Source organism: Sphingomonas sp. 8AM (genome assembly GCF_902506455.1).
Lineage (GTDB): Bacteria > Pseudomonadota > Alphaproteobacteria > Sphingomonadales > Sphingomonadaceae > Sphingomonas.
The window spans coordinates 943,429-999,255 of record NZ_LR733844.1; the positions used below are offsets into that span (position 1 = coordinate 943,429).

Here is a 55,827-nt window from a genome sequence, read left to right on the forward strand (position 1 = left end):
GGCCGACCCACATGGCGGTGATCCTCGACAAGTCGAGCCAGACGTTCCGCAACGAGCTGTACGACCAGTACAAGGCGCACCGGCCGCCGCCGCCCGAGGACCTCGTCCCGCAATTCCCGATGATCCGCGACGCGACGCGCGCTTTCTCGCTGCCGTGCATCGAGGAACAGGGCTGGGAGGCCGACGACCTGATCGCCAGCTATACCAAGGCGGCGCTGGCGCAGGGCTGGCAGGTGACGATCGTCAGCTCCGACAAGGATCTGATGCAGTTGATGACCGATCCGTCGGTCGACATGCTCGACACGATGAACAACCGCACGCTCGGCCCGTCCGATGTCGAGGCGAAGTTCGGGGTCGGCCCGGAGAAGCTGGGCGACGTTCTGGCGCTGATGGGCGACAGCGTCGACAACGTCCCCGGCGTGCCGGGCGTCGGGTCGAAGACCGCCGCCAAGTTGATCCTCGAACATGGCGACGTCGAGGGCGTACTCGCCGCCGCCGACGCGATGAAGAAGGGCAAGCTGCGCGACAATCTGATCGAACATGCCGAAGCGGCCCGGATGAGCCGCAAGCTGGTCGAGCTGGCGTGCGACGTGCCGCTGCCGCAGCCGCTCGAGGAATTGTCGCTGGCGGACGGCATCCCCGATGCGCCGCTGCGCGCCTTCCTCGATCATCACGGCTTCCGCTCGCTGCTGACGCGGCTGGGCGAGGTCGCCGACGCGCCGGTCGCCGAGTCACCGACCGACGCCGCGTTCGACGCGGACGAGGAGCCGGCATGCAACCACGACGGCTATGAGACGGTGATCGACGACGAGGCGCTCGACCGCTGGATCACGGTCGCGCGCCACCAGGGCTGGGTGGCGATCGATACCGAGACAACCGCCAAGGATCCGATGCTCGCCGAACTGGTCGGCGTGTCGCTGGCGCTGCATCCGAACCTCGCCTGTTATGTGCCGCTGGCGCATGGCGGGAGCGACATGTTCGCCGAACGCCCGCCGCAGCTCGACCGCGACGTTGCGCTGGCGAAGCTCAAGCCGCTGCTGGAAGACCCCGGCGTCCTCAAGATCGGGCACAATCTCAAATACGACCTGATCGTGCTGTCGCGGCTCGGAATCGACGTCGCGCCCTATGACGACACGATCGTCATGAGCTTCGCGCTCGATGCCGGCCTGCATGGCCATGGCATGGACGAGCTGGCCGCGACGCATCTCTCGCACACCTGCATCGCGTACAAGGACGTGGTCGGGACCGGCAAGAAGGCGCTCGGCTTCAACGAGATCGATCTGAAGGCGGCGACTCGCTACGCCGCCGAGGATGCCGACGTGACGCTGCGGCTGTGGCGGCGCTTCACCGCGCGGCTGCCGCGCGAGGGCGGGACACGGGTCTACCAGATGGTCGACCGCCCGCTGGTGGCGGTGATCGCGCGGATGGAGCGGCGCGGGATCAAGGTCGATCGCGAGAAACTGGCGCAGCTGTCGGGCGAGTTCTCGACGCAGATCGCGCATCTCGAAGGCGTCGTTCACGAACTGGCCGGCGGGCCGTTCACGATCGGCAGCCCCAAGCAACTCGGCGACGTGCTGTTCGAGCGACTGGGCCTCAAGGGGGGGCGCAAGGGCAAGAGCGGCGTCTATTCGACCGACGTCACCGAGCTGGAGCGGCTGGCCGCCGACAAGGACTCGGCGGGCGCGGAGATCGCGACCAGGGTGCTGGAATGGCGTCAGCTCACCAAGCTGAAGAACACCTATACCGACAGCCTGCAGGAGCAGATCCATCCCGAGACCGGGCGCGTCCACACCAGCTATTCGCTGACCGGCGCGCAGACCGGGCGGCTGTCGTCGACCGACCCCAACCTCCAGAACATTCCGATCCGCACCGAAACCGGGCGGCAGATCCGCGACGCGTTCGTGGCCGACGCGGGCAACGTCATCCTCGCCGCCGATTACTCGCAGATCGAGCTTCGGCTGGCGGCGCATATGGCCGACGTGCCGCAGCTAAAGGAAGCCTTCGCGCGCGGCGACGACATTCATAGCCTCACCGCGCAGGAATTGTTCGGCGAGGTGACGCGCGATACGCGCGCCAGCGCCAAGACGATCAACTTCGCAATCCTCTACGGCATCTCGCGCTGGGGGCTGGCCGGGCGGCTCGATATTTCCGCCGACGAGGCGCAAGCGATGATCGACCGCTATTTCGAGCGTTTCCCCGGCATCAATCGCTATATCGCCGAGACGCTGACGCAAGTGCGCGAGCACGGCTTCACCGAGACGCTGTTCGGGCGCAAGACGCACTTCCCGCGCATCCGCAGCAAGGTGCAGCACGAGCGGCAGGGCGCGGAGCGCGCTGCGATAAATGCGCCGATCCAGGGGACGAGCGCCGACATCATCAAGCGCGCGATGGCGAGGATGGAGCCGGCGCTGCTCGAGGCCGGGCTGCCAGACGTGCGGATGCTGTTGCAGGTCCATGACGAACTGGTGTTCGAGCTGCCTGAAGGTGATGTCGAGCGTGCGCGACCGGTGATCGAGCGCGTAATGGCGGGCGCGGCGGCGCCGTCGGTGGTGCTCGATGTACCGCTGGGCGTGGAGATCGGGGTGGGAGCAAGCTGGGGGGCGGCGCATTGACCGCGCCGCTTGGCAGCCGGCCACGCCCGGCTGACTCAAGCAAGCGCGGCCGGCGGGCAGCGCCCGTCGGACGACGCGGCTTGGCCGCGGCGCGTCTTCACACCCCCGTTCGCCTCGAGCAGCCGTCGAGCGAAGCCGAGACGGCATGTCGAGAGGTCGCCACCCGCGGGGCCTTCTCGACGGTCGGGTTCTCGGCTGCGCTCGAACCCTGCTCGAAGCGAACGGAAGCGGGTCTGGCGCGCGCATGACCGACCAACCCGAAGACATCGCCGCGCTCGCCAAGGGCGGCCGGACCAACGTCGCCGGCTTCGTCCTGCGGCTCGGCGCGCGGATCCCGTTCCTGTTCATCGCCGGCCATATGTACGGCGCGGCGCTCGTCGGCCGGTTCGCGATCGCGGTCGTCGTCGTCGAGTTCGCCGCGCTCATCGCGACCCTTGGGCTCAAGCGCGGCCTTGCGCAGGCGCTGTCGTCAACCGAACGCCCGCACAATCACGTCGTGTTCGACGCGCTGGCCCTGGCGCTGATCGCCAGCCTGATCGCCAGCGTGCTGCTGTTCGCCTTCCCGCAGGCGATGTACCCCAATTCAGCGATCGGCGGGCTCGACCGCTTCTTCCCGCTCATCATCCTCGCGCCCGCGCTGTCCGACGTCAGCCTCGCCGCGCTCGCCTATCGCCACAACGTCAAGGCGAGCGTGACCGCGCGCGCGGTGATCGAGCCGTGGACGCTGTCGATCTTCGCGTTCCTGTTCTCGTTCTTCACGCACAAGGACGGGCTGGTGCTCGCCTATGTCGCGAGCATGGTCGCGGCGCTGACCGCCAGTATCGTGCCGCTGATCCGCAGCTATGGTGTGCCGCACGGCTGGTCGCCGCATGTCGGGCAATTGTGGCAGATGACGCGCGCCAATACGCCGCTGGCGGGCGCAGACGCGCTGGAATGGGGCAGCCGCAACGTCGATCGGCTGATCCTCGGCACGTTGTTCGCGCCCAGCGTGGTCGGCATCTATTATATGGCGCAGCAGGTCGCCAGCCTGCCGCAGAAGCTCAAGACCAGCTTCGACCCCATCCTGGGGCCGGTGGTGACGCAAAGCCTTGCGCGTGGCGATCTGGCGGCGATCGCGCGGCAGGTGCGGCAGGTGGCGTTCTGGATCATCGCCGCGCAGCTCGCGCTGGCGATCACCGCCTCGATCCCGCGCGAGGGCGTGATGGCGACGATCGGGCCGCAGTTCGTCGGCGGTGCGGCACCGATGGTATTCCTGCTGTTCGCCGAGGTGTTCGCCTCGACCGGGGCGGTGTCCGAATCGGCGCTGGTCTATATGGCGCGGCACCGCAACCTGCTGATCTCGATGACGATGCTCGCGTTGCAGATCGCGCTGTCGTTCGCGCTGATCCTCGCGCTGCGCACGGCGGGGTACGGCGTGACGACGCAGGCGGCGGGCGCGCCGATTGCGTTGATGCTGGTCGTGCTGCTTACCTCCTTCATCAAGGCGGGGGTGCTCGGCCGATTGCTCGGCGCGAGCGTGTCGCCGATGCGCTGGCCGCTCGTCTGGGCAGCGTGCGCCGGCGCGGCGGTGGGCGGCGCGTTCGCGCTGCTGCCGCCGGCGTGGCGCTGGGCGCAGGTGTCGATCGGGGTCGCGGCGACGCTGGCGGCGTATCTGTTCGTGATCTGGCGCTACGCCTTCGGCCCGGAGGACCGCGCGCTATTCAGCAAGATGCCGAGCGCCGAAGAAGCGACCCTGCCGAATGAGGGCGGGTTTATCCGCTGATCGCCGCAAAGAGCCGTCGCCCCTGCGCAGGCAGGGGCCCATGTCTGTCGAATGATGGAGTGACGCTCTCTCGGAGACGTCATCAGTGTGTCAGCCGATCGGCACACGCCACAGCCCCTGCCTGCGCAGTGGCGACGGCGCTTCCGTCAACCGATGCGGATCAATGCCGGAAGTGGCGCATGCCCGTAAACACCATCGCCAGCCCGGCCGCGTCGGCGGCGGCGATCACCTCGTCGTCGCGGATCGAGCCGCCCGGCTGGATCACCGCGGTCGCGCCCGCTTCGACCGCCGCAAGCAGGCCATCGGCGAACGGGAAGAACGCGTCAGACGCCACTGCCGAGCCGATCGTGCGCGTCTCGCCCCAGCCGGCCTTGTCGGCGGCGTCCTTTGCCTTCCACGCCGCGATTCGCGCCGATTCCAGCCGGTTCATCTGCCCCGCGCCGACGCCGGCGGTGCTGCCACCCTTGGCGTAGACGATCGCGTTCGACTTGACGTGCTTGGCGACCGTCCAGGCGAACAGGCAGTCGGCGAGTTCCTGCTCGGTCGGCTGGCGTTTGGTCACCACCTTCAGGTCGGTGGGGAGCACGCGCCCGGCGTCGCGCGACTGGACCAGCCAGCCGCCCGCGATCGACTTGGCGAACACGCCGTCGCGCACCGGATCAGGGAGCGTGCCGGTCAGCAGCAGCCGCAGGTTCTTCTTCGCCGCGAACAGCGCCAGCGCTTCCTCGTCGGCGTCGGGCGCCACGACGACTTCGGTGAAGATGCCGGTGATGGCTTTGGCAGTGACGCCATCAAGCGGGCGGTTGACCGCGATGATTCCGCCGAACGCGCTGACCGTGTCGCACGCGAACGCCGCTTCATACGCCTCGGCGAGCGTCGCGCCGGTCGCGACTCCGCACGGGTTCGCGTGCTTGATGATCACGCAGGTCGGATCGGCATCGCGGAACTCGGCGATCAGCTCCAGTGCGGCATCGGCGTCGTTGTAATTGTTGTAGCTCAGCGCCTTGCCTTGCACCTGCCGTGCCTGCCCAATGCCGGGCGTCACATCGCCGGTGGCGGCGTAGAAGGCGGCGTGCTGGTGCGGGTTCTCGCCATAGCGCAGCTCTTCCCCCGCGCGGCGCAGCGTCAGCGGCAGGACCGGCGGGAAGCGCTCACCCTGATCGACATTGCCGAACCAGCGCGCGATCGCGCCGTCATAGGCGGCGGTGGTGGCGAACGCCTTGGCGGCGAGCCGCTTGCGATCCGCCAGCGTGGTCGAGCCCTCCGCGACCAGCGTGTAATCGGCAGGATCGGTGACGATCGCGACATAGGCGTGGTTCTTGGCGGCCGAGCGGACCATCGACGGTCCGCCGATGTCGATATTCTCGACCACCTCGTCGCGGTCGGCGCCCTTAGCGACGGTCGCCTCGAACGGATAGAGATTGACGACGACCAGATCGATCGCGCCGATCTGATGCTCTTCCATCGACGCGGCATGTGCGGCATCGTCGCGCACCGCGAGCAGCCCGCCGTGGACCTTCGGGTGCAACGTCTTGACGCGGCCGTCCATCATCTCCGGGAAGCCGGTCAGCTCGCTGATGTCGCGCACCGTGAGGCCAGCGTCGCGCAGCGCCTTGGCGGTGCCGCCCGTCGAGACGAGTTCGACGCCCTTGTTGCCAAGCGCGGTTGCGAGGTCGACGATCCCGGTCTTGTCGGAGACGGAAAGGAGCGCGCGGCGGATCGGGATGCTGGTCATGCGCGCGCGCTTACGCGGGCGAAGGGTGGGGCTCAAGCGGCTTCACGGCTACCGCGCCCGCTTCAACACCCAATTGACGCTTACCCCGGTCGGCGGGGCGAGGCCGTGAATCACGATCTGCTGCGTCGTGAACAGGCGACCCCAGCCATCGACCCACACGCTGTCCTCGATCGTCAGCCGCTCGCCACGGCTGCGGAAGTGCCAGAAATTGCCCGCCGCGGTGCGCAGCATCGCCGCCTGATTGTCGGCGGTCGCCACCGCCTCGATCCCGGCGGCGAGGTGGAAGCGCAGCAGGAACGGCGTCATCGCGTCCGCCCGGCGGGTGCGCGCACCCGGCGCGGCGAGCAAGGCATCCTCGCCGCGCAGCTCGCGCCCGTCGCTGAGCAACAGCAGGGTGCGCTGGTGATGGAAGCCGTGGCGACGGACATAACCATCGTGGCGCGCCTCGATCCGGCTGCCGAGTTCCGACTCCTGCCGGGTCAGTTCGACCTCGCGCACGCCCTTGCCGAGCGTGCCGTCGGGCAGGATCGCGGTCGAATTGGTGTCGCCGATCGTCAGCGTCGAATGCGCCGCGGTGCTGCGCAGCCCGGTCATCATCGCTGGCGACATCCGCGCGCCGGTGACACCCGCGCCGCCGCAATTGACGATCAGCCGCTCGGCGCCGTCGCTGAATTCGAACGCCAGCGTCGAGGCGCAGCCACCCTCGGCGACGCGCGCCATCGGTGGCGGCGCGGCGTCGACGATCAGCACCCCCGCGCCATTGGCGAGCCGCTGATAACCCCAGTCGCGCGACTGTCGCAGCGGGCGTCCGTGTGCGCCACTGGCGTAGAGCACGTCGTTGACCGTCTCGGCATCGACCGGCAGTCCGCCTTGCCAGCTCGACAGCCCGCCGTCGCCCATCGTCGTTCCCAGCAGGGCCGGGGTCGCGAGCGACAGTGCGGTCGTCACCGGTTCCGGGAGCGGCAGGCCTCGCGCATCATAGGCCGCGCGCAGCAGCCCGATCGTCGCGAGCACATCGAGCAGCGCGGCGGGCGAGCGGCTGACCACCCCGCCATCCGCGCTCAGCCCCGTGCCCAGAGCGCGCGCCAGCCCGGTCTCGCCGATCGCCAGTCGTGTCTCGCCCGCGGGCAGCAGCAGCCCGGCGATCACCACGCCCGCCCAAGCGGCGATGCGCTCGGCGCCCGGCGGCGCCTTGTCGGCGGTGCGATCGAGGTGCCGTGCCCCGCGCGCGATACCGTTGAGCACGCGCGAACGGAACACGAGGTCGGACGAGGCGAGCAGCAGCGGCGCATGGAACGTCCACATCGCCAGCCGCCGCGCGGTGGTCGACGGACGCCATGCCGGATCCGAAACGCGGTCGGCATGCGCCGCGAGCCAGCCGCCCGCCAGCGCCTCGGCCAGCGGTACCGCACGCGTGTGATCGCCAAGCGCGGCGACATCGCGCAACCACACGAAGGAATGGAGATATTCGACGAACGCCGGCCCCGCGGCGGGGGCGGCGACATCGATCGTCTCGATCGCATGATGCTCGCCACCCGCGTACATCCAGCCCTCGAGCAGCGCCTCGCCAAGGTCACTCTCGCCGGGGATGGGATCGACGGGCACCGCGACCAGCCTGACGGGATGCTGGCCGTCGAGCCGCCGGTCGTGCAGCGGGGTCCGCCAGGTCAGCCGTTCGAACCACGTCGCCATGCGGTCGCCGAGCGATTCGCCAGTACCGGCGGAAATGATGTGCTTTTCGGAATCGATGCCGGTGCGGTCGTCGGTCATCCGCCGCGCAGACCCTGGATGTTTTCGGCGTACCGCTCCGGCCCGCCCCGGAAGGTTGCGGTGCCGGCGACGAGCGCATCGGCGCCGGCCGCGATCGCGCGGCGGGCAGTGTCGGCGTCGATACCGCCGTCAACCTCCAGGTCGATGTCCCGGCCCGATTGCTCGATCATCTTGCGGATCGCGCTGATCTTCCTGAGCTGGCTGTCGATGAAATGCTGCCCGCCGAAGCCGGGGTTGACGCTCATCACCAGCACCAGGTCGACCATGTCGATCAGATAATCGAGCATCTTGGCCGGGGTGCCGGGGTTGAGCACCACGCCGGCGCGCTTGCCCAGCCCCTTGATGTGCTGGATCGTGCGGTGGATGTGCGGCCCGGCCTCGGGGTGGACCGTGATCGTGTCGGCGCCCGCCTCGGCGAAGGCGTCGAGATACAGATCGACCGGCGAGATCATCAGGTGCACGTCAAACGGCTTGATCGTGTGCGGGCGCAGCGCCTTCACCACCGCCGGGCCGATCGTGATGTTGGGGACGAAATGCCCGTCCATCACATCGAGATGAATCCAGTCGGCCCCCGCGGCGTCGATCGCGCGCACCTCCTCCCCTAGTCTTGCGAAATCGGCGGACAGGATCGATGGCGCGATGCGGACGGGCTTGGTCATGATGCCGACCCGTTAGCGGACGCAGCGCCTAGGCGGAAGCGCGCTCAACCCGTGCGACGAAGAACCCGTCGCATCCACCGACCGTTTCGAGCGTGCCGGGGAGGGTGCGGACCCAGCCTTCGGGCTCGGGCGCGATGCCCTCGGGCAATTCGCCCGCCGCCGGCGCCCGGATCGTGAAGTCCGGGTGATCGCGAAGGAAGCGCTCGATCTGCGCCTCGCCTTCCTCGGGCTCGAGCGAGCAGGTCGCGTAGACGAGCGTCCCGCCCGGCGCGACCCAGCCGGCGGCGCGATCGAGAATCCGCGCCTGTAGCAGCGCCATTTCGGCGACGATCCCGCCGTGTGCGCGGTGCAGCACGTCGGGATGGCGGCGAAAGATGCCGGTGGCGCTGCACGGCGCGTCGACCAGCACCGCCTGCGCGGGCGCGTCCGGCGCCCATTTCAGCACGTCGGCGATCGCGATCTCGAACGCGAGTCCGGTGCGCTCGCGATTGTTGCGAAGTCGCGCGGCGCGACTCTCCGACATATCGATCGCGAGCACCTGCCATCCGGCGGCGGCCAGCTGGAGCGTCTTCCCGCCCGGCGCGGCGCACAGGTCGAGCGCGGTACCGGTGCCGCGCCCGATCAACCGCGCCGGTATCGAGGCGGCGAGGTCCTGCACCCACCATTCGCCCGCGTCGTAGCCGGGGAGCGTGGCCACATCGCTACCCGCCGGCACCCGCGCGTGCGCGGGGGCAAGCGTGGTCGCATCGGGCGGCACCCTGGTGGCATCGGCATAGCTGAGGTCGATTGGCGGCGGGGCGGCGATGGCGCGGGCGGCAGCCGCGGCGGCCACGTCGCCCCAATTGGAGCGCCAGCGTTCCGCAACCGCCGCGGGCAGCGTCGGCACCTCGGGCAGACGCGCGTCCCCGCGCATCAGCGTGCCGAAGACGCCATGCACCAGCTTGCGCGGGCCGCCGTCGACCAGCGGCAGCACGGTGGCGATGGCGGCGTGCGGCGGGGTGCCGAGGCCGAGCGCCTGCGCCAGCGCGATACGCAACGCGCTGCGCGCCTTGGCATCGTCGGGCAGCCGCTGGCGGGTCGCCGAATCGATCAGCGCGTCGAGATCGGGGAGCCAGCGCAACGTCTCGGCGGCGATCGCGTGGGCGAGCCCGCGGTCGGGGCCGCCGACCAAGGCGCGCGTGGCATGCGCCAGCGCCGATTCGAGCGGCTCGCCACGGCGCAGCACCGCGTCGAGCAGGCGCAGTGCCGCACGGCGCGGCGCGGTGCCGAGCGGTTCGGGGCCACCCGGGGCGGGGCGTGGTNCGCCTGCGCGACGAATGCCTCAACGAGACGCTGTTCGTGTCGCTGGGCCATGCCCGCTCAGTGCTGCGGCTCTGGCGCGATGATTACAACCATGTGCGCCCGCATAGTGGTGTTGGCGGGCTGACGCCCGCCGATGCTGCCAAGCGGGTTGTGCAACACCGCCCCGACGGGCACCATGACAACCCCGGACTCCAGTTATGACTGGAGGAGCTTTGGGGAGCACGTCAATCGCTAGGTAGCCGGACGGCCGTTTCTGAGTCGGTTTCATGCGCTCCGGAGGCTCTTGGCTGCTGTCGAGTGACAGGGTTGGTCCCGGTCCGCCTGCTCGCGAGCCTAGTCGCGACTGGTGGATCAGTGTAGCCTCGAAAGCCAGGGTCTAGGGCCGAGCGTTTGCTCGAGCCGAAGCCGGAAGCATCGGAGCAACCGCCATACCACGCAAACCGAATTACGACTTCGAGCGCCGCGAGCGCGAACGGACCAAGGCAACCGAGTCCGCGAAGAAGGCGCAGGCTAAGGCGGATAAGCGGGCGGCTGAGCGCGAAACACCCGACGCGAACCAACCAGCCGAACCGCAAGCCCGCTGATGCGGTGATGAAAATGTCAGATTCCACTCTCGCGCGGCTCGGCTGGCGGCGCTTCTTCTACGAGCAGGTTTCCGCCGAGCAGAGCCGCGATTGCCAGCCCGTTCGCGTCATATCGGTTCATCGCGGAAGGGTGACCGTTTCCGGTGATGGGTTCGAGGGCTCGATTTCGTCCAGTTTACCCGAGCCGGGGGGAGCGGACGACCGAGCTACCGTCGGCGATTGGCTGCTCATCGATCGGAGCAGCCGCAGCCTCGTGCGAATCCTGGACCGAACGAGCGTGTTTAAGAGGCCTGCACCGGGCGACGATCGCCGGGTCCAGCTCATCGCCGCGAACGTAGACACGCTTTTCATCGTCTCCTCCTGTGATCGGGACTTCAACGTCGCGCGCATCGAGCGCTATCTCGTGCTCGCGCGCGAGGCCGGGTCGCGACCCGTCGTGGTCCTCACGAAAGCAGACCTGTCGCCTGCGCCCGAGCGCTTCGTCGAGGCGGCGCAAGCGCTCCAGGCGGCGTTGCGGGTAGAGTTGGTCAACGGGCGTGACCCGACGAGCGCCGCACGTCTCACGGGATATTGCGGCTTCGGAGAGACAGTCGCGCTGGTGGGATCGTCCGGGGTCGGCAAGTCGACCCTCGTCAACACGCTGAGGGGATCGGACAGTATCGCGACACAGACGGTTCGCGAGGACGACGGTAAGGGTCGGCACACAACGACCGTCCGAGAGATGCATCGCCTGGATGGGGGCGGCTGGCTCGTCGACACACCGGGCATGCGCGAACTCCAGATGTCCGAAGTGGCCTCCGGCGTGACCGAGGTCTTCGACGACGTGACGGCAGTGGCGCTCGCGTGCCGGTTCTCGAATTGCACCCATGTAGACGAGCCTGGATGTGCCATCCACGCCGCGATGGCGGCAGGAGATATTGATTCCGCTCGCGTCGAACGATGGCGCAAGCTTGTGCAGGAGGACGCGGCGAACAGCAGCGCCGCGGCGCATCGCCGCTCTCGCCGCGGGAATGTCGGGAACAGGAGATGACGAGTGGCTGATCTTTATTTACGGGCGCTGGAATCGGAGCGTAAACGGCTATGGGCCGAATGCCGGTTGAAGGGGCTCGCGAAGGGCACGCCGGAACGGCTGCGGATCGAAGAGATCGACAGGTTGTTGACGCAGCACCGCGAGAAATCGGCCGGCTAGTTTTGTCCGGAGCAACAGTCGGCCTGCAAGAACTTACGCGTGGTGAAGTCCCAAGCTCCAGGTCGGATCCGAAAACGCAGCCTGATCAACGCTGCCTCTTTGAGCTGCTGCCGGTCTCGTGGACACCAAGGTAAGGTGTTTTCAGACCGGAGGGTGTGAATGCAACGACGGACATTCAGCCTCAGGTTCAAGCTGGAGGCGGTCAAGCTGGTTCGGGAGCGCGAGGAGCTTCTCCTCGCTAAAGACCGAGAGGATCGGGCGCAGAACCTACCGCACGCGCAACCACGCAAAGGCCGGCGTGTTCGTTAACATCGTGCGCTTCTACAATCCGACGCGGCGCCGCTTGACCCTGGGCTATCTTAGCCCCAGGGACTCCGAACGGGAGGCGCAGGTAGCTTAATCTTGTGTCCACGAGACCGGCAGCAGCTCAGCTGGCAGCCTCTCACCACACCATGCATAGTAGGACAGGCACTGCTGTGCAGAACCAATGCTGATCCAGTATTCATCGAAGCGGCTGTCGTAGTGGACCGAAGCCGAAGCCTTTTGGCGATGTTGGTCCATGTGGCCGGGTCAGACGGGAACGATGCTTGTGAGTGGTCGCGGGGCGGCTTGGCCAGCCATCGCAAGATGGCGCGGCCCGGGAACGGCAGCTGGCGAGCAGTCGCGATCTCCGCTGGCGATGTTTAGCGGTGATCGACAAGAAGCGCGAACAACTGATCGAGATTGTGCTGCGCATCCTGCACGACCGGATTATCCGCGTTGCCCGCCAGCGACAACGGCTTGCTCATGATGTCGTGCAGCCCCTCGGTCTCGACGTCGGTCAGCAGGTTCCGCTTCCGCAGAACGATGGCCAAGCTCAGGATCCCGTTGAACGCTGCCACGTCGAGCGCTTGCTGGGCTTCCAGCAACTGCTGCGCGGTCAGATCATGTTCCTGCTGCGTCATGCGAGCCTCTCATCGGTTGCCGGGGCATGCCCCTGCTCATATGAACACTTGGCGCATGTCACCCGCGGGAGACTTGAACGACTTTACTTGGAAGCGAACTGTCCGGCCTCTGCGCCGAATTGCTGCTTGGCGTGCGCACGTGCGGCCACGGCGCTCTTGAACATCTCGGGCTGAAGGGCCGATGTTACGATCGGGTAGTTCTGCGAATTGAAGCGCGTGTCGCGGATGGTAATGCGAAACTGGCCGTCCGCGTCTTTGGCGATCAGAAATGGTGCGACTAGTTTTCTGGACATAACAGCCTTTCATAGCCGGCGGCGGCTGCCACCGCTCCAGGCGTCACGTAGCCGGGCGGTCTGGTAGAACGGTCTTGAGTATACGCGAGATCAGAAAGCGGCGGATGCGAAGCATCCGCCGCAGACCGTCAGGCGTCCTGCAGGTTCACAGCAGACGTCTTGCCACGACGATCGGTCTCGAGCTCATAGGAGACGCGCTGGTCCTTGTTGAGCGTCGTCATGCCTGCGCGTTCTACGGCCGAGATGTGGACGAAAGCGTCGCCGTTGCCGTTTTCCGGCGCGATGAAGCCATAGCCCTTGTCATTGTTAAAGAATTTTACGGTGCCAGTGATCATGAGATTTTCCTTGTCCCACGGGTGTCGGGCATGCGCCAAAGCGGCACATCCCGGCGTCTTGAAGCTAGAAAGGACAAAGGGAAGAGCCGAAGCGGCCCATCATCCGTCGCAGGCGACGTTCAGCGATTTCGCTATAGAGCTGCTTGAAAAAATTTGCAAGTTCCGCGAACAGCACCGACGTAAGCCGAGGGACAATCAGGCGTTGTTTTGCATCGGACTTGCCCCGTTGAAGTGGAGAGGCATTTGCTCAGCGTGACACGTTTCGTTCGCGCTGCGCTGGGGTGGTGTAATCAAGCGCGGAGTGGCGCCGGACAGGATTGTAGAGGCCGTCGATATAGTGGGCAATGGCCGTTGCGGCCTCGGCACGTGTGTAGAAGACCGTTCGCCAGACGACTTCGAATTTGATCGTCTTGAAGACCGTCTCGACCATGGCATTGTCGTAGCGATTTCCCTTTTCCGACATGGAGATGCGGATACCGTAGCGGCGCAATTCGGTCTGGTACTCCACGAAACAATATTGGCTGCCGCGGTCCGAATGATGAATGAGCCCGTCGGGCGGACGCTGCATGAAGAGGGCCTTGCGCAGGGCCGCAAGCGCCAGGTCGCGGTGCAGGCGGTCGCCGACAGTCCAGCCGACGACGCGGCGATCACCACCGACGGCCTGCGTAGCTAGCGGGCCGCGATGAACGAGCTTGGCAACGCCGAGAAGCACGAGGTGGGCCGCCGGGCGAATAACCGGGTCGAGAACAGCCATCTGCGTTTCCGACGATGGGAGCGGGCGATGCTGCGGTTTCGGCAAATGAAGACGCTACGGAAGTTCGCTTCCGTCCACGCCAACGTCCACAACCACTTCAGCCTGGAGCGCCACCTCATCGATCGACAGACCTACCGGGAACGACGATCCGCCGCACTGGCGGAGTGGCAGGCGCTCGTCAGCTGAAGGTCGCCGTCAACGACCGAAGTGCATCGTGTGGAGAGCGTTTCGCATTAGACTGACAGCACCGCCAGAAATCGCCTCCGGGACGGTGATTTGTAGCGACTTTTCGCTTCAAGATGCGCCCCGACCAACGTTCCAGCCGACATTCTCTCTCGCGTGCGGGGTGCGACCTGCGCCTAATCGTCGCGCGCGGCTGATTGCTGCAAGGCCGTTTTCAGGACGCATCATACATCGGGAGTCGCCGTGTCCGGCTTGTGCGCTATGCCACCATCGCACGCGACGGCGCAGGAACGAGGCCGTGAGCCTCGAAGCGCCACGTGCCTGCGGCGCCGTCGATGAGCAGGTCCAGCGCCGCGTCGACGGACTGCGGAGAGGGCAGGTGCGACGCAAGGCCGGTCGGGACGGGGCCGTGGTCGATCGTGAAGTACGGTGCGCCCGGTGCCGGTTTGATGGCGAACACCGCCCATGACGGGTGCGCGTCATCGCTGGCGGTCCCGGACGTGCGGATAACGTGCTGAAGCGCGCGGCGTGCGCAGGCGTCCGCTACGAGTGCGCAGTCGTCCGGCTCGCCGACGATCAGCAGCGGGCGGCCTGTGACCGGCACGCAGGGCGCTTCGACCGTCGATGCACCGTAAAGGAGCCGGTTCGCGCGCCGCCACCAGCCGGGTTCGGCGGTGACCGGGTGACGGGGCTCGCCGCGCGGCAAGGCGCGCCACAGCGCGGCGAGGGCGGTCGGGCGTGGCGTGCCCGACGAAAGATCGAAGACGCCGGGCTCGTACGTGTCTCCGCCGGTCAGGAGCGTGTTCCAGCCATAGCTGCCCAGCAGCGACCAGGCAGTGACCGCGCGCACGTCGATCCCGTCGTCGCGCGCCACCGCCGCCGCGTCCCACGCCTCGGCGGCCCAGCGAAGCTGTTCGTCACGGGTCGAGCCGTTATGGACCTCGGTGATTGCGATCGGAATGGCGTAGCGCTCCCATACCTCGCGTATCGCGCCGGCGAGGCCGCCCGGCACGGCGTCCAGCACGCGCACCGCCTCGGTATCGGCAAAGACGAGCTTATCGTTGCCGCCGTGCAGATGCGCGGGGTAGCGGGTGATGCGGTGGTCGAGGAACCGGTCGCTGGTCAGATAATGGTTGAGGCCGATGATGTCGGGCGGGCAGGGATCGTCGGCGATGCGGCACACGCGGTCGCAAAGGCCCAGCCGCGCGAACGTTGCCCACAACGGATGATGCCGGTCGACATGGCCGCAAAGTAGATCCCAGCTGGCCCAGCGCCGCAGATTGTCGTGCGCCGCCTGCGCCGCGACCGAAGCGGACGCATGGGTACGCCCGAGATCCTCGGTCTGGATCAGCCGCGCGGCCGGGTTGACGCGCCGGATCGCGCGCATCGCCGCGCGGGTCGCGTCTATCTGGTTAATCAGCGCGCGCCAGAATGCGTGCTCGCTACGTTCGTGCGGATACCAGTGACCGTAAAGCGCCGAAAAGCGGGCGGTGGTCAGCGGCTCGTTGACCGGTGTCCAGTCCTCTACCCAGTCGAAGCGCTCGGCCACCAGCCCGGCGAACTGGCCCAGTCCGTTGGCGAAGCCGGGGTCGAGCAGATTGGTGTGGTGCGGCCCGCTGCCGTGATGGACGAGCCCGACGATCGGCCGGATACCCAGGTCCCGCAGCCGGGCGAGGCGCGCGTCGGCCCAGGACCAGTCGGGGGTGGCGCCCGGCGTCGCCTGCGTCCGCTCCCACAACACGGGGTAGCGAAGCGCGCGCAGGCCGAGGCCGGCAAACAGGTCGAGGTCGCCGATACGGTTGTGATGGCCGCTTAGAATCGTTTGGTCGCGATAGCCGTCGCGCGTCCGGTTCACGGTGCATTCGATCCCGCCCCACAGTTCGAGCGGCGACGGTGTCGTGGCGCAAGCTTGCGTCATGGGTGCGTCGTCCGCCCGCGCAGCATATCGCCAAGCGCCTCGACCACCTGAAATGCGGCATAGGGCGCCGCGAGGCTGCGCAGCAGGCCGACCGCCGGCACCGGCGACGCGGAGGCGGCGTGGACGACCAGCACCGCCAGCGCGCCGCGCGCGGCGGCGTCGGCCAGCATGTGGCCGCCGGTCGCCTGCATGGCGTGGCTGACGACCGCCGCGTCGAGCGGTCGATCGTCCGCTGGCGCTGCGCCTGCGGCGATCGTTGCAGGATCCACCACGATCGCGCCGGCCGCCGTCATCACCGTCGAGAGATAGGCTCGCTGGAACCCGTCTTCGTGTGCGATGAGAATACGCAGCCCGGCCAGCTCATGGGCGATCAGCATCGTGCGCGTTCCGCTATTCGGCCGCGGTCGCCATCGCCGCCTCGTCCTGACGGGCCTGCCAGCGGCGCCATGTCGCCAGCGCCTGACCGACGACCTGGTCCATATTGTAATAGCGGTAGGTTGCCAGTCGACCGACGAACAGGACGTCGGGCTCGGCAAGCGTCATCGCCTCGTAGCGTTTGAACAAGGCCTGGTTTTCGGGGCGGGGGATGGGATAATAGGGATCACCGGTCGCCGCGGGATATTCATAGGTGACGCTGGTCACCGGCGATTGCTGACCGGTCAGATGCTTGTACTCGGTCACTCTGGTGTACGGCACCGTCTCGTCGGGATAGTTGACGACCGCAACCTGCTGGTGCTGCGCCACGGGCAGGGTGCGATGCTCGAAGCGGAGCGACCGGTATGGCAACGCGCCGTAGCGTCGGCCGAAATATTCGTCGATCGGTCCGGTGAACACGAGCAGATCGTAACTGACCTCGTCTTTGACCGCTGCGAAATCGGTGCCGAGGCGCACCGTGATGTTGGGATGGTCGAGCATCGCGGCGAACATCGCGGTATAGCCCTTGTCGGGCATCGCCTGATAAGTGTCGGTGAAGTAGCGATCGTCGGTCGTGGTCCGCGTCGGGACGCGTGCGGTCACCGCCTTGTCCAGCTCCGACGGGTCCAGCCCCCATTGCTTGCGTGTGTAGCCGCGGAAGAACAGGCGGTAGAGTTCCTGCCCGACCGAGGAGACGACGACATCTTCGGACGTGCGGATCGTCTCCACAGGCTCGGCGCGCGCTGCGAGGAAGGCGGCGGCCGCCGCCTCGGTGTCGAGTCCGGCGTCAAACAGGGTGTTGAGCGTCGTGCGATTGATCGGAACGGGAACCTGATGACCGCGCACGTCGGCGAGCACGCGATGCTCGTACGGCCGCCATCCGGTGAACCGCGAGAGATAGTCGAACACGTCGGCGGAGTTGGTGTGGAAAATGTGTGGGCCGTATTGGTGAATCAGGATGCCGGCGGCATCCTCGACATCATAGGCGTTGCCGGCGATATGCGGTCGCCGGTCGACCACGAGAACGCGCCGGCCGCTGCCGGCCGCCAGCCGCTCCGCCATCACCGCCCCGGCAAAGCCGGCGCCGACCACAACGCAGTCGTAATGCTCGCGTGGCGCGGCGGGCAGATAGGGTTCGATCTCGGCGAGCATCGCGGCGGCGGTCTCATCCCACGACATCGCGGCAAGCATCGCATCCGCGGCATCGCGCCACGCCCGATCCGGCCCTTGTGCGAGCGCCAGTGCCGCGTCGCATGCCGCGATGAACCCCGGCCCCGTCGCGGCAATCCGCACCGCCGCGGTGTCGCCATATTGACGAATGACATCGGCGATCGGTGTGGAGACCACCGGCCGACCGGCGGCGAGATATTCCGGTGTCTTCGTGGGGCTGATGAAGCGCGTTGCCTCGTTGATCGCGAACGGCATCAGGGCGACGTCCCAGCGCGCGATCGTGGCGGGCAGCGCGTCATAGGTCTGCGAGCCGGGATAATGGAGGTTCGCCCGCCGTGGCAGGTCGGCAGGGTCGATCTTCACGACTGGCCCGACGACCTCGATCGTCCAGTCGGGACGCGCATCGGCGAGCGCGGCGAGCAGCGCCAGATCCATCCGCTCGTCGATGACCCCGAAGAAGCCGAAACAGGGGGCGCCCCTAGCCTCGCAATGTTCCGCGCGCGCCGCTGCAAAATGCGCGACGTCGACGCTGGACGGGAAGGCGTGGACGCTGGCGTGGCGGCTGCGCTTCGCCTCATACAGGCTCCAGCCGCCGGTGAACACCAGATCGGCCTCCGCCAGCAACTCGTCCTCAAGCTGCAGCAGCTGCGGCGGCGCGAACCGGAAGGCGGAAAGCTCGTCCATACAATCGTAGACAGTGCAGGCAGCCGGGACGCCACGCGAAAACGCCAGCATCATCGGCGTATAGTACCAGCGCACCGCAACCGGCGGCGCGTCGGCAAGAAAGCCGTCGAGCAGGCTGGCGAGCGCCGCGCCCGTCGCCGCGTCGTCAAGCCCGGCGGGGAGGTGCGGCGTGACGATCCGGATGCCTTCCGGCGTGCACCGGATCCGGAGATCGGGGGACGCACTACCGGCAACCTCGGCTTCTTCCCACACGACCACCGAGAAGTGGCGGGCAAAGCGTGTCAGGAGATGTTGGGGTCGCTGGAAGACGAAGTCCCAGCGCAGATGCGAGAAGCAGAGCAGAAGCTCGCGATTGCCGATGGTCGTGGAGGGTCTTGCATGTGCCACGACAGACATTCGTATCTCCTAGCCAGAACTCGGCTTCGGCTGGGTTAGCAGGCTATCGAGCCGGGTAACGATGATCCCGGTTAATAATTCGATATTTTGTAGAAATGAGGTGAGATACCTATGGAGGGGAAAAGATGACCTGGATTGGCACCCTGGAGCAGTTTGAATGATGGCCGACGTGTGAAGTGAAACGTATTTCAATGATAGCCTTCAGCTGTTGAGGCGGGGAAGGTCCCCGTGCAAAAAAATCTAGCTGCTGATCGGCAGAATTATCAATGTAGTATCCGGCGCGGTAAAACGATTGAAACCGATGCGGGTTCCGGTGCGTGTCGCGCATAATGCTTAGGTTCACATCGACTCGGTTCCTTGATTTCGTGCCTCCCGCCCGTCTTGTCGGCGCTCAAGCAGAGAGGCTGGGGCGCGATGGCCGTTGAGCCGCGCGAGGGACGTCACGCGAGCGATAAGCTAACGCTGCCAGTGAGCGTCTTCAACACCGCGTCTGGTGCAGCCATCGCTCGCTGCGATGCATGCGGTCGCGACCAGGCCGGGGTTGCACCAGCGAGAAGACGGTTGATGGCCAGCAAGGCGCGACTGACCACTACATCAGTGAGCGCAAGCGGCCGAAACTGAAAGCTGGTGCACCCGACTGGATTCGAACCAGTGGCCTCTGCCTTCGGAGGGCAGCGCTCTATCCAGCTGAGCTACGGGTGCCGGTTCGGTCCGCCTAGCAGGGGGCGGCGCGCGACGCTACCCGTTTCCATTGCGAAATTCGTCAGCGGGTCGGTGTGACCGGCTGGAACGGTGCCAGACCGCAGCGCGCGCCCTGCATCGGGCCGCTGGCGTACAGGACGGTGATAAGATCCTGCGCACACAACTGACCGATCGAGGTCGCGTACGCAAAGCGGCGCTCGGCCCCCAGACCGGGGCAGCGTTGCGGCAGGGTTACGCGGTAAAGGCGGCGGCCGGTCGTGCGGAAGTCGATGACGCGGTCGCTGCGCACCAATGTCTGCTCGATCGTGGCGAGCGACAGGCAGGTGCGAGCCGGTCCCGCCGGAGTCACCGGCGGGACGTCCGCAGCCCGATCACGCGCCAGCGCCGGGGCCGCGGCGGTCAGCAAGGCGGTGAGCATCAACGCGCGCATCCTCACTCCTTCACCCGGTCGGGCGGCGGCGGGGTCTTGGGCTTGAACGCGCAGAGGTCCGCGACGATGCAACGCCAGCATTCCGGACGGCGCGCCCTGCAGACGTAGCGCCCGTGCAGGATCAACCAATGGTGCGCGTGGACGCGGAATGGCGCAGGCGTCGCGGCGTCGAGTTTCTTCTCGACCGCAAGCACCGTCTTACCCCTGGCGAGCCCGGTGCGGTTGCCGACGCGGAAGATGTGCGTGTCGACCGCAAAGGTTTCAGCGCCGAAGGCGACGTTCATCACGACATTGGCGGTCTTGCGGCCGACCCCGGGCAGTCTCTCCAGCGCCTCGCGGCTATCGGGAACCCGGCCGGCGTGATCGTTGACCAGCGCCTGCGACAGCGCGATGACGTTCTTGGCCTTGGTGTTGAACAACCCGATCGTGCGGATATGCTGCTTGAGCCCGTCGAGCCCGAGGTCCAGCATCTTCCGGGGCGTGTCGACCTCGGCGAACAGCGCGCGGGTCGCCTTGTTGACCCCTGCGTCGGTCGCCTGAGCCGACAACACCACCGCGACGAGAAGCGTGAAATCGTTGACCGATTCCAGTTCGGTTTCGGGGTGCGGATTGGCTTCGGCCAGGCGTCGGTAAAATTCGACGACGTCGGCCTTCCTCAAAGCCCGAGCACCTCGGCCATCGCGTAGCGGCCCGGCGCGCGACCGGCCAGCCATAATGCCGCCTTTACCGCCCCGCGAGCGAAGATCGTGCGATCGTCGGCGCGGTGGCCGATCTCGATCCGCTCACCGTCCCCGGCGAAGACGACATTATGGTCGCCGACCACCGATCCGCCACGCAAGCTCGCGAACCCGATCGTGCCCTCGCTGCGCGCACCGACCAGCCCGGCGCGGCTGTCGACGCGCACCTCCGCCAGCCGGGTGTTGCGCCCGGCCGCCGCGGCCTCGCCAAGCAGCAGCGCGGTACCGGACGGCGCGTCGACCTTGTGACGGTGGTGCATCTCGGTGATCTCGATGTCCCAGTCGGCGCCGAGTCGTGCCGCGGCCTCGCGCACCAGCACGCCCAGCAGCGTCACGCCGAGCGAGGTATTGCCGGTCTGGAGCACGGCAATCGACTCTGCGGCACGCTCGATGAGCGTGTGATGCGTCGTCAGGAGCCCGGTGGTGCCGATCACGATCGGGGTGTGCGCCGCGATTGCCGCCGCCAGATGCGCTTCGAGCGCGGCCGGGGTTGAGAAATCGACCAGGACGTCGGCGGCGTGCGCGACCGGGAACGGATCGCTGCCCGCATCGCCGCCGCCGGCGATCGCCACGCCTTCACCGGCGGCGATTGTGGCGATCGCCCGACCCATGCGGCCGTTGCTGCCGTAGATGCCAATGCTGGTCATGCGGGGTCACTCTGCAGGGATTGTGTCGGACAAATTCCCTTCGCACGAAACCATGGCGCGCGGCAGGGGGGCCGGACTAACTTTTCCGGCCATCTTACCCGCCGTGGTGCGGCAGGCGGTCGCTGGGCTGCGACGGTTGCCGGGCGTGAGCCGCCGCCGTTTATCGTGGTGAAATGTGCCGCTGCTATTTTCCTCTCTGCAAAGCGAGGGGTCGTAATGAAAAAGCAGATTGTCGCCGCGGCGGTTGCCGCAGGCGTTTCGTTGGCGGCTGCGGCCGCGGTATCGTCGTCGTCGTCGGGCGGGACGACATCTCAAGTCGCCACGGGGGTGACCGTCGTCGCCGCGGGGAGCTCGGCCGTGCCGTCCGCCGCGACCACGGTGAGCACGCCGGTTGCGGCCGCCGCCGCCACGTCGGCGGTCGCGGTGCCAGCCGCCGCCGCCACGCCGGCGACATCGTTCAAAAAGTCGGTCTATGTCGGAAATTCTCCAGCCGATCTGGTTGCTTATGAGCTCTGGCTCGGGAAGCGCACCGATGGTGTCCAGCTGCATACCGGTCGCGCGGGGTGGACCGACTGGATTAACTCGATCGGCTGGCTGGTCGGGTTGTGGCGCGGGGTCGATCGGCCGGTCTACTGGACGATTCCGCTGTTCGCGCAGGGGGGAACACTGGCGACGGCTGCCGCCGGCAAGTATAACGGTTATTACGTCAATGCCGCGCGCACGCTCGCACAGGGCTATCCGAACACCGGCAAGATCTACGTGCGCACCGGCTGGGAGTTCAATGGCGACTGGCAGCCGTGGGCCGCGGCCGGCAAGGAAGCGCAATACCGTGCGGCCTATCGCCAGTTCGTCGCGAGCTTCCGCAGCGTCTCGAGCCGGTTCGTGTTCGAGTGGACGCCGAACATCGGCGATCTGGGGATGAACCCCGAGAATGCCTATCCGGGCGACGACGTCGTCGACATCATCGGCATGGATTTCTACTACAACCATCAGTGGGATCCCGCCGACGGCGTTAAGGCGTTCGTCTATCGCCGCGATGAGAAATACGGGCTGGCGTGGCACCAGGCGTTCGCGAAGCGGCACAAGAAGCCGACCGCCTATGCGGAATGGGGTATCAGCAAGAACAGCGACGCAAGCTATGTGCAGGCAGTCGGCGAGTGGTTCTCGACGCATAACATCGTCTATGCGTCATACTGGAACTCGAACGCCGCCTACCGGGGCAAGCTGAGCGATAACCAGTATCCGGCGGTAAGCTCGGCGTACCGGGCGCTGATCGCGAAGTAAGAGTGTGGCCAGAGCGCCAAGCTCAGCCACCGTCGTTTTCCGATGCCCCGGACCTGATCCGGGGCATCGTTTCTTCGCAGAGCACTAATAAGAAGCGGGATCCCGGATGAAGTCCGGGATGACAAGTGAGGCTTTGACTCCGGTCAGTCGACCGAAAGCGCCAGTTTGCCGTCGCCCTCGTCGACATGGACGCGCGCGCCGTCCTTCACCTCGCCGCGCAGGATCAGCTCGGCGAGCGGGTCCTGCAAATGGCGCTGCACCGCGCGCTTCAGCGGGCGTGCGCCATAGACCGGATCGTACCCCACACGCCCCAGCCACGCGCGCGCCGCGTCGGTGAGGTCGAGCGTGACCTTGCGATCCGCCAGCAGCTTGCCGACGCGCCCGACCTGGATGTCGACGATCGGCCCCATGTGCGCCTGACCCAGCCGGTGGAACAGGATGATCTCGTCGAGCCGATTGAGGAACTCCGGACGAAAGTGCGCGCGCACCACGTCCATCACCTGCGGCTCAACGCTCTCCACAGCGGCGTCGTCAGGCATGTTCGCCAGATACTGGCTGCCGAGGTTCGAGGTCAGGATGATGAGCGTGTTCGAGAAATCGACCGTGCGCCCCTGACCGTCGGTCAGCCGGCCATCGTCGAGCACCTGCAACAGCACGTTGAACACGTCGGAATGCGCCTTCTCGACCTCGTCGAACAGCACGACCTGATAGGGGCGACGTCGCACCGCCTCGGTCAGCACGCCGCCTTCCTCATAGCCGACATAGCCCGGCGGGGCACCGATCAGCCGCGCGACGGCGTGCTTCTCCATGAACTCGCTCATGTCGATCCGCACCATCGCCGACGAATCGTCGAACAGGAATTCGGCGAGCGCCTTGGTCAGCTCGGTCTTGCCGACGCCGGTCGGCCCGAGGAACAGGAAGCTGCCCAGCGGGCGGTTCGGGTCCTGCAACCCGGCGCGCGCGCGGCGCACTGCGGTGGAGACGGCGCGCACCGCATCGGCCTGGCCGATCACGCGTTTGCCGAGCACCTCCTCCATGCGGAGCAGTTTCTCGCGCTCGCCCTCCAGCATCCGCTCGACCGGCACGCCGGTCCAGCGGCTGACGACGCCAGCGATGTCGTCCGCGGTCACTTCCTCGCGCAGCATCGCGCCCTGCGTCGCGCCAGCCGCTTCGGCGAGCTGCTTCTCCAGCGCCGGGATGCGCCCGTAGGACAGCTCGCCCGCCTTGGCGAGATCGCCCTGCCGCTGCGCCTGTTCGAGTTCGAGTCGCGCGGCGTCGAGCTGTTCCTTCAGCTTCGCCTCGCCCGCAATCTTGTCCTTCTCGGCCAGCCAGCGCGTCGTCAGTTCGGCGGATTGCTGTTCGAGATTGGCGAGTTCGCCCTCCAGCGCGTCGAGCCGGTCGAGCGACGCGGCATCGGTTTCGCGCTTCAGCCCCTCGCGCTCGATCTTGAGGCGCAGGATGCGGCGGTCGAGCGTCTCGATTTCCTCGGGCTTGCTCTCCACCTCCATGCGCAGGCGGCTGGCGGCCTCATCCATGAGGTCGATCGCCTTGTCGGGCAGGAAGCGGTCGGTGATGTAGCGGTTGCTGAGCGTCGCCGCCGACACCAACGCGCCATCGGTGATCCGCACACCGTGGTGCAGCTCGTACTTTTCCTTGAGCCCGCGCAGGATGCTGATCGTGTCCTCGACGGTCGGTTCACCGACGAACACCGGCTGGAAACGGCGCTGCAACGCCGGGTCCTTCTCGACATGCTTGCGATATTCGTCGAGCGTGGTCGCGCCAACGCAATGCAGCTCGCCACGCGCCAGCGCTGGCTTGAGCAAATTGCCGGCGTCCATCGCGCCCTCCGACTTGCCCGCGCCGATCAGCGTGTGCATCTCGTCGATGAACAGGATGATGTCGCCATCGGCCTGCTTCACCTCGTCGATGACGCCCTTCAGCCGCTCCTCGAACTCGCCACGATATTTCGCGCCCGCGATCAATGCGCCCATGTCGAGCGCCATCAGCGTCTTGTCCTTCAGGCCATCGGGCACGTCGCCATTGGCGATGCGCAGCGCGAGGCCCTCGACGATCGCGGTCTTGCCGACGCCCGGCTCGCCGATCAGCACGGGATTGTTCTTGGTGCGGCGCGCAAGCACCTGGATCGTGCGGCGGATTTCCTCGTCGCGGCCGATCACGGGATCGAGCTTGCCGTCGCGTGCCGCCTGCGTCAGGTCGCGCGCGAACTTCTTGAGCGCGTCATAGCGGTCCTCGGCGCTGGCGGTGTCGGCGGTGCGGCCGCCGCGCAATTGCGTGATCGCGGTGTTGAGCGTGTCGGGGGTCGCATTGGCGGTCTTGAGCGCCTTGCCCGCGGCGGTGTTGAGGCTGAGCGCGAGCGCAACCAGCAGCCGCTCTACAGTGACATAGGAATCGCCCACCTTTTGCGCGATCTGCTCGGCCTGATCGAGCACGCGCACCGCATCGGCCGAGAGGCCCGGCTGGTTCTGCGCACCCGAGCCGCTAACCGCCGGGATTTTCGCGAGCGCGGCGTCGGTCTCGCTCGCCGCGCGGCGTGCGTCGCCGCCCGCGGCGGTAATGAGCCCGGCGGCCATGCCCTGCTCGTCCTCCAGCAACGCCTTGAGCAGATGCTCCGGGGCGATCTGCTGGTGGTTCATGCGCAACGCGACGGTCTGGGCGGATTGGAGGAAGCCGCGCGCGCGGTCGGTGAATTTCTCTAGGTTCATCTGTAGGCCCTGTTTCTCTTGGGTGTCAGATGGTGTTGCTTTTCGGCAACACAAGGGGGTGGGTTGCGCCACCGAAGCTAGGGTGGCACCGCCGGGGTCGCAAGCATGGAGGCAAAAGTGGCGCGTCGTGTTCTGGTGACCGGTGGCTGTGGTTTCGTGGGGCGCCATCTCGTCGCCAAGCTGGCCGCGGAAGGCGGCAACGAGGTCTGGATCATCGACGATCTCTCGACCGGCAAGGGGCCGGCAGATTGGGAGGTGCCGCAGCTCCGCGCGGTCGGCGAGGAGGCCGGCGTCACGTTCCACGAAGTCGTGGGCCATGACGCGGTGGTCCGTTTCATCCGTGCCGATTTCGTTGCGGTAGCGCAGGCCGAGCTGGGGATGACCCCGTCACTGGGGCTCGCCAAGCTACCGGCGTTCGACGAGGTCTATCATCTCGCCAGCGTGGTCGGCGGGCGCAATGTGATCGACAACGATCCGCTGGCGGTCGGGATCGATCTGGCGATCGACAGCACCTTCTTCCTGTGGTCGGCGAAGGTCGCGCGGCCGGAGCGTATTCTTTATGCCTCCTCCAGCGCGGCTTATCCGATCGACCTTCAGGAGGCCGGCGAGAGCCGCGCGCTGCGCGAGGACGATATCTCGTTCGAGAAGCGGCTGGGGCTGCCCGATTATACCTATGGCTGGAGCAAGTTGACCGGCGAGTATCTCGGGCGGATCGCGCATGAGAAATACGGGCTGAGCGTCGGCGTGGTGCGGCCGTTCTCGGGCTATGGCGAGGATCAGGACGTGGTCTATCCCTTCCCGGCGATCGCGCTGCGGGTGGCGGCGCGGCGCGATCCGGTACGGGTGTGGGGATCGGGCCACCAGACGCGCGACTTCGTGCATATCGACGATGCGTGCGAGGCGTGCCTGCTGGTGTGTCGTGGGGTGAGCGACGCGCGTGCGTTCAACATCGGATCGGGAAGGGCGACCAGTTTCCTCGACCTCGCCGCGCGGATGGTGGCGATCGAAGGCTATGACGCGCCGGTACTGGGCACCGAGGGCAAGCCGGTCGGGGTGGCGGAGCGTTACTCCGATGCGGCGCGGATCCGCGACGAACTCGGGTGGCGGCAGACGATCCCGCTCGACGACGGGATCGGACGCGCGCTGGATTATGCGCGCGGCCGGCTGGCGCGGGGCGTGGAGCCGGAGTGACCGGCTAGAGCCACGTCTTCTCGCGCAGGTTGAGGTTGTCCATCCGCCGCGCCGCGAGCCGGGGGCCGAGGAAGCGGTAGAAATACCAGTCTTTCGCCGCCGCGGGCGTGAAATGGTAGAGCAGCCGCTCCGCGAGCGTCCAGTTGACAGCGCTACGGTCGGTACGGCGGTCGGACGGCACACACCACAGGTCGAACGGGTAGACGACGCGGCCGTGCTTCACGACGCGCTGCATGATCTCGTGATCCTCCAGCACGTACCGCCACCAGCGCTCGGTATAGCCGCCCGCGGCGCGCAGCACTCCGGTGCGGAACGTCTGGCCATAGCCGCCGGTGTGGGTCTGCCTTGGCCAAAGCCGGCTGGCGAAGCGGACATGACGGCGCTTGCGCAGCGCCGCCGCCGCATCGTCCCGCGGAACGTCGGTGCCCATCACCGCCACGACCCCCGGCGCATAGGCGGCATCGGCGATCGCGAGATACTGCGGCGGGTAGATCGTATCGGCATCCCCGAACGCGACGAACGGCGTCGTCACCGCCGCTAGTCCGCGTTCGAGCGCGTGAATCTTGCCGGGACGATCCTCGCGCAGGTGTACCACGTCGATGTCGGTCAGCGTCGCACCGATCTGCCGCGCGAGCGCCGCCGATGAATCGGTCGAGCCATTGTCGACCAGCACCAGCCGAAAGGGTCGCAACGTCTGCGCCGCGAGGCTGTCGAGCGTCGCGCGCAGGTAATCGGCCTCGTTGAAATAGGGGATGACGAACGACCAGTTCACCGCAGCATTCCCGCGAGCACCTGACAGGCCGCGACGCTGCTATCCAGCCCGTGCGTCGCCGCGGCATGCCGCCGCGCCGCCGCGCCCATCGCCGTGATCCGCACCGGATCGTCGAGCAGCGCCGCGGTTGCGTCAGCGAAGGTTGCGCGATCGACGCGCAAGCCGCAGTCGGGCGGGATCACGTCATCGCCCATGCGCGCGGCGAAGCCGACCACCGGCTTCCCGCACGCCATCGCCTCGACAATCGCGCGCGGAAAGTAATCGCGGCGGCCGGCGTGGAAATAGACGTGCGCCTGTTGGAGCAGGCCGGGGACGTCGCGATGCGGCGCGTGCCCCAGCCAGTCGATCTTCGGATAGCGTTTTGCCAGCGCAGCCCCGTCCGGCCCGCCACCGGCCACCGCGACGCGGTACCGCTGCGATAGCGCGCCGACCTCGTCGAAGCTCTTCCACCGCGACAGGCGACTGACCGCGATCACGTCCCAGCGGATCGGGTGCGGCTCCGGATGGAACAGGTCGGTGTCGATCGCCTTGGGCAGTCGCAGCATCCGCGTCCGCGGCACCGGCGTGCGCCAGAAGAAGCGCGGGTGGGCGAGCGCCTGTTCCTGTACCGACGATTCCGGGAACACCATCCTGGCGTGCGGGAGCAACCGGCTCCAGTAATCGCCACCGATGATGACGGCATAGCGGCGTCCTTCAGGGCGCAGCAGCCCGTCGTAGAGATGATAGCCGATCCCGCCATTGGTGCCGATCACGACGAAGATCGCGTCGGTGGCGGCGCGCGCTGCGATTAGCATTGCGGCGCTGACATGATCGCGCGGCGCGCGGCGTGGATTGTCGGCGCCGAACAGCCGCACGGTGTACCGCGTGCCGGCATCGCCCGCCGCCTCAACCACCTGCGGCGCGCGCCCGATCCCCCATAACTCGACTTCCACCCCCATCGCCGATAGGATAGCGGGCATCCGTCGATCGCGATTGTTCCACGCCAGCCATTCGGCCTGGTCGGCGACGCTGACGTAGGTGGGATAGCTGAGGATGAAGATGATACGCGTCATGCAGTGGTCGCTGGTAGCCGGTTCGCGGGCTCCTGCCCAGCACGCGGGAACGCGCGCATGATCGCGCCCTTCAACGAAGACGGCCCGCGCATCTCCTGCCTGATGGTGACCGCCAACCGTCGCAAGCTGGCGGAACGATCGATCAACTGTTTCCTCGCGCAGGATTATCCCAATCGCGAGATGGTGATCGTCGACGATGGCGAGGAAGATTATGCGCCGATCCTCGCCGCGATCCCGTCCGAGCGATTGATCCACCATCGACTGGTCAAGGACCCGACGCGCACGCTCGGCGACCTGCGCAACCTGTCGCTGGACATCGCGCGCGGCGCGTTGGTGTCGCACTGGGACGATGACGACTGGTTCGACCCGGAGCGCCTGTCGCGCCAGCACGAGGCATTGGGCGGGAAGGCCGCATGCTGGACTGCCGCGACGCTTGTTCATCTCGACGATCCGGCGTGGCTGGAGCGCCCGTATATCGGCCATATCCAGGGTGGTGCGCCGAGCACGATCCTGCACGTCCGCGATGACAGCATCCGTTATCCGTCCGAGCGCAAGGGCGAGGACAGCACCTTCCGCGACGCGTGGGTGAAGCGCGGCGTCGTGACGATGGGGCGCGAATGGTCGGCGCTGCTGATCCGCTGCTTCCACGGCAGCAACACGTGGGAACGCGACCATTTCACCCGCCGCGTCGCGCTGCGCCCGCAGGACATCGTCGAGTGGAACATCCGCAAGCTGTTCGGCACCACCGACAAATATTCGCAGTTCCGGCTGACGCCGCGGCAGCGGGCATCGTTCGACGCCTTTTACGCGCAGTCGCGCGCGCTCGGCATCTTCTGACGCGCCACGGCGATGCTGGAGGAACGTCTCGACCGCTGGCGGGCGCTGGCGGAGCGCCCGGTGGCCCGGATTGCGGGCAAGGTGGCGCGGATCGTCTTCTTCGTCGGGATGATCGCGTGGATGGTGCTGAAGGTCCGCGCGATCGGCTGGCGCGACGTGGTCGCCAGCCTGCCGGTCAACCCGCTGTTCTACATCTTGTTCGTACTCGGCTTCCTGATCCTGCCAGCGTCGGAGATCGCGGTGTTTCGCACGATCTTCGCGCGGCCGCTGCCGGGCGGCTTCCCGATCTACATCCGCAAGCGCATCTTCAACAGCGCATTGGTCGGCTATTCAGGTGAGCTGTACCTGTTCGTGTGGTTGCGGCAGACGGTCGGTCTGCCTGCGAAGACGATCGCAATCGGGCTGAAGGACAATGCGATCCTCTCGGCGCTCGCGTCGGGTGTGGTGACGCTGATGCTGCTGGTCGCCTTCGCGGCGGCGGGCGACGCGCGGCGGATCGCGGCGTGGCTCGACCCCGGTCCGGCGCTGTTGATCGCCGGTCTGCTGGGGACGATCTTCGTCGCGCCGTTGCTGTTCCGGTTGCGCACGCAACTGATCGCGCTGCCGATGCAGCGGATGGCGCAGGTGATGGCAATTCACAGCGCGCGGATCGTTGCATCGGTGCTGTTGCAGGCGACGCAATGGGCGGTGGTGCTGCCGCAGGAGCCGTGGAGCGTCTGGCTGGTGTTCCTGACCGCGCAGATGGTGATCTCACGCCTGCCGGTCATTCCGAACCGGGATCTGCTGTTTCTCAGTGCCGCGCTGGAAATGAGCGGGACGATCCATGGCCCGCGGGAGGCGATGGCGGGTCTGTTGCTGGCGGGCGGCGCGCTGACGCAGGGAAGCAATCTGGTGTTCTATCTGCTGACGTCATTATCGAAGCCGCCGTCGGTGGAGAATGGCGATTTGCCCGAAGCGGAGGAACCCGACGGGGACAAGATCGCCGGGACGCCGTGAACACCCCCGTCATTCCCGCCTTCGCCGGGATGACGAATTTGCCGCTTACCGCTCCACCGCCGCGACGTCCGCACGCGTCCAGCCGCCGCCCATCGCCTGATACAGCGCGACATAGCTGTTGAGCCGGTCGGCGCGCGCCTGTGCCAGCGACAGTTCGGCGGTCAGCAACGTACGTTGCGCATCCAGTTGCTCGATGTAGCTGGAATAGCCGGCGCGATAACGATTGGTGGCGTTCTGGAGCGCGCCGCGCGACGCGGCGACCTGCTCCGCCAGCGCCTGCGCCTGTTCGCCGGTGCGGCGCACGCCCGCCAGCGCATCCTCGACCTCGCGGAACGCGGTCAGCGCGGTGCGGCGATAGGCGAAGGCGGCCTGATCGCGCCGTGCGGTCGCGCCGCGTTCCTGCGCACGCAGCCGCCCGCCGTCGAAGATCGGGCCGAGGATGCTGGCGCCGAGCGAGAACACCACCTCCGGCTGTGCGAGCGCGGTCGACAGCACGAGGTTCGCCGCGCCGGTCAACGACAAATTCGGCAGCATCGCCGCGCGCTGGCTGTCGAGCGAGCGGTCGGCGGCGACCAGCGTCTGTTCGGCCTGGAACAGATCGGGGCGGCGGCGGAGCAGGTCGGCCGGGAGCCCATCCGGGATCGCCGGCGTCGCGAGCCGTTCGAGCGTTACGCCACGGTCGATCGCACGCGGCACGTCGCCGGTCAGCAGCGCCAGTGCATTTTCGGCGCGGGTGATCGCAAGCTCGGCGGCGGGGACGAGCTGTGCGGTGCTGGCATATTCGGCCTGCGCCTGCCGATATTCGAGCCGCGAGGTATAGCCGGCCTCGAAACGGCGTTGCGCGATCCGCAGCGCCTCGGCGCGGGCCGCGAGCGTGTCGCGTGCGATCGCGAGCCGATGGTCGAGGGCGCGCAGCGTGACGTAGCTTTGCGCGGTGGTCGCGGCGACCGCGAGCCGCACCGTATCCGCTGCCGCCTCGGTGGCCAGCAGTTGCGCGCGCGCTGCGCGCGTCGCCTGCCGCAACCGCCCGAACAGGTCGAGGTCGTAGCTGAGCGACACACCGGGCTGCACCGCCGCCGAACGCGCGGTGGTGCCGAGCGCGCTGATCTGCTGCCCCTGCGTCTCGGGCACCGTGCCGCCGATTTGCGGGAGCAATTGCGCGCGCGCCAGCGCCTCGGCGGCGCGTGCTTCCTCGACGCGTGCGGCGGCGGTCTGGATGTCAAGATTGTTGGCGAGCGCGCGCTCCACCAGCGCGGTCAGCACCGGGTCGCCGAACTGCTGCCACCAACCCGCCTGCACGGGACCACCGACTGGCAAGGCGTTGCGCCACGCCGGTGGGGGCACGACCGCGGCACTCTCCGGCGCGGCGCGGCGCGGGCCGGGCAAGGCGCATCCCGCCAGTAGCAGCGGGAGCAGCAGCGCGCGCGACCTGCTCATTGCGGAGCGGCGACGCCATCGGTGTCGACGCGCGCCTGCACCGACATGCCGGGGCGCAACCGCTCGGCAAGCCGCTGGCCGGGGTCGACACGGATGCGCACCGCGATCCGCTGCGGGACCTTGGTAAAGTTGCCGGTGGCGTTGTCGGACTTGAGTACCGCAAACTCGCTGCCGGCGGCGGGCGCGATCCGCTCGACGCGCCCGGTTAGCCGCGCGTTGCCGAGTGCGTCGACGGTGAAGCTGGCGCGCTGCCCGACCGTGATGCGCGCGGTCTGCGCTTCCTTGAAATTGGCGATCACCCATGTCTCGGGGGGCACAAGGAACATGAGCTGCGACCCGGCGGTGACATATTGACCGACGCGGACGCCGACCTCGCTCAGCCGCCCCGCTTCGGGCGCGCGGATCACAGTATTGGCGAGGTCGATCCTGGCGAGGCGCAGTGCGGCGCGCGCGCCCGACACGCCGGCCTGCTGCCCGCCGCGGCCGACCGCGACGGTGCGGATGTCCTGCCGTGCGATCTCCTGCGCGGCCTCGGCCTGATTGAGTTGCGCCTGCGCCTGACGCAGCGCGGCAAGCGTCTGGTCGCGTTCGCGCAACGATACCGAGCCATCGGTGACGAGATCGTTGACGCGGTTCATGTCGGCCTGTGCGCGCATCAGCTGCGCGCGGGCGTTGGCGACCGCGGCGCCCTGCGCGCCCAGCGACGCCTGCCGGCTGGCGGCGGTCTGGGTGGCGTTGGCGAGCGTCGCCTGCGCGCTCTCGACCTGTGCCTGCGCCTGTTCGACGCGCTGCGCGTAGATGCGGTCGTCGATCGTGACGAGCGGCTGGCCGGCCTGCACATTCTCGAAGTCACGCACCAGCACGCGCGTCACATAGCCCGAGACCTGCGGCGCGATCACCGTCGTGCGCCCGCGGACATAGGCGTTGTCGGTCGACTCGTAAGCGGTGGTGAACGGCCAGACGCGCCAGGCCGCGAGCACCGCCGCGATCCCGGCGATCGCGAGCAGCAGGATCAGCGCGATCGCGGTGCGCGACAGCGCGGGCGGGCGCCAGCCGGAGCCGGCGGGCGGGGCAGGGCCCGCCGCGGCATCCTCGGCCACTTTCTCCTCGGTGGCGGGAGCGACGGCAACGGGGGAACGGGTGTCGGTCATGCGGTGGCCTGAACGCGTGCGCGCCACGAACGGCGCAGCAGGAGGAACAGAAGATAGAAGAAGGTGAGCGCCGCCAGCACCGCGATCAACCGGAACATGTCGTCATAGGCGAGCACGTTCGCTTCGCGCGTCGCGGCTTGCGACAGGAGCGCGCCGCCCTCGGCGCTCCGCAGGGTCGGGTCGCCAACGACGCGTGCGACGCCGCTCGCCCCGGACTGGAGGCGGGCCTGCACGATCAGATCGGTCGGGTCGATCGCCTGCACCAGCGCAGCGCTGTTCGCCTTCTCGCGGACCACCTGATAGGTGCCGAGGATCGCGGTGCCGGCGAGCCCGCCGATCGAATTGAGCACGCCAAACAGCGCGAGGAAGCTGATGACGTGCCCGGCGCCCTGTTGCAGCGCGCGCGTCATCCCGAACAGCAGCGACGGGCCGAGGAAGAACGCGCCGGCAAAGGCGATCGTCGCCTGTGTCGCGTAGAGCTGCGGCGCGCGCGTCAGGCTGGTCGAGTAGGAATCGACCCAGGCAGCGACCGCGACGAGCCCGATCGCGAGCATCACCGGATGCGCGAGCTTGGTCGGATCGAGCGTGATCGCGCTGATGACGAACCCCGCCAGTGTCGCGAGGAAGATGATCGTGAAGAACGGCACGAGCTGGTCGTTGTTCTGCCCCAGCACGGTCAGCAGCCCGACCGCGCCATAGGTCTGTTCCGACAGCACGATGCGCGCCATCAGCGTCACGACTGCGAAGCGGATGATGTCGGCGCTGCCCAGCCAGCGCGTGTTGAGCAACGGATTGGCGCGGTGATGTTCGATGATGAGCGCGGCGGCCAGCATCGGGATCGCGCCGAGCAGCGCCCAGCCGATCCACGCCGATTGCGTCCACCATACATAGCGCCCGAGTCCGAGCACCGCCGCGAACAGCCCCATCGACCCGGCGAACAACGCGAAGGTGACGAAGTCGAGCTTCTCGAACGCTTTCTGCCGCGTCGTCGGGGGGAGGCGGAAGGCGAGGACGGCGGCGAGGCTGAGCGCCGACAGCCCGAGTTCGAACAGATAGAGCGTCCGCCATTGGCTCATCGACAGCAATTCGGGCGAGAACAGCCGTGCGAGCGGGGTGGCGAGCTGCGGGATGCCGATCCCCAGCACGATCGCGCGCAGCCGCCATTTGGCGGGGAAGGCCTGCATCAGATAATACAGCGCGAAGGTGTTGAGCGCCGCGCCGGCCATCCCGCTCGCCGCCCGCACCAGCACCGCCGACCAGAAATCGCGCACGAACAGATGCCCGAGCGTCAGCAGCAGGTAGAGCGACAGGAAGATGATCGCGAACGGCCGTAGCCCGAATTGCTGCCGGAACTTGATGAGCAGCAGGTTGATGCTGACGTTGGTCATCACATAGACGGTCGGCAGCCATGCGATCTCGGACGGATCGAGCCCGAGCGCGCCCGCCAGCGTCACGGTGTTCGCGCTGACCAGTGCATTGCCGAAGCCGCTGGTCAACCCGACGAGGATCGCGACCAGCGCATAGGCGATCTGGCGGCGGCGCGGGTGGTCGGGCGAGCCGGGCGAGCCGGGCATGACCGGGCGCTCGTGGGGCGCATAGTCCCAGCGTTCCTCGGCGAGGACGGTGCGGAGGCGGGTGAAGAGCGACACCGCTGACCCTCTCCGGCCGTCATTGCGAGCGTAGCGAAGCAATCCAGAGCGGCACGCGCGCGGCCCTGGATTGCTTCGCTACGCTCGCAATGACGGAGCGGGGGTGTGCGAGTCCGAGCCTCTCGGGCGACGGGACACAGGAGAGAGACATGGGCCCCTGCCTGCGCAGGGGCGACGGTGGTTGGGCCGGCGTCACTCCACCCAGTCGAGGCCGAGTTCGCGGTAGACGCCGCGGTCCTCGTCCCAGCCGGGCTTGACCTTGACGTGCAGGTACAGATGCACCGGGCGGTCGAGCAGCACCATCAACTCGGCCCGCGCACGCGCACCGATCTCCTTGATCCGCGCGCCGCCCTTGCCGAGCACGATCGCGCGCTGCGAGGTGCGTTCGACCATGATCTGCTGGTGGATCTCGGTCGAGCCGTCTTCGCGGTCGGTGAATTTCTCCGTCTCGACGACGCTGGCGTACGGCAGCTCGGCGTGGAGTTGCAGGTACAATTGCTCGCGCGTCACCTCGGCGGCCATCGCGCGCTCGGTCGCGTCCGAAACATGGTCGGCGGGATAATGCCACGGCGCGGCGGGCAATGCCCTGGCCAGTTCGTGCTTGAAATGCGCGACGCCATCGCCGGTCTGCGCGGAGATGAAGAACGTTTCCTTGAACGGCAGCAAACCGTTGAGCTTCTCGGCATGGAGCAGCAATTTGGGCTTGTCGGCGAGGTCGACCTTGTTGAGCACGAGGTAGATCGGCTCGGGCCGGCCCTTCAGTGCCTCGATGATCTCGGTCACCTTGGGGCCGAGCCCGCCCTTGCCGTCGACGACCAGTGCGATCACGTCCGCGCCCTCGGTCCCGCCCCATGCCGCCGACACCATCGCGCGGTCGAAGCGGCGCTTCGGCTCGAAGATGCCGGGGGTGTCGACCAGCAGTAGCTGCGTATCGCCCTCGATCGCGACGCCCATCAGCCGGGTGCGGGTCGTCTGCGCCTTGGGGCTGACGATCGCGACCTTCTGCCCGACCAACGCATTGACCAGCGTCGATTTTCCGGCGTTCGGCGCGCCGACGACCGCGACCAGTCCGCAATGTTGCGCCCCGATTTCCTGCTGCGAATGTTGCGAATGTTGAGACGCTGGCGCGTTGGATCCCGGGGGCGCGTTCGATTCAGGCTCGGTCATTCGCCCGCAATGACACTCTTCAGCCGCGAGAAGAAGCCCTGGCTCTGCGGACATTCATCGCCGGTCTCGGTTTCGCGGAACTCCTCCAGCAACGCGCGCTGGCGCGTGCTGAGCTTGGTCGGGGTCTCGACGTCGATCTGGATGACCAGATCGCCGTGCCCGCGGCCTTGCAGCACCGGCATCCCCGCGCCGCGCTGCCGGAGCTGCTTGCCCGACTGTATACCGGCCGGGATCTTCACCTCGTGGCGCCGGCCGTCGAGCCCGGGGATCGACATCGTGCCGCCCAGCGCGGCGGTGGTGAAGCTGATCGGCGCGCGCGCGAACAGCGTCGTGCCCTCGCGCTCGAACAGCGAGTGCCGCTTGACGTGGAGGAAGATGTAGAGGTCGCCGGCCGGTGCGCCTCGCGCGCCTGCCTCGCCCTCGCCGGTCAGCCGGACGCGCGTCCCCTCGTCGACGCCGGGCGGGACCGACACGGCGAGCGTCTTGGTCTTTTCGACGCGACCTTCGCCGCGGCAATCCGCGCACGGGTCAGTGATGACCTGCCCCGAGCCGTGGCAGAGCGGACAGACGCGCTCGACGACGAAAAAGCCCTGCTGTGCGCGGACCTTGCCGTGGCCGTGGCAATGCTGACAGGTGTGCGCGTGCGTGCCCGGCTTCGATCCCGATCCGTGGCAGGTGTCGCACGGCGCGGAGATGTCGACGGTGATCTCCGTCTCCTTGCCGTGGAACGCCTCCTCGAGCGTGATTTCCATGTCGTAGCGCAGGTCGGCGCCGCGGCGCGTCTGCTGCCGTCCGCCGCCACCGCGCTGGCCGCCCATGAACTCGCCGAACACGCTCTCGAAAATATCGGAAAAGCCGCCGAAATCCTGTGCCTGATGCCCGCCGCCGCCACCGCCGTTGCGGAACGCGGCATGGCCGAAGCGATCATAGGCCGCGCGCTTCTGCGGGTCCTTCAGGCAGTCATAGGCTTCGCTGACCGCCTTGAACTTCGCTTCGGAGTCCTTGCACCCGGCGTTCTTGTCGGGGTGGTACTTCATCGCGAGCTTGCGGTACGACGATTTGATCGTCGCCGCGTCGGCGGTGCGCTCGCATTCGAGCAGCTCGTAATAGTCGATTTCGGTCATGCGGCCTCTAGGTCGGATCGGCATTCCGGCGGGAAGGTGCGAACGACCCGGAATTGCTTACCGTCATCCCCGTGAAGACGGGAATCCAGAACCTCTGACGTGGCGCTTCTTGAAGCACCGTCGGCGTATCTGGATCCCCGCCTGCGCGGGGATGACGGCATTGAGAGGATAGAATGGGGGTGCGAGGGGGCGGCCACGAACGCTGACTTGCGATGCATCGTCACCTTGTCCTCGCTACCCCTCTCCCAACCCTCTCCCCGGCGGGGAGAGGGCCTTACGGGAGACGTTACTTCTGTTCGTCGACTTCCGAGAATTCGGCGTCGACCACGTCGTCCTTCCTGGCCTCTTCGGCGCCCGCCTCGCCCTGCGGCGCGGCATCGGCCTGCTGCTGCTTCTCGTAGATCGCCTGACCGAGCTTCATCGCGACCTGCGCCAGCGCCTGGCTCTTCTCGTTCATCTGCTCCGGGTCGTTGCTCTCGACCGCCGCCTTGGCCGCGTCGATCGCCGACTGGATCTCGCCCTTCAGCGCTTCGTCGACCTTGTCGCCGTTGTCGGCGAGCTGACGCTCGGTGGTGTGGATCAGCGATTCGGCGTTGTTCTTCGCCTCCGCTGCCGCACGGCGCTTCTTGTCCTCCTCGGCGAAGGACTCGGCGTCGCGGACCATCTTGTCGATGTCGGCGTCCGAAAGGCCACCCGAGGCCTGGATCTTGATCTGCTGCTCCTTGCCCGTGCCCTTATCCTTGGCGCTGACGTTGACGATGCCGTTGGCGTCGATGTCGAACGTCACCTCGATCTGCGGCACACCGCGCGGGGCGGGCGGAATGCCGAGCAGGTCGAACTGGCCGAGCAGCTTGTTGTCCGCCGCCATCTCGCGCTCGCCCTGGAAGACGCGGATCGTCACCGCCTGCTGATTGTCATCGGCAGTCGAATAGGTCTGCGACTTCTTGGTCGGGATCGTGGTGTTGCGGTCGATCATGCGCGTGAACACGCCGCCCAGCGTCTCGATGCCCAGCGACAGCGGGGTCACGTCGAGCAGCAGCACGTCCTTGACGTCGCCCTGTAGCACGCCGGCCTGAATGGCGGCGCCCATCGCGACGACCTCGTCCGGGTTGACGCCGGTGTGCGGGTCCTTGCCGAAGAACTGCTTCACGATCTCACGGACACGCGGCATGCGGGTCATGCCGCCGACGAGCACGACTTCACTGATCTCGCTGGCCGACACGCCGGCATCCGCCAGCGCCTTCTTGCACGGATCGAGCGTGCGCTTGATGAGATCCTCGACCAGTCGCTCCAGATCGGCGCGGGTGATCGTCTTCACCAGATGCTTCGGGCCGTTCTGATCGGCGGTGATGAAGGGCAGGTTGACCTCGGTCGACGCCGCCGAAGAAAGCTCGATCTTCGCCTTCTCGGCGGCTTCCTTCAGACGCTGGAGCGCGAGCTTGTCCTTGGCGAGGTCGATGCCCTCGTCCTTCTTGAAGCCCTCGGCCAGATATTCGACGATCTTGTTGTCGAAATCCTCGCCGCCCAGGAAGGTGTCGCCATTGGTGGCCTTCACCTCGAACACGCCGTCGCCGATCTCGAGGATCGAGACGTCGAAGGTGCCGCCGCCAAGGTCATAGACCGCGATCGTCTTGCCGTCCTGCTTGTCGAGGCCATAGGCCAGGGCCGCCGCGGTCGGCTCGTTGATGATGCGCAGCACCTCCAACCCTGCGATCTGCCCGGCGTCCTTGGTCGCCTGGCGCTGCGCGTCGTTGAAGTACGCCGGCACGGTGATGACCGCCTGCGTGACCGTCTCGCCGAGGTACGATTCGGCGGTTTCCTTCATCTTCTGGAGCGTGAAGGCGCTGATCTGCGACGGGCTGTATTCCTTGCCGCCCGCGCTGACCCACGCGTCGCCATTGGCACCCTTCACGATGTGATAGGGGACCAGCTCGGTATCCTTCTTGGTGACCGGATCGTCGAAGCGGCGGCCGATCAGGCGCTTCACCGCGAAGATCGTGTTGTCGCCATTGGTGACAGCCTGACGCTTGGCGGGCTGCCCGATCAGTCGCTCGCCATCCTTGGCGAAGGCGACGATCGACGGCGTGGTGCGCGCGCCTTCCGCATTCTCGATAACCTTGGCCTTGCCGCCTTCCATCACGGCCACGCACGAATTGGTGGTGCCGAGGTCGATACCGATAACTTTTGCCATGAGTGCTTTACCTAGCCCCTGCATATTTGTGACTTCATCGCCGCCACGCCCCGTTACGGCAGCGCAACCGCGTGTGACGAAGGGCGATATAGGTGGCGTGATCCGCCCCGCAAGATTGCCGCGTGATGTCGGCGGGAACCATTGCCTGTTCGCCGCGTGCGACGTAGGAGGAGCGCATCATGCAGACCGCCCGCATCTATCAGCGCCCGAAAAACGCCATGCAGTCCGGCAAGGCCCGCACCGATACGTGGCAGCTGGAGTTCGAGCCCGGCGAGCCGAAGCGCCCCGATCCGCTGACCGGCTGGGCGGGCAGCGGCGACACGCGCGACCAGATCCGGCTGTTCTTCCCGAGCTGCGAGGCGGCGGTCGCTTACGCCGAGGCGCAGGGGCTGGCGTATACCGTGATCCCGACGCCGGAGAAGAAGCTGAAGCTGCAGAGCTACGCGGATAATTTTCGGTAGGATTTCGTCGCCCCGGACTTGATCCGGGGCCCCGCTTCTTCTTGGCGACCGAGGTAAGTAAGAAGCGGGATCCCGGATCAAGTCCGGGATGACGTGATGGGGACTGGCGGTTCGTCCCAAAGGTCGTCGCCCCTGCGCAGGCAGGGGCCCATGTCTCTCGAATTGATGCGCGCGGTTTGACACAGGCGCGGTGCTGGGTGTGTCGAACGCTCCGACAAACGAAACAGTTATAGGCCCCTGCCTGCGCAGGGGCGACGGTGGTTGGGGGCAGAGCGCGCCACAATCACGGCGCTCGCCTCACCCGATCAGCACATCCGCGAGCAGCACCAGCATCTTGACGTCCATCGCCACGCCCGCGGCGCGCTTTTGTGCGACGAACGCGGCGATCTCGGTGCGCGGCACCAGATGCACCTCGATATCCTCGTCGGCCTCGCCGCCGCCGTCGCCGACCTTCACCAGATCGTGTGCGCGCACCAGCGTGAAGCCCTCGCTGTTCATTCCCGGCGAGGAATAGAAGAAGCCGAGGTCCTCGATCCGCCCGGCGCGATAGCCGGTTTCCTCCTCCAGCTCGCGCGCGGCGCCGACCGCGACCGCCTCGCCCTCGGTCTCGTCGCCGATCAGCCCGGCGGGCAGTTCAAGGCAGCGGCAGCCCAGCGGCACGCGATATTGCTCGACCAGCACCACGCGGTCCGCGTCGTCGATTGCGACGATCACCGCCGCCTGGATCCCGCGCTGCCGCGCGACGAACTCCCAGCCGCCTTGCTTGACCACCTTGATATAGCGGCCTTCCCAGGCGGTTTCGGGCGGGAAGGCGGCGTCGCGGTGCGGATGGGTCATGGCGCCCCGTTTATCGGCCCCGCGGCGCTTGGCGAAGCGAAAAACCGCGCCTAACCTCGGTCATATCGTGCAACAGGGAAGGAAGCCCGCTCATGCTCAAGGATTTCCGGGCGTTCATCGCGCGCGGCAACGTGCTGGATCTGGCAGTCGGCGTCATCATCGGGGGCGCGTTCGCGACCATCACCAAATCGCTGACCGACGACGTCATCATGCCGATCGTCGGCGCGCTGTTCGGCGGCTTCGACTTCTCCAGCTATTTCGTCCGGCTCGGGCCGGTGCCGGCGGACTATAAGGGCTCGCTCGCCAGCTATGCGCAGCTGAAGGCGGCGGGGGTGCCGCTGCTCGGCTATGGCGAGTTCATCACGGTCGTCATCAACTTCGTGATCCTCGCGTTCATCGTCTTCCTGCTGATGCGCAGCGTCAACAAGCTGATCGCGACCGTCGAGCGCGAGAAGGCCGCGGGCGAGGCTGAACCGGCGGCCGATCCCGCCGAGGTGGTGCTGCTGCGCGAGATCCGCGACGAGCTGAAGGCGCGCCCGCAAGTCTGACCGCGTCGCCCCTGCGGAGGCAGGGGCGACGGAATAGAAAAGGGCCGGGGGGATCGCTCCTCCCGGCCCTTATTCTTTTCATCATGCCCGCGATCAGTGCGTCTCGTGGACCTCGACGATCCCGCGCCCGAGATGGCTGTGGCCGCGGCTGTAGCCGAAGTAGATCACCAGCCCGACCGCGCCCCACACCGGCAGCACCAGCATCGCCGCCGTGGGCAGGTTGAAGAACAGGAACACGCAGCCGACGATCGTCAGCGGCCCGACCAGCCACAGCGCCGGGGTGCGGAAGCTGCGCGGCTGGTTCGGCGCGGTACGGCGCAGGATCATCACCGCCACCGCGACCATCGCGAAGGCATAGAGCGTCCCGGCATTGGCGATGTCGGCGAGCTGCCCGACCGGCAGGAAGGCGGCGGCGAACGCCACGCCGACCCCGGTCATCGCGGTAACGATATGCGGCGTCTTCCACTTCGGATGGACGGTCGACAGCCGCTCGGGGAGCAGGCCGTCGCGGCTCATCACGAAGAAAATGCGCGTCTGGCCGAACATCAGGATCAGGATCACCGACGGCAGTGCGACGAACGCGGCGATGCCGAGCAGATTGCCGACGCCCGACCAGCCGATCGTGCGCAGGACGTGCGCGAGCGCCTCGCCCGAGCAGACCAGAGCATCCTTATATTGCGGCAGCGCGCATTCGCGCGCCAGTTCCTCGGAACCAGCCGGGAAGGGGATGCCGTTCGGCCCCATGATCGGCTGCCCGCCGATCGTGCCGATCGCGCCCGCCGCGACGAGGATGTAGAAGACGGTGCAGAACAAAAGCGACCCGATCAGCCCGATCGGCACGTTGCGCTGCGGGTCCTTGGTTTCCTCGGCGGCGGTCGATACCGCGTCGAACCCGACATAGGCGAAGAAGATCGTCGCCGCCGCACCGACCGCGCCGACCCCGGTGCCGAAGCCGCCGAAGACGCCCGCGGGCAGGAACGGGTTGAAGCGATCGGCGCTGAAATAGTCGCTCGGCAGCGTCAATGCGACGAACGCGGTCAGCGCGGTGACCTTGATCGCGACCAGCACGGCGTTGACGCGCGCGCTCTCGGTGGTGCCGATCATCAGCAGCCAGGTGATGAGCAAGGCGATGACGATCGCGGGCAGGTTGATGAACCCGCCCGGCGCGCCGCCCAGCGCCAGCGGCGCCGCGGATAGCCATGCCGGCAGATGCACGCCCATGAATTGATTGAGGATCGTGCCGGTGAAATACCCTGACCAGCCGACCGCGACCGCGCTGGCGGCGACCGCATATTCGAGGATCAGCGCCCAGCCGACCGTCCACGCCAGCAGCTCGCCCATGGTGGAATAAGTGTAGGTATAGGCCGATCCCGCCACCGGGATCATTGCCGCGATCTCCGCATAGCAAAGCGCCGCAACGATGCAGATCGCGCCTGCGATCGCAAAGGCGAGCATCAGGCCGGGCCCGGCTTTTTGCGCCCCCGCCGCGGTGAGCACGAAGATGCCGGTGCCGATCACGCAACCGATGCCGAACAGCGTGAGCTGGAACCAGCCGAGCGTGCGATGCAGCGACTTTTTCTCGGCGGTGGCGAGGATGGCGTCGAGAGGTTTGACGCGCCCGAATATCATGTAGGTCGAAGCCCCCGGAAAGTCAGATTTGGCGGGAGCCTAGCGGCGGATCGCGGCTGCGCAATAGTGTTGCGCTACGATGACGGTTTCAGACGCGACTATCGTTGTGGAGCAGCATGGGACCGAGCGACCGTCCGCCGAGGATATGAACGTGCAGGTGCGGCACCTCCTGGTGCGAATCGAGCCCGGTGTTGGCGATCAGCCGATAGCCGCCCGCCACCAGCCCGGCCGCGCGCGCTGCCTGACCGATCGCGCGGGTAAAGCTGACGATCTCCGCCTCGCTCGCACTGGCGGAGAAATCGTCCCAGCTGACGTAGCTGCCGCGCGGCACCGCCAGCAGATGCGTCGGCGCCCAGGGGGCGATATCGTGGAAGACGATCGTATGATCGTCCTCGTAGACGCGCTTCGATGGTATCTCGCCGCGCAGCAGCCGTGCGAAGATGTTGCCGTCGTCATAGGGCAAGGTGGCGTCGACGCTCATGCGCAGATCCTCATTCGGCGCGGAAGGAGAGGGGGAGCGGGCCGCGGGTCGCCTTTTCCTCGTGTCCGCTGGTCCCTTCGCGGCTCGCCAGCTCGGCGCGGATGTCGTCGGGAGTGAGCCCTGCATCGGCGAGCAGCACGAACAGATGATAGATGAGGTCGGCGGCTTCGGGGACGATCGCGCGCGGGTTCTGTCCCATCGCGGCGATGACGATCTCGGTCGCTTCCTCGCCGATCTTCTGCGCGATGCGCGCGCGGCCGCGCGCGAACAGCGAGGCGGTGTACGAGCCGTCGGCGTCGGCGCCCTTGCGCGCGGCGATCGTCGCGAACAGCCGGTCGAACGTGTCGTTAGCAGTCATCGCCCCGGCGTGCCGCGTCGTGGCGGCGGGGTCAATGGCTCCCCGCCGCCACGCGCGATCTGGGGTCAGGCGCCGGGCGGATAGCGCGACGGCTGGCCGGCGGTCGCGACCTTGCTCGCCTTGTGTCGATCATAGGCCTTCTTCGCGACATAGGCGCCGCCGAGTGCCCAGCCGAGCGGGCCCATCCGCGTCACCGCGCGTGCGGCGACCGCGCCGATGATCGCCCCGCCCGCGCCGCCGTCACGCCCGCGCCGATCGAGTTCGCGCCCGATCAGTCCGCCCAAAATGCTGCGAATCATGCCTTGATCCTTTCCGATACGCTGTCACCGAGGATTTCGATTCCCTTCAGCACGCCCCAGCCGATCGCCCAGGTCGCCACCACCGGCAGCACGACCTTCAGGACGTTGGCGGTGATCGCGCCGTATAATGCGCCGTCCGCGGCGCTGTCGTCGCCCGACATCGAGTCGATCGCGCCGCCGATCAGCGCGCCGATCGTGGTAACACCCATGTTGATGACCCCTGTTCGTTTCGCATCAACAATGCCGGGAGAGCGGTGCGGTTCCGGGAGGTCGAGCAGACGTCCGATGATGAGGTAATTTCAAAGCTACCGGTCGTCATTGCGAGCGTAGCGAAGCAATCCAGGGCGTCCTGATCCGGCCCTGGATTGCTTCGCTACGCTCGCAATGACGGATAAAGGTCGTCGCCCCGGACTTGATCTGGGGCCCCGCTTTTTGACGGTGAAGAAGAAGCGGGGCTCCGGCTCAAGACCGGGGCGACGAAGACAGGTTCCGGATCAGGAGCGACCCAGCATCGCCTCGGGCCGGACGACGCGATCGAACGTCGCCTCGTCCACCAGCCCCAGCGCCAGCCCGGCCTCCTTGAGCGTCAGCCCTTTTTCGTGGGCGTGCTTGGCGATCTTCGCGGCATTGTCGTAGCCGATCTCGGGCGCGAGCGCGGTGACGAGCATCAGTGATCGATCGAGCAGTTCGCCGATCCGCGCTTCGTTGGCGGTCAGCCCCTCGACGCAACGCTCGGCGAAGCTGTCGCAGCCGGTCGCGAGCAGGTCGATCGAGCGCAGCACGCCCGCGCCGATCACCGGCTTGAAGACGTTGAGTTCGAGATGCCCCTGCGCGCCGCCGACCGTCACCGCAACGTGGTTGCCGATCACCTGCGCCGCGACCATCGTCAGCATCTCGCACTGCGTCGGGTTGACCTTGCCGGGCATGATCGAGCTGCCGGGTTCGTTGGCGGGCAGATCGAGTTCGCCCAGCCCGCAGCGCGGACCGGAGCCGAGCAGCCGGATGTCGTTGGCGATCTTGGTGCACGCCACCGCCAGCGTGTTGAGCGTGCCGGACAGATGGACGAGCGGATCGTTGCTCGCCAGCGCCTCGAAGAAATTGTCGGCCGGGCTGAACGCGATGCCGGTGATCGCGCCGAGTTCGGCGCAGATGTCGCGCGCGAAACCGGCGGGGGCATTGAGCCCGGTGCCGACCGCGGTGCCGCCCTGCGCGAGCCGGTCGGTGCCTTGCTCGACCGCCGGTCCGATCCGCTTCAGGCAGCGATAGAGCTGGTGCGCATAGCCGGAGAATTCGTCGCCGAGCGTCAGCGGAGTCGCGTCCTGCAGATGCGTGCGGCCGATCTTGACGAGGTCACGCCATTCCTGCGCCTTGGCGTCGAGCGCGGCGTGGAGCCGTTCCACCGCCGGCAACAGCCGCTGCCGTACCGCGATCGAACAGGCGATGTGGAGTGCGGTCGGGAAGCTGTCGTTCGAGGACTGGCCGCGGTTGACGTCGTCATTGGGGTGAACAGGCGACTTGCCGCCGCGGGTGCCGGTCAGGGTCTCGTTGGCGCGGCCGGCGATCACCTCGTTGACGTTCATGTTGCTCTGCGTGCCGCTGCCGGTCTGCCAGATGACGAGCGGAAAGTGATCGTCGAGCTTGCCCGATGCGACTTCCTGCGCGGCCTGTTCGATCGCCTCGGCCTTGTCGGCGGCGAGCCCGTGGCGGCGGTTGACGCGCGCGGCGGCCTGTTTGACGAGCGCGAGCGCGTGGACGATCTCGATCGGCATCCGCTCACGCGCGCCGAACGGAAAGTTTTCGAGGCTGCGCTCGGTCTGCGCGCCCCAATAGGCGTCGGCGGGGACGTCGATCGGGCCGATCGAGTCGGTTTCAGTGCGGGTGGCCTGGGTCATGCGAGGATAACTGGCCGGGCGGGCGGTTGTTGCGCAACCTGCTTCCCGTCTGCCCATACATAGACCTTCGTCATTCCCGCGAAGGCGGGAATCCAGAACCTCTGACGTTGCGGCTCTCACGAGGACCTGCGCGTCTGGATCCCCGCCTGCGCGGGGATGACGGGTGTGTGTGGCTCAGCCGATCCGCTTCGACAGAAAGAAGCGCGCCTCGCCGGGCGGGTAGTCGTCGATCTGTCCGAAGACGCCGTAACCCAGCTTCTCGTAGAAGCCGCGCGCCTGGAAGCTGAACGTGTCGAGCCAGATGCCGACGCAGCCGAGCCGTCGCGCCTCGTCCTCCGCCGCCAGCATCAGCGCGCGGCCCTGTCCCTTGCCGCGCGCTTCTGGCGGAAGTGCGAGATATTTGACGAACAGCCAGCGATAACTCGCCTCTGCCCACAACCCGCCGATCGCGGCGCCGGCGTCGTCGCGTAGCACGAGCGCGACCTTGTGGCGCTCGGTCGGGCCGGCGGCGGCGTCGTTGTGCGCGGCCAGCGGGGCGAGGATCGCGTCGAGGTCGGCGTCGCCGGGGGTGGGGATGAGGTCGATCATATGGTGAGCCTTTCCATCGTCGTCCCGGACTTGATCCGGGACCCCGCTTCTTCATCCGGGCAAAAGCGGGACCCCGGATCACGTCCGGGGTGACGGAAGATAAGGCACGTCATGGGAGTAAATCCCATGACGTCGGACGCGCTTGCTGCGCGCCGGCCGTGCCGATGCGTCGCTTCGCGACCGCGGCGCACTGGTGCGCCGCTCGCATCGTCACTTCTTCCGCTTGAAATCCACCGCCACGACGTTCGAGCCGTCCTCGACCGGCGCGACGCTCGGGCCGTCGTTCTCGGCCGGGTCGTGCGGGCCGGGGCCGTCGCCGGGGCCTTCCTGCGCCTGGAAGCGCAGCTCGAAATTGACCGTCGGATCGTGGAAGCCGGTGATCGCCGAATAGGGGATGACCAGCTTCGACGGTACCTGATTGAAGCTCAGGCCCACCGAAAAGCGCTCCTGATCGACCGTCAGGTCCCAGAAGCGGTTCTGGAGGACGATCGTCATCTCGTCCGGGAAGCGCTCGATCAGCCGCTGCGGGATGTCGACCCCCGGCGCCTGCGTCTTGAAGGTGATGTAGAAGTGGTGCTCGCCCGGCAGACCGCCCGACTCGGCCACGGTTCCCAGCACACGCCCCACGACCGCGCGCAGGGCTTCCTGCACGATTTCGTCATAGGGGATCAGGCTGTCGGGCAGCATATCGCTCATGGCCGCCATGGGTAGCGCGGTGCGCGCCCCGGTCAAGCATGCTTGGTAAGGTTACTCGGCAAGGTTGCCTGTGCAGCGGGGCGCGTTATGGACGACGCGATATGCGCACCGCCACGATCCGCCGCGACACTTCGGAGACGAAGGTCGCCGTCACCGTCAACCTCGACGGTACGGGGGTTTACGACGTGAAGACCGGCGTCGGCTTCTTCGATCATATGCTCGAACAGCTCTCGCGCCACGGGCTGGTCGACCTCCATGTCCGCTGCGACGGCGACCTGCATATCGACGAGCATCACACCGTCGAGGACACCGCGCTGGCGATCGGCAGCGCGGTGGCGCAGGCGCTCGGCGACAAGCGTGGCATCCGCCGCTACGGCGACGCGCTGAGCCCGATGGACGAGACGCTGACCCGCGTCGCGCTCGACATCTCGGGGCGGCCGTGGCTGGTGTGGCGCGCGCGCTTCTCGCAGGCGCGGCTGGGCGGCATGGACACCGAGATGTTCCAGCATTTCTTCCACAGCTTCGCGCAGAACGCCGGCATCACGCTGCACATCGAGACATTGTACGGCGACAACAACCATCACATCGCCGAGAGCATGTTCAAGGGGCTGGCGCGTGCATTGCGTGCCGCCGTTGAGATCGACCCGCGCAAGGCCGATGCGATCCCCTCGACCAAGGGGACGTTGTGACCGGGTTCCGCGCCGCGGGCGATTTGTGCGTCGTGCTGCTCAGCTATGTGCGCCCGCTCGATGAAGTGGATGCGCAGATGGCGGCGCATGTAGCGTGGCTGGAGCAAGGCTTCGGTCAGGGCGTGTTCCTCGTCGCGGGGCGGCGTACGCCGCGCACCGGCGGGGTGATCGTGATGCGCGGCGAACGCGCAGCGGTGGAGCGGGTGGTCGCCACCGATCCGTTCGTGACCAGCGGGGTCGCCACCGCCGAAATCGTGCCGTTCAGCGCCAGCTTCGCCGCGACCGAGCTGCACGGGTGGCTGGCATGACGCTCGCGCTGATCGATTATCAGGCCGGTAACCTCCATTCGGTCGCGAATGCCCTGCGCGCGGCGGGGTGCGCCGACCTGACCGTCACCGCCGACCCCGAGGTGGTGCGGCGCGCCGACCGGATCGTGCTGCCCGGCGTCGGCGCGTTCGGCGCCTGCGCGGCGAACCTGCGGGCGGTGCCGGGGATGGTCGCGGCGATGGAGGAGCGGGCGCTCGGGCAGGGCGCGCCGTTCCTCGGTATCTGCGTCGGGATGCAGTTGCTGGCGGAGACGGGCGAGGAGCTGGGTGTTCACAAGGGGCTCGGCTGGATCGCGGGCAGCGTGCGCCGCATCGACCCGGCGGGCAGTGACGCCAAGGTCCCGCACATGGGCTGGAACGACGTGGTGCCGACCGCCGGCCACCCGCTGATCGTTCCCGGCGAGGCCTATTTCCTGCACAGCTACGCCTTCACCGGCGACGGCGTGGTTGCGACCACCGACCATGTCGGCCCAGTGACCGCCGCGGTCGCGCGCGACACGGTGCTCGGCGTGCAATTCCACCCCGAAAAGAGCCAGCGCTATGGTTTGGCGCTGCTGGAAAGGTTTCTGGCATGGCGTCCCTGATCGTCTTCCCCGCGATCGATCTCAAAGGCGGACAGGTCGTCCGGCTCGCCGAGGGCGATATGGCGCGTGCGACCGTCTATGGCGACGATCCCGCCGCGCAGGCGCGCGCGTTCGCGGCGGCGGGCGCGACACACCTGCATGTCGTCGATCTCGACGGCGCGTTCGCGGGCGAGAGCGTCAATGGCGACGCGGTACGTGGCATCGTCGCGGCCTTTCCGGGCAAGGTGCAGCTGGGCGGCGGCATCCGCACGCCGGCGGCCGTCGAAGCATGGCTCGATCTCGGCGTCGCGCGGGTGGTGATCGGCACCGCCGCGCTCGAACAGCCGCAGTTCGTCCGTGACATGGCGGCGCGCTATCCCGGCCAGATCGTCGTCGCGGTCGATGCGCGCGACGGGATGGTCGCGACCAAGGGCTGGGCGGAGGTCTCCACCACCAGCGTCGCCGATCTCGCGCGGCAGTTCGAGGATGCGGGCGTCGCGGCGGTGCTGTTCACCGATGTCGGGCGCGACGGGCTGCTCAAGGGCTGCAACGTCGCGGCGACCGTCGCGCTGGCGCGGGAGGTGCGCATCCCGGTGATCGCCAGCGGCGGGGTCGCGGACATCGACGACATCCACCAGCTCGCGGCGCATGCCCACGAGGGCGTCGAGGGCGTCATCACCGGCCGCGCGCTCTATGACGGGCGGCTCGACCTCGGCGACGCCTTGCGGGTGGCGGGACGCTGACCGGCGTGAGGGCGGGGCGCATCGGGGCGGTGTTGGCGCGCGCCGACCGCTTCCTGCTGCTGCTGATCGCGACCGTTGCGCTCGCCGCGGTGCTGCCGGCGCGGGGCGAGGCGGCGGGGTGGGTCGAACATGGCACGACTGTCGCGGTGGCGTTGCTGTTCCTGCTGTACGGCGCGCGGCTCGCCCCGCAGGCGATCTGGGCGGGGCTGGCGCAATGGCGGTTGCAGCTGCTGGTGTTCGCCAGCACCTTCCTGCTGTTCCCGCTGATCGGCCTCGGCGTCGCGGCGGCGACCCATGCGTGGCTGCCCGCGCCGATCGTCACCGGGCTGCTGTATCTCTGCCTGTTGCCCTCGACCGTCCAGTCGTCGATCGCCTTCACCTCGATCGCGCGCGGCAACGTGCCCGCTGCGCTGTGCAGCGCGTCGCTGTCGAACCTGGTCGGGGTGGTCATCACGCCCTTGCTGGTCGCGCAATTGCTCGCGACCGCCAGCGGCGGCTTGTCGCTCGATGCGTTGCGCGACATCGCGTTGCAGATCCTGCTGCCGTTCGTCGTTGGGCAGGCGATCAGGCCATGGGCGCAGGGCTGGCTGCTCGCGCATCCGCTGCTGACCAAGGTGGTCGATCGCGGATCGGTGCTGGTGGTCGTCTATGCCGCGTTCGGTGCCGGCGTTGTCGCGGGGCTGTGGCACCATGTCTCGCCGCTGACGTTGGTGGCGATCGTGCTCGTCTCGATCGTGATCCTCGCGATCGTAATCGGCGCGACAACGCTGGCGTCGCGTGCGCTGGGCTTCACGGTGCCCGACGAGATCGCGACCGTGTTCTGCGGATCGAAGAAGAGCATGGCGAGCGGCATTCCGATGGCGGCGATCCTGTTCCCCGCGCAAAGCGTCGGGCTGGTCGTGCTGCCGCTGATGATCTTCCATCAGGTGCAATTGTTCGTCTGCGCGTGGCTGGCACGGCGGTATGCGGAGCGGGCCGAGTGACCCGCTTGCCCCGGTGCCGCCGCGCAGGCATGAGCCAGGCATGACCGTTCGCGCCCGTGTAATCCCGTGCCTCGACGTTGCCGGCGGGCGCGTCGTCAAAGGCGTCAATTTCGTCGACTTGGTCGATGCCGGCGATCCCGTCGAGCAGGCGCGCGCCTATGACGCGGCGGGGGCGGACGAGCTATGCTTCCTCGACATCACCGCCAGCCATGAGGCGCGCGGCACGATCCTCGATGTCGTGCGGCGGACGGCGGCGGTGTGCTTCATGCCGCTGACCGTCGGCGGCGGGGTGCGCACCGCCGAGGACGCGCGCGCGCTGCTGCTGGCGGGCGCGGACAAGGTCGCGGTCAATTCCGCCGCGGTGGCGCGCCCCGAGGTGGTCGCCGACATCGCCGAACGGTTCGGCAGCCAGTGCTGCGTCGCCAGCGTCGATGCGCGGCGCAGTGTCGCGGGCTGGGAGGTGTTCACGCATGGCGGGCGGCGCGCGACCGGGATCGACGCGGTCGAGCACGCACTGCGGCTGGCCGCGCTGGGCGCGGGCGAGTTGTTGGTGACGTCGATGGACCGCGACGGGACCAAAGGGGGCTACGACCTCGACCTGATCCGCGCGATCGCCGACCGCACCGCGGTGCCGGTGGTGGCGAGCGGCGGGGTCGGGTCGCTGGATGATCTGGTCGCGGGCGTGGTCGAGGGACACGCCTCGGCGGTGCTGGCGGCGTCGATCTTCCACTTCGGGCAGGCGACCGTGGCCGAGGCGCATGCCGCGCTGGCGGCGGCGGGGGTGCCGGTCAGGGCGCCTTTGGGGTAGGCGGCGGCGCTTGCGGCGCTGAAGTGGGAAGACGTTGATACGTCCATTTATGGTGGTTAGCTGCCTTTTCCGGGAAAGGCGGGCAGCTGGGAAACACGCAAATCGCAGCTTCGCTTCTCGATGTCACAAAGCCTCGCGATTGGATATTCTCGAAGACGATCCGGGCTCAATCCCAGATAAAGAGTGCCCGCGTCCTTGGGCGGCCAAGGCCCACAAAAGCCATTTCCAGGTTCCAACTCCTGTGGCGATGGTGGGCGTGCATTCGGGGGTGACACAAAGTCCATGTAGACACTTGCCTTCGTGTCGTTCCTTACCGCCGTCACCGGGCCGCAGCCGGCAAGAATGATTGGCACGACAACGAGCGTCAGGTTGGTGTGGAAGCCCATGCCGCTATGATGCCCGATGACGGAGATGTCTGCTACTGGGCGATCACCGCCGGTCGAACGCAATCGTCTCGGCTGTAGCGAACGGCGGGCTGACCACGGCTTCATACCAATCGGCACGGAAGCCCGGCAGTGCGGATAGATGCGCGATCAGGTCTGGCCAGCCAGCCGCTTCCTCGTTGAAGGACCATACATGCCCCGCGACCTCGACATCGCAGCAGATCAAATCCGTCGTCATTTCATCCCGTTTGTAAAAGACCACGGCACGGACGTTGGGCAGCGGCAACTGAGCAAGGACGGCTGGCGTGATCGTCATTTCGATATGATGCCTTGCTGTACGGAAGGCGGCAATCGGCAAGCACCAAGGTTGTCTCGAACGACCGGGATTGGGCGTTAGCAGAGATCGCTCCGGCTGACCGCGGTGGAGGATACCTCCGCCTCAATGTCCGACTTTGGTGTGGTTTTCAGAAGGGTAGCTTTGCGCTTTCGAGCGCGTCTAGAGCTGGGAGAGGCTGGTGAATGTCGCCCACGACATAAGTATGAGAGCCAGAAAGGCGCCGCAAAAGGCTAACAGGCCGAACGCCGCTTGTTCGCGCTGGGAGTTGCGCGCATCGACTACGATGCGCCTTCCACAATGGGCGAGATTGCAGACGAGCAGAACCAGCGTCAGCAGAATGGCCATGAGGTTACCCATGCTCGATATCATCGCCGATCCGGGTGATGCCGGCAACTGGGGCGCTTCCGCCAGTCGACTTTAACGCCCAACCACGCCGCAACCTGGTGAGAACCTGCCGTCGAGGTGATAACCTCACCACAGTGATAGAAGGGGGGGATGCGAGGAAAAAGATGAGGGATAGCTTATTTGCCTTGATCGCCGGCTTGCTGCTCTCGCAGCAAGCGGCAGCGCAACCATCTCTGACTCAAGAAGGCCGTGCAGCGTTCCGCGAGGCGGTTGCCGAGTATCAGATGTTCGTGGTTCCGCACTGTGCACCTGATGCGGTTCACGCCTATGTGGCCGCAAGAGCTACTCGAGACAGCGATTTCGTTCGGTCTTTGCGAGGAACACCTTTGGCGACTGATCATAAGAAGGCTGTAGCTGCACGTGCGAAGCAAGACCGCCAAACCTTTTATGAATGCTCGTCACCGCCACCACCGCCGCCACCACCTCCAGGATGGATTCCGGTTCCCGCTCCGGTACAGAGTAAGTCACCGCTTCGTGATCCGCTTGCCGAGCACTTTAAAGCGGGAGACTATCAATACGGAAAAATGGTTTGGCTCCGGCAGCAGCTCATCGGCTCGACGAGTAGGTAGCATCCGCACTCACAGCCACGCCGCCCCCGCATGTTCCCCCAGCCGCGGGCTCGACCGCGCTGACACCGCCCGCACGCCATCATAGCGGATCGGGGAGGCGAGGCCGGGGATGCCGGCCATCGCCAGCTGCATCCCGCGCGCGACCACCTGCGGATCGGCGAAGACCTGATCGATGCGGTTGACCGGGCCGACCGGCACCCCCGCCGCCTCCAGCGCGGCGAGCAGGTCGGCGGCGCGCCACAGGACAGTGCGCGCGACCAGCAGCGGGAGCAGCGCGGCGCGGTTCGCCACGCGCGCCGGGTTGGTCGCGAACCGTGCGTCCCCGGCAAGCGCCGGCACCGCCAGCACCGCGCACAGCTTCGCGAACTGGCGATCGTTGCCGACCGCGACGATCAGGTCGCCGTCGCTGGTCGGGAAGCTCTGGTATGGGGCGAGGTTGGGGTGGCCGTTGCCGAGCCGCTGCGGCACCACGCCGCTCGCCATCCAGTTGAGCGCCTGATTGGCGAGCACCGCCACCTGCGTGTCGAGCAGCGCCATGTCGATATGCGTGCCGGCGCCGCTCGATCCCCGCGCGACCACCGCGGCGAGGATCGCGACCGTGGCGTAGACGCCGGTGAACAGGTCGGCGTGCGCGACGCCGCCCTTTTGCGGCGGGCCGTCGGGCTGGCCGGTGATCGACATCATCCCGCCCATGCCCTGGATGATGAAGTCATAGCCGGCGCGCTGCGCATAGGGGCCGTCCTGCCCGAAGCCGGTGATCGAACAGACGATCAGCCGCGGATTGGCGGTGCGCAACGCGGCGGGATCGAGCCCGTATTTGGTCAGGCCGCCGACCTTGTAGTTCTCGATCACCACATCCGCGCCGGCGGCGAGCGCGCGGACCTGCGCCTGACCCTCGGGCGTGGCGATGTCGATCGCGACCGAGCGCTTGCCGCGGTTGCAGGCGTGATAATAGGCCGCCGAACCGCGCTCGCCGGGCGTATCGACGACGAACGGCGGGCCCCAGTGGCGGGTGTCGTCGCCCTCGCCGGGGCGCTCGACCTTGATGACGTCGGCGCCGAGATCGGCGAGCAATTGCCCGGCCCATGGCCCGGCGAGGATGCGCGCGAGTTCGAGGACGCGCAGGCCGGCGAGGGGACGGTTGGTCATTGGCGTGGTCTAAAGCAGCGAGCGCCAGATCCAAATCGTTCGCACTGAGCTTGTCGAAGTGCGTGTTTCTGGCGAGGCGTCTGGCCTATGTGCTTCGACAGGCTCAGCGCGGACCGGTGGGTGGTTCGCGGGCAATGCAGGTGGATCGTTCGCGGGCAGCGAGCCTTGAACACCCCCGCTTGCCCCGCCTAAGACCCCGCGCACCAGTCACGAAGAGGTTGTCCCCATGAAGACCCGCGCCGCCGTCGCGTTCGAGGCGAAGAAGCCGCTGGAGATCGTCGAGCTGGATCTCGAAGGCCCGAAGGCGGGCGAGGTGCTGGTCGAGATCATGGCGACCGGGATCTGCCATACCGACGCCTATACGCTCGACGGGCTCGACAGCGAGGGGCTGTTCCCCAGCGTGCTCGGCCACGAAGGCTGCGGCGTCGTGCGTGAGGTCGGCGCGGGGGTGACCAGCGTCGCGGCGGGCGATCACGTCATCCCGCTCTACACCCCCGAATGTCGCCAGTGTAAGTCGTGCCTCAGCGGAAAGACTAATCTGTGCACCGCGATCCGCGCGACGCAAGGGAAAGGCTTGATGCCCGACGGCACGACGCGCTTCAGCTACAAGGGGCAGCCGATCCATCATTATATGGGCTGCTCGACCTTCTCGAATTTCACGGTGCTGCCCGAGATCGCGGTGGCGAAAATCCGCCCCGACGCGCCGTTCGACACCAGCTGCTATATCGGCTGCGGCGTCACCACCGGGGTCGGCGCGGTGGTCAACACCGCCAAGGTCGAGGTCGGCGCGACGGTGATCGTGTTCGGGCTCGGGGGGATCGGGCTCAACGTCATCCAGGGCGCGAAGCTGGCCGGCGCGGCGCGGATCGTCGGCGTCGACATCAACCCCGATCGCGAGGCGTGGGGGCGACAGTTCGGGATGACCGACTTCGTCAACCCGAAGGACGTGGGCGACGTCGTCCAGCACCTCGTCGCGATGACCGATGGCGGCGGTGATTATACGTTCGACTGCACCGGCAACACCGTCGTGATGCGGCAGGCGCTGGAGAGCGCGCATCGCGGCTGGGGCGAGTCGATCGTGATCGGCGTCGCCGAGGCGGGCAAGGAGATCAGCACGCGGCCGTTCCAGCTCGTCACCGGGCGCGTCTGGAAGGGCACCGCATTCGGCGGCGCGCGTGGGCGGACCGACGTGCCGAAGATCGTCGACTGGTATATGAACGGGATGATCCAGATCGACCCGATGATCACGCATCGGCTGACGCTGGACGAGATCAACAAGGGCTTCGATCTGATGCATGCCGGCGAGAGCATCCGCAGCGTCGTGGTCTACTGAGGGGAGGAGCGACGATGTTCAGTCATGTGATGGTCGGGTCGAACGACGTGGCGCGGTCGAAGAAATTCTACGATGCGCTGTTCGCCGTCCTGGGCGCGCGCGCGGGGCGGGAGGACGAAAAGGGCCGCGTCGTCTATGCGCATGACGGCGCGCTGTTCATGATCTCGCGTCCGATCGACGGTGAGCCCGCGTGCCACGCCAATGGCGGGACGATCGGCTTTCGCATGAGTGGGCCGGAGCAGGCGCAGGCGTGGCATGATGCCGGCGTGGCCCACGGCGGCACCGGGGTTGAGGACGCGCCGGGGGTGCGCACCAGCCCGTTCGGGCAGCTCTACCTCGCCTATCTGCGCGATCCGGACGGCAACAAGCTGTGCGGCGCGCATCGCGTGCCTGCTTGATCTAGCCGGGCATTGCGAGCGCAGCGAAGCAATCCAGTGTTCCGCACGACACTTTGGATTGCTTCGCTCGCAATGACGGCATGTTATCGTCGCCCCGGACTTGATCCGGCGCCCCGCTCCTTTGCGAACGGAGAAAAGCGGGACCCCGGATCAAGTCCGGGGCGACGAAACAGGGCTATGTCCCGACAGAACGCCTCTAAAAGGATCTCTCATGGAAACCGTCTCCACCGCCCGCGCGCATGGCGGGACGCAGGGCGTGTACCGCCACCGCTCGACCGCGACCGGCACCGACATGACCTTCTCGGTCTACGTCCCCGGGCACGCGCCGGGCGCGACGCTGCCGGTGGTCTGGTATCTGTCGGGGCTGACCTGCACGCACGCCAATGTCACCGACAAGGGCGAGTTTCGCCGTGCCTGCGCCGAGCACGGGCTGATCTTCGTCGCGCCCGACACCAGCCCGCGTGGCGACGACGTGCCCGATGAGGACGCATGGGATTTCGCGAAGGGCGCCGGCTTCTACGTCGACGCCACCCAGGCGCCGTGGGCGACGCATTACCG

54 protein-coding genes, 1 tRNA gene and 3 pseudogenes (2 of these 58 cut by a window edge) are annotated in these 55,827 nt (G+C 67.3%); 22 read left to right on the forward strand and 36 right to left on the reverse strand.

Annotated features, from left to right (window positions below; translation table 11 throughout):
- Positions 1-2,612 carry the 3' portion of a DNA polymerase I gene (gene polA, locus BACI71_RS04735; RefSeq protein WP_159755707.1) on the forward strand. It extends 157 nt beyond the left edge of the window, so the window shows 2,612 of its 2,769 coding nt (coding positions 158-2,769); its start codon lies off the left edge, out of view; its stop codon occupies positions 2,610-2,612.
- Between the two features lie 244 nt (positions 2,613-2,856).
- A complete protein-coding gene (locus tag BACI71_RS04740; protein WP_159755710.1) occupies positions 2,857-4,374 on the forward strand; it encodes a lipopolysaccharide biosynthesis protein in 1,518 nt (505 codons plus the stop codon).
- Positions 4,375-4,534: 160 nt separating this feature from the next.
- On the opposite strand, the gene purH is transcribed toward BACI71_RS04740, so the two are convergent.
- From purH to BACI71_RS04760, 4 genes are all read right to left on the reverse strand, one after another.
- Positions 4,535-6,109 carry a bifunctional phosphoribosylaminoimidazolecarboxamide formyltransferase/IMP cyclohydrolase gene (gene purH / locus BACI71_RS04745; protein WP_159755714.1) on the reverse strand — a complete coding sequence of 525 codons (1,575 nt, stop codon included), beginning with the start codon at positions 6,107-6,109 and terminating at the stop codon, positions 4,535-4,537.
- 48 nt (positions 6,110-6,157) lie between these two features.
- Positions 6,158-7,879: a heparinase II/III family protein gene (locus BACI71_RS04750; protein WP_159755717.1), complete on the reverse strand. Its 1,722-nt coding sequence runs from the start codon at positions 7,877-7,879 to the stop codon at positions 6,158-6,160.
- Entirely contained in the window at positions 7,876-8,538 is a 663-nt protein-coding gene (rpe, locus tag BACI71_RS04755; protein WP_159755720.1) for a ribulose-phosphate 3-epimerase, read from the reverse strand. Before rpe ends, BACI71_RS04750 begins: the two co-directional genes overlap by 4 nt.
- A gap of 28 nt (positions 8,539-8,566) precedes the next feature.
- On the reverse strand, positions 8,567-9,839 hold a 1,273-nt coding region (locus BACI71_RS04760), incomplete at its 5' end, for an RsmB/NOP family class I SAM-dependent RNA methyltransferase (RefSeq protein ID WP_443018448.1).
- A 1-nt stretch (position 9,840) separates the two neighbouring features.
- On the opposite strand from BACI71_RS04760, the pseudogene BACI71_RS04765 reads away from it, so the two are divergent.
- The 4 genes and pseudogenes from BACI71_RS04765 to BACI71_RS18185 form a co-directional block, all read left to right on the forward strand.
- Positions 9,841-10,041 (forward strand): annotated as a pseudogene (locus BACI71_RS04765) (integrase core domain-containing protein); the annotation flags it as partial.
- Positions 10,042-10,431: 390 nt separating this feature from the next.
- A complete protein-coding gene (gene rsgA, locus BACI71_RS04770) occupies positions 10,432-11,454 on the forward strand; it encodes a ribosome small subunit-dependent GTPase A (RefSeq protein ID WP_159755726.1) in 1,023 nt (340 codons plus the stop codon).
- A 3-nt stretch (positions 11,455-11,457) separates the two neighbouring features.
- Positions 11,458-11,613, forward strand: coding sequence for a hypothetical protein (locus BACI71_RS04775; protein WP_201297293.1), 156 nt, complete (start codon positions 11,458-11,460; stop codon positions 11,611-11,613).
- 118 nt (positions 11,614-11,731) lie between these two features.
- Positions 11,732-12,013 (forward strand): IS3 family transposase, encoded by a 282-nt coding sequence (locus BACI71_RS18185; RefSeq protein ID WP_443018449.1) that lies wholly within the window; start codon positions 11,732-11,734, stop codon positions 12,011-12,013.
- Positions 12,014-12,296: 283 nt separating this feature from the next.
- On the opposite strand, the gene BACI71_RS04785 is transcribed toward BACI71_RS18185, so the two are convergent.
- The 4 genes and pseudogenes from BACI71_RS04785 to BACI71_RS04800 all read right to left on the reverse strand — a co-directional run.
- Positions 12,297-12,557 carry a hypothetical protein gene (locus tag BACI71_RS04785; protein ID WP_159755729.1) on the reverse strand — a complete coding sequence of 87 codons (261 nt, stop codon included), beginning with the start codon at positions 12,555-12,557 and terminating at the stop codon, positions 12,297-12,299.
- 83 nt (positions 12,558-12,640) lie between these two features.
- Positions 12,641-12,850, reverse strand: a complete 210-nt coding sequence (locus BACI71_RS04790; RefSeq protein ID WP_159755732.1) for a hypothetical protein — start codon at positions 12,848-12,850, stop codon at positions 12,641-12,643.
- A 128-nt stretch (positions 12,851-12,978) separates the two neighbouring features.
- The gene (locus BACI71_RS04795; protein ID WP_028966271.1) at positions 12,979-13,185 is read right to left on the reverse strand and encodes a cold-shock protein; all 207 of its coding nucleotides are present in this window, start codon (positions 13,183-13,185) and stop codon (positions 12,979-12,981) included.
- Positions 13,186-13,432: 247 nt separating this feature from the next.
- Positions 13,433-13,831, reverse strand: a pseudogene (locus BACI71_RS04800) (DDE-type integrase/transposase/recombinase); the annotation flags it as partial.
- Between BACI71_RS04800 and BACI71_RS18190 the strand changes: the two are divergent.
- Positions 13,829-14,125: pseudogene (locus BACI71_RS18190) on the forward strand (DDE-type integrase/transposase/recombinase); the annotation flags it as partial. The pseudogenes BACI71_RS04800 and BACI71_RS18190 sit on opposite strands and share 3 nt — an antisense overlap.
- Positions 14,126-14,381: 256 nt before the next feature.
- On the opposite strand, the gene BACI71_RS04810 reads toward BACI71_RS18190, so the two are convergent.
- From BACI71_RS04810 to dapB, 7 genes are all read right to left on the reverse strand, one after another.
- Positions 14,382-16,040 (reverse strand): family 1 glycosylhydrolase, encoded by a 1,659-nt coding sequence (locus tag BACI71_RS04810; RefSeq protein ID WP_159755741.1) that lies wholly within the window; start codon positions 16,038-16,040, stop codon positions 14,382-14,384.
- Positions 16,037-16,417 (reverse strand): hypothetical protein, encoded by a 381-nt coding sequence (locus tag BACI71_RS04815; RefSeq protein WP_159755744.1) that lies wholly within the window; start codon positions 16,415-16,417, stop codon positions 16,037-16,039. Before BACI71_RS04815 ends, BACI71_RS04810 begins: the two co-directional genes overlap by 4 nt.
- Before the next feature lie 13 nt (positions 16,418-16,430).
- Positions 16,431-18,704: a UDP-galactopyranose mutase gene (gene glf / locus BACI71_RS04820; protein WP_159755747.1), complete on the reverse strand. Its 2,274-nt coding sequence runs from the start codon at positions 18,702-18,704 to the stop codon at positions 16,431-16,433.
- A gap of 625 nt (positions 18,705-19,329) precedes the next feature.
- Positions 19,330-19,406: transfer RNA gene (locus BACI71_RS04825), tRNA-Arg, on the reverse strand.
- 61 nt (positions 19,407-19,467) lie between these two features.
- Positions 19,468-19,836, reverse strand: coding sequence for a hypothetical protein (locus BACI71_RS04830; protein ID WP_159755750.1), 369 nt, complete (start codon positions 19,834-19,836; stop codon positions 19,468-19,470).
- A gap of 2 nt (positions 19,837-19,838) precedes the next feature.
- Positions 19,839-20,495, reverse strand: a complete 657-nt coding sequence (gene nth / locus BACI71_RS04835) for an endonuclease III (protein WP_159755753.1) — start codon at positions 20,493-20,495, stop codon at positions 19,839-19,841.
- On the reverse strand, positions 20,492-21,220 hold the full coding sequence (gene dapB / locus BACI71_RS04840) for a 4-hydroxy-tetrahydrodipicolinate reductase (protein WP_159755756.1): 729 nt from the start codon (positions 21,218-21,220) through the stop codon (positions 20,492-20,494). The genes nth and dapB overlap by 4 nt, the downstream gene beginning before the upstream one ends.
- Positions 21,221-21,436: 216 nt before the next feature.
- Between dapB and BACI71_RS04845 the strand changes: the two genes are divergently transcribed.
- Positions 21,437-22,504 (forward strand): glycoside hydrolase family 26 protein, encoded by a 1,068-nt coding sequence (locus tag BACI71_RS04845; protein WP_159755759.1) that lies wholly within the window; start codon positions 21,437-21,439, stop codon positions 22,502-22,504.
- A 143-nt stretch (positions 22,505-22,647) separates the two neighbouring features.
- Here the strand turns inward: BACI71_RS04845 and clpB are convergent, their stop codons facing one another.
- Positions 22,648-25,227 (reverse strand): ATP-dependent chaperone ClpB, encoded by a 2,580-nt coding sequence (gene clpB, locus BACI71_RS04850; protein ID WP_159755762.1) that lies wholly within the window; start codon positions 25,225-25,227, stop codon positions 22,648-22,650.
- Positions 25,228-25,344: 117 nt separating this feature from the next.
- Here clpB and BACI71_RS04855 point away from each other — a divergent pair, with 117 nt between their 5' ends.
- Positions 25,345-26,418, forward strand: coding sequence for an NAD-dependent epimerase/dehydratase family protein (locus BACI71_RS04855; protein WP_201297294.1), 1,074 nt, complete (start codon positions 25,345-25,347; stop codon positions 26,416-26,418).
- A 4-nt stretch (positions 26,419-26,422) separates the two neighbouring features.
- Here BACI71_RS04855 and BACI71_RS04860 read toward each other — a convergent pair whose 3' ends face one another.
- Positions 26,423-27,190, reverse strand: a complete 768-nt coding sequence (locus tag BACI71_RS04860) for a glycosyltransferase family 2 protein (protein WP_236552815.1) — start codon at positions 27,188-27,190, stop codon at positions 26,423-26,425.
- On the reverse strand, positions 27,187-28,242 hold the full coding sequence (locus tag BACI71_RS04865; protein ID WP_159755768.1) for a glycosyltransferase: 1,056 nt from the start codon (positions 28,240-28,242) through the stop codon (positions 27,187-27,189). The genes BACI71_RS04860 and BACI71_RS04865 overlap by 4 nt, the downstream gene beginning before the upstream one ends.
- 57 nt (positions 28,243-28,299) lie before the next feature.
- On the opposite strand from BACI71_RS04865, the gene BACI71_RS04870 reads away from it, so the two are divergent.
- Together BACI71_RS04870 and BACI71_RS04875 are read left to right on the forward strand one after the other, a co-directional pair.
- Complete coding sequence (locus BACI71_RS04870) at positions 28,300-29,079, forward strand: glycosyltransferase family A protein (RefSeq protein ID WP_159755771.1); 780 nt, start codon at positions 28,300-28,302, stop codon at positions 29,077-29,079.
- Between the two features lie 12 nt (positions 29,080-29,091).
- Positions 29,092-30,075 (forward strand): hypothetical protein, encoded by a 984-nt coding sequence (locus BACI71_RS04875; RefSeq protein ID WP_159755774.1) that lies wholly within the window; start codon positions 29,092-29,094, stop codon positions 30,073-30,075.
- 45 nt (positions 30,076-30,120) lie between these two features.
- Here the strand turns inward: BACI71_RS04875 and BACI71_RS04880 are convergent, their stop codons facing one another.
- The 6 genes from BACI71_RS04880 to dnaK form a co-directional block, all read right to left on the reverse strand.
- The gene (locus BACI71_RS04880) at positions 30,121-31,512 is read right to left on the reverse strand and encodes an efflux transporter outer membrane subunit (RefSeq protein ID WP_159755777.1); all 1,392 of its coding nucleotides are present in this window, start codon (positions 31,510-31,512) and stop codon (positions 30,121-30,123) included.
- Positions 31,509-32,663, reverse strand: coding sequence for an HlyD family secretion protein (locus BACI71_RS04885; RefSeq protein WP_159755780.1), 1,155 nt, complete (start codon positions 32,661-32,663; stop codon positions 31,509-31,511). Before BACI71_RS04885 ends, BACI71_RS04880 begins: the two co-directional genes overlap by 4 nt.
- Positions 32,660-34,312: an MFS transporter gene (locus BACI71_RS04890; RefSeq protein WP_236552816.1), complete on the reverse strand. Its 1,653-nt coding sequence runs from the start codon at positions 34,310-34,312 to the stop codon at positions 32,660-32,662. The genes BACI71_RS04885 and BACI71_RS04890 overlap by 4 nt, the downstream gene beginning before the upstream one ends.
- A 192-nt stretch (positions 34,313-34,504) precedes the next feature.
- Entirely contained in the window at positions 34,505-35,401 is an 897-nt protein-coding gene (era, locus tag BACI71_RS04895) for a GTPase Era (RefSeq protein WP_159760873.1), read from the reverse strand.
- Between the two features lie 74 nt (positions 35,402-35,475).
- Entirely contained in the window at positions 35,476-36,603 is a 1,128-nt protein-coding gene (dnaJ, locus tag BACI71_RS04900; protein ID WP_159755783.1) for a molecular chaperone DnaJ, read from the reverse strand.
- Between the two features lie 286 nt (positions 36,604-36,889).
- Complete coding sequence (gene dnaK, locus BACI71_RS04905; RefSeq protein WP_159755786.1) at positions 36,890-38,794, reverse strand: molecular chaperone DnaK; 1,905 nt, start codon at positions 38,792-38,794, stop codon at positions 36,890-36,892.
- A gap of 179 nt (positions 38,795-38,973) precedes the next feature.
- On the opposite strand from dnaK, the gene BACI71_RS04910 reads away from it, so the two are divergent.
- Positions 38,974-39,255 carry an ETC complex I subunit gene (locus BACI71_RS04910; protein WP_159755789.1) on the forward strand — a complete coding sequence of 94 codons (282 nt, stop codon included), beginning with the start codon at positions 38,974-38,976 and terminating at the stop codon, positions 39,253-39,255.
- Between the two features lie 297 nt (positions 39,256-39,552).
- On the opposite strand, the gene BACI71_RS04915 is transcribed toward BACI71_RS04910, so the two are convergent.
- Entirely contained in the window at positions 39,553-40,092 is a 540-nt protein-coding gene (locus tag BACI71_RS04915) for an NUDIX hydrolase (RefSeq protein ID WP_159755792.1), read from the reverse strand.
- Between the two features lie 92 nt (positions 40,093-40,184).
- Between BACI71_RS04915 and mscL the strand changes: the two genes are divergently transcribed.
- The gene (gene mscL / locus BACI71_RS04920; RefSeq protein WP_159755795.1) at positions 40,185-40,640 is read left to right on the forward strand and encodes a large conductance mechanosensitive channel protein MscL; all 456 of its coding nucleotides are present in this window, start codon (positions 40,185-40,187) and stop codon (positions 40,638-40,640) included.
- Positions 40,641-40,733: 93 nt separating this feature from the next.
- Here the strand turns inward: mscL and BACI71_RS04925 are convergent, their stop codons facing one another.
- From BACI71_RS04925 to BACI71_RS04960, 8 genes are all read right to left on the reverse strand, one after another.
- The gene (locus BACI71_RS04925; protein ID WP_159755798.1) at positions 40,734-42,269 is read right to left on the reverse strand and encodes an amino acid permease; all 1,536 of its coding nucleotides are present in this window, start codon (positions 42,267-42,269) and stop codon (positions 40,734-40,736) included.
- A gap of 88 nt (positions 42,270-42,357) precedes the next feature.
- Positions 42,358-42,750, reverse strand: a complete 393-nt coding sequence (locus tag BACI71_RS04930) for an HIT domain-containing protein (RefSeq protein WP_159755801.1) — start codon at positions 42,748-42,750, stop codon at positions 42,358-42,360.
- Positions 42,751-42,760: 10 nt separating this feature from the next.
- Positions 42,761-43,108 carry a phosphoribosyl-ATP diphosphatase gene (locus tag BACI71_RS04935; protein ID WP_159755804.1) on the reverse strand — a complete coding sequence of 116 codons (348 nt, stop codon included), beginning with the start codon at positions 43,106-43,108 and terminating at the stop codon, positions 42,761-42,763.
- Between the two features lie 65 nt (positions 43,109-43,173).
- Positions 43,174-43,407 (reverse strand): hypothetical protein, encoded by a 234-nt coding sequence (locus tag BACI71_RS04940; protein WP_159755807.1) that lies wholly within the window; start codon positions 43,405-43,407, stop codon positions 43,174-43,176.
- Positions 43,404-43,616, reverse strand: coding sequence for a hypothetical protein (locus BACI71_RS04945; RefSeq protein WP_159755809.1), 213 nt, complete (start codon positions 43,614-43,616; stop codon positions 43,404-43,406). Before BACI71_RS04945 ends, BACI71_RS04940 begins: the two co-directional genes overlap by 4 nt.
- Before the next feature lie 285 nt (positions 43,617-43,901).
- The gene (gene fumC / locus BACI71_RS04950) at positions 43,902-45,299 is read right to left on the reverse strand and encodes a class II fumarate hydratase (RefSeq protein ID WP_159755812.1); all 1,398 of its coding nucleotides are present in this window, start codon (positions 45,297-45,299) and stop codon (positions 43,902-43,904) included.
- Positions 45,300-45,473: 174 nt separating this feature from the next.
- A complete protein-coding gene (locus tag BACI71_RS04955; protein ID WP_159755815.1) occupies positions 45,474-45,887 on the reverse strand; it encodes a GNAT family N-acetyltransferase in 414 nt (137 codons plus the stop codon).
- A gap of 210 nt (positions 45,888-46,097) precedes the next feature.
- Positions 46,098-46,583 (reverse strand): SspB family protein, encoded by a 486-nt coding sequence (locus BACI71_RS04960; protein ID WP_159755818.1) that lies wholly within the window; start codon positions 46,581-46,583, stop codon positions 46,098-46,100.
- Positions 46,584-46,684: 101 nt separating this feature from the next.
- Between BACI71_RS04960 and hisB the strand changes: the two genes are divergently transcribed.
- From hisB to hisF, 6 genes are read left to right on the forward strand one after another with little or no spacing between them, the layout of a single operon-like run.
- On the forward strand, positions 46,685-47,272 hold the full coding sequence (gene hisB / locus BACI71_RS04965; RefSeq protein ID WP_159755821.1) for an imidazoleglycerol-phosphate dehydratase HisB: 588 nt from the start codon (positions 46,685-46,687) through the stop codon (positions 47,270-47,272).
- Positions 47,269-47,580, forward strand: coding sequence for a YciI family protein (locus BACI71_RS04970; protein ID WP_236552817.1), 312 nt, complete (start codon positions 47,269-47,271; stop codon positions 47,578-47,580). The genes hisB and BACI71_RS04970 overlap by 4 nt, the downstream gene beginning before the upstream one ends.
- A complete protein-coding gene (gene hisH, locus BACI71_RS04975) occupies positions 47,577-48,182 on the forward strand; it encodes an imidazole glycerol phosphate synthase subunit HisH (RefSeq protein ID WP_159755824.1) in 606 nt (201 codons plus the stop codon). Before BACI71_RS04970 ends, hisH begins: the two co-directional genes overlap by 4 nt.
- Positions 48,170-48,904: a 1-(5-phosphoribosyl)-5-[(5-phosphoribosylamino)methylideneamino]imidazole-4-carboxamide isomerase gene (gene hisA / locus BACI71_RS04980; protein ID WP_159755827.1), complete on the forward strand. Its 735-nt coding sequence runs from the start codon at positions 48,170-48,172 to the stop codon at positions 48,902-48,904. Before hisH ends, hisA begins: the two co-directional genes overlap by 13 nt.
- A gap of 5 nt (positions 48,905-48,909) precedes the next feature.
- Positions 48,910-49,887: a bile acid:sodium symporter family protein gene (locus BACI71_RS04985; protein ID WP_236552818.1), complete on the forward strand. Its 978-nt coding sequence runs from the start codon at positions 48,910-48,912 to the stop codon at positions 49,885-49,887.
- Positions 49,888-49,927: 40 nt separating this feature from the next.
- Positions 49,928-50,695 (forward strand): imidazole glycerol phosphate synthase subunit HisF, encoded by a 768-nt coding sequence (gene hisF, locus BACI71_RS04990; RefSeq protein ID WP_159755831.1) that lies wholly within the window; start codon positions 49,928-49,930, stop codon positions 50,693-50,695.
- A 429-nt stretch (positions 50,696-51,124) separates the two neighbouring features.
- Here the strand turns inward: hisF and BACI71_RS04995 are convergent, their stop codons facing one another.
- From BACI71_RS04995 to BACI71_RS05005, 3 genes are all read right to left on the reverse strand, one after another.
- Complete coding sequence (locus BACI71_RS04995; RefSeq protein ID WP_159755834.1) at positions 51,125-51,394, reverse strand: hypothetical protein; 270 nt, start codon at positions 51,392-51,394, stop codon at positions 51,125-51,127.
- Positions 51,395-51,574: 180 nt separating this feature from the next.
- A complete protein-coding gene (locus BACI71_RS05000) occupies positions 51,575-51,760 on the reverse strand; it encodes a hypothetical protein (RefSeq protein WP_159755837.1) in 186 nt (61 codons plus the stop codon).
- A gap of 638 nt (positions 51,761-52,398) precedes the next feature.
- Positions 52,399-53,538: a CaiB/BaiF CoA transferase family protein gene (locus tag BACI71_RS05005; RefSeq protein WP_159755840.1), complete on the reverse strand. Its 1,140-nt coding sequence runs from the start codon at positions 53,536-53,538 to the stop codon at positions 52,399-52,401.
- A 226-nt stretch (positions 53,539-53,764) separates the two neighbouring features.
- Between BACI71_RS05005 and BACI71_RS05010 the strand changes: the two genes are divergently transcribed.
- The 3 genes from BACI71_RS05010 to fghA form a co-directional block, all read left to right on the forward strand.
- Complete coding sequence (locus tag BACI71_RS05010) at positions 53,765-54,871, forward strand: S-(hydroxymethyl)glutathione dehydrogenase/class III alcohol dehydrogenase (RefSeq protein WP_159755843.1); 1,107 nt, start codon at positions 53,765-53,767, stop codon at positions 54,869-54,871.
- Positions 54,872-54,885: 14 nt separating this feature from the next.
- Entirely contained in the window at positions 54,886-55,269 is a 384-nt protein-coding gene (locus tag BACI71_RS05015; RefSeq protein WP_159755846.1) for a VOC family protein, read from the forward strand.
- A 211-nt stretch (positions 55,270-55,480) separates the two neighbouring features.
- Positions 55,481-55,827, forward strand: the 5' portion of a protein-coding gene (gene fghA / locus BACI71_RS05020) for an S-formylglutathione hydrolase (RefSeq protein ID WP_159755849.1). It continues 484 nt past the right edge of the window; the window shows 347 of its 831 coding nt (coding positions 1-347); it begins with the start codon at positions 55,481-55,483; its stop codon lies off the right edge, out of view.

Coding starts and splice junctions, on each gene's coding strand:
- BACI71_RS04740 (WP_159755710.1), top strand. CDS start 2,857: ATGACCGACCAACCCGAAGACATCGCCGCGCTCGCCAAGGGCGGCCGG.
- purH (WP_159755714.1), bottom strand. CDS start 6,109: ATGACCAGCATCCCGATCCGCCGCGCGCTCCTTTCCGTCTCCGACAAG.
- BACI71_RS04750 (WP_159755717.1), bottom strand. CDS start 7,879: ATGACCGACGACCGCACCGGCATCGATTCCGAAAAGCACATCATTTCC.
- rpe (WP_159755720.1), bottom strand. CDS start 8,538: ATGACCAAGCCCGTCCGCATCGCGCCATCGATCCTGTCCGCCGATTTC.
- rsgA (WP_159755726.1), top strand. CDS start 10,432: ATGAAAATGTCAGATTCCACTCTCGCGCGGCTCGGCTGGCGGCGCTTC.
- BACI71_RS04785 (WP_159755729.1), bottom strand. CDS start 12,557: ATGACGCAGCAGGAACATGATCTGACCGCGCAGCAGTTGCTGGAAGCC.
- BACI71_RS04790 (WP_159755732.1), bottom strand. CDS start 12,850: ATGTCCAGAAAACTAGTCGCACCATTTCTGATCGCCAAAGACGCGGAC.
- BACI71_RS04795 (WP_028966271.1), bottom strand. CDS start 13,185: ATGATCACTGGCACCGTAAAATTCTTTAACAATGACAAGGGCTATGGC.
- BACI71_RS04810 (WP_159755741.1), bottom strand. CDS start 16,040: ATGACGCAAGCTTGCGCCACGACACCGTCGCCGCTCGAACTGTGGGGC.
- BACI71_RS04815 (WP_159755744.1), bottom strand. CDS start 16,417: ATGCTGATCGCCCATGAGCTGGCCGGGCTGCGTATTCTCATCGCACAC.
- glf (WP_159755747.1), bottom strand. CDS start 18,704: ATGTCTGTCGTGGCACATGCAAGACCCTCCACGACCATCGGCAATCGC.
- BACI71_RS04830 (WP_159755750.1), bottom strand. CDS start 19,836: ATGCGCGCGTTGATGCTCACCGCCTTGCTGACCGCCGCGGCCCCGGCG.
- dapB (WP_159755756.1), bottom strand. CDS start 21,220: ATGACCAGCATTGGCATCTACGGCAGCAACGGCCGCATGGGTCGGGCG.
- BACI71_RS04845 (WP_159755759.1), top strand. CDS start 21,437: ATGAAAAAGCAGATTGTCGCCGCGGCGGTTGCCGCAGGCGTTTCGTTG.
- clpB (WP_159755762.1), bottom strand. CDS start 25,227: ATGAACCTAGAGAAATTCACCGACCGCGCGCGCGGCTTCCTCCAATCC.
- BACI71_RS04865 (WP_159755768.1), bottom strand. CDS start 28,242: ATGACGCGTATCATCTTCATCCTCAGCTATCCCACCTACGTCAGCGTC.
- BACI71_RS04870 (WP_159755771.1), top strand. CDS start 28,300: ATGATCGCGCCCTTCAACGAAGACGGCCCGCGCATCTCCTGCCTGATG.
- BACI71_RS04875 (WP_159755774.1), top strand. CDS start 29,092: ATGCTGGAGGAACGTCTCGACCGCTGGCGGGCGCTGGCGGAGCGCCCG.
- BACI71_RS04880 (WP_159755777.1), bottom strand. CDS start 31,512: ATGAGCAGGTCGCGCGCGCTGCTGCTCCCGCTGCTACTGGCGGGATGC.
- BACI71_RS04885 (WP_159755780.1), bottom strand. CDS start 32,663: ATGACCGACACCCGTTCCCCCGTTGCCGTCGCTCCCGCCACCGAGGAG.
- dnaJ (WP_159755783.1), bottom strand. CDS start 36,603: ATGACCGAAATCGACTATTACGAGCTGCTCGAATGCGAGCGCACCGCC.
- dnaK (WP_159755786.1), bottom strand. CDS start 38,794: ATGGCAAAAGTTATCGGTATCGACCTCGGCACCACCAATTCGTGCGTG.
- BACI71_RS04910 (WP_159755789.1), top strand. CDS start 38,974: ATGCAGACCGCCCGCATCTATCAGCGCCCGAAAAACGCCATGCAGTCC.
- BACI71_RS04915 (WP_159755792.1), bottom strand. CDS start 40,092: ATGACCCATCCGCACCGCGACGCCGCCTTCCCGCCCGAAACCGCCTGG.
- mscL (WP_159755795.1), top strand. CDS start 40,185: ATGCTCAAGGATTTCCGGGCGTTCATCGCGCGCGGCAACGTGCTGGAT.
- BACI71_RS04925 (WP_159755798.1), bottom strand. CDS start 42,269: ATGATATTCGGGCGCGTCAAACCTCTCGACGCCATCCTCGCCACCGCC.
- BACI71_RS04930 (WP_159755801.1), bottom strand. CDS start 42,750: ATGAGCGTCGACGCCACCTTGCCCTATGACGACGGCAACATCTTCGCA.
- BACI71_RS04935 (WP_159755804.1), bottom strand. CDS start 43,108: ATGACTGCTAACGACACGTTCGACCGGCTGTTCGCGACGATCGCCGCG.
- BACI71_RS04940 (WP_159755807.1), bottom strand. CDS start 43,407: ATGATTCGCAGCATTTTGGGCGGACTGATCGGGCGCGAACTCGATCGG.
- BACI71_RS04945 (WP_159755809.1), bottom strand. CDS start 43,616: ATGGGTGTTACCACGATCGGCGCGCTGATCGGCGGCGCGATCGACTCG.
- fumC (WP_159755812.1), bottom strand. CDS start 45,299: ATGACCCAGGCCACCCGCACTGAAACCGACTCGATCGGCCCGATCGAC.
- BACI71_RS04955 (WP_159755815.1), bottom strand. CDS start 45,887: ATGATCGACCTCATCCCCACCCCCGGCGACGCCGACCTCGACGCGATC.
- BACI71_RS04960 (WP_159755818.1), bottom strand. CDS start 46,583: ATGAGCGATATGCTGCCCGACAGCCTGATCCCCTATGACGAAATCGTG.
- hisB (WP_159755821.1), top strand. CDS start 46,685: ATGCGCACCGCCACGATCCGCCGCGACACTTCGGAGACGAAGGTCGCC.
- hisH (WP_159755824.1), top strand. CDS start 47,577: ATGACGCTCGCGCTGATCGATTATCAGGCCGGTAACCTCCATTCGGTC.
- hisA (WP_159755827.1), top strand. CDS start 48,170: ATGGCGTCCCTGATCGTCTTCCCCGCGATCGATCTCAAAGGCGGACAG.
- hisF (WP_159755831.1), top strand. CDS start 49,928: ATGACCGTTCGCGCCCGTGTAATCCCGTGCCTCGACGTTGCCGGCGGG.
- BACI71_RS04995 (WP_159755834.1), bottom strand. CDS start 51,394: ATGACGATCACGCCAGCCGTCCTTGCTCAGTTGCCGCTGCCCAACGTC.
- BACI71_RS05000 (WP_159755837.1), bottom strand. CDS start 51,760: ATGGCCATTCTGCTGACGCTGGTTCTGCTCGTCTGCAATCTCGCCCAT.
- BACI71_RS05005 (WP_159755840.1), bottom strand. CDS start 53,538: ATGACCAACCGTCCCCTCGCCGGCCTGCGCGTCCTCGAACTCGCGCGC.
- BACI71_RS05010 (WP_159755843.1), top strand. CDS start 53,765: ATGAAGACCCGCGCCGCCGTCGCGTTCGAGGCGAAGAAGCCGCTGGAG.
- BACI71_RS05015 (WP_159755846.1), top strand. CDS start 54,886: ATGTTCAGTCATGTGATGGTCGGGTCGAACGACGTGGCGCGGTCGAAG.